At 37.0% G+C, this 57,671-nt stretch carries 55 protein-coding genes and 2 pseudogenes (1 of these 57 running past the window's edge); 30 read left to right on the forward strand and 27 right to left on the reverse strand.

Annotated elements, in window-relative coordinates; all coding sequences use genetic code 11:
• Positions 1-199, forward strand: a 199-nt coding sequence (locus FW754_RS12240; protein WP_446324797.1) for an ankyrin repeat domain-containing protein, incomplete at its 5' end; no start/stop codon positions are given.
• Positions 200-315: 116 nt separating this feature from the next.
• On the opposite strand, the gene FW754_RS12245 is transcribed toward FW754_RS12240, so the two are convergent.
• Positions 316-3,645 (reverse strand): DEAD/DEAH box helicase, encoded by a 3,330-nt coding sequence (locus FW754_RS12245; protein WP_446324798.1) that lies wholly within the window; start codon positions 3,643-3,645, stop codon positions 316-318.
• A 216-nt stretch (positions 3,646-3,861) separates the two neighbouring features.
• On the opposite strand from FW754_RS12245, the gene FW754_RS12250 reads away from it, so the two are divergent.
• Positions 3,862-5,025 carry an acyl-CoA dehydrogenase family protein gene (locus tag FW754_RS12250; protein WP_446324799.1) on the forward strand — a complete coding sequence of 388 codons (1,164 nt, stop codon included), beginning with the start codon at positions 3,862-3,864 and terminating at the stop codon, positions 5,023-5,025.
• Between the two features lie 127 nt (positions 5,026-5,152).
• Here FW754_RS12250 and FW754_RS12255 read toward each other — a convergent pair whose 3' ends face one another.
• Entirely contained in the window at positions 5,153-5,875 is a 723-nt protein-coding gene (locus tag FW754_RS12255; RefSeq protein WP_409511087.1) for a CatB-related O-acetyltransferase, read from the reverse strand.
• 168 nt (positions 5,876-6,043) lie between these two features.
• Positions 6,044-6,646, reverse strand: coding sequence for a TetR/AcrR family transcriptional regulator (locus FW754_RS12260; protein WP_409511088.1), 603 nt, complete (start codon positions 6,644-6,646; stop codon positions 6,044-6,046).
• A 180-nt stretch (positions 6,647-6,826) separates the two neighbouring features.
• Between FW754_RS12260 and FW754_RS12265 the strand changes: the two genes are divergently transcribed.
• The 6 genes from FW754_RS12265 to FW754_RS12290 all read left to right on the forward strand — a co-directional run bounded on the left by FW754_RS12265 (position 6,827) and on the right by FW754_RS12290 (position 15,423).
• On the forward strand, positions 6,827-8,617 hold the full coding sequence (locus tag FW754_RS12265) for an acyclic terpene utilization AtuA family protein (protein WP_446324800.1): 1,791 nt from the start codon (positions 6,827-6,829) through the stop codon (positions 8,615-8,617).
• 162 nt (positions 8,618-8,779) lie between these two features.
• A complete protein-coding gene (locus FW754_RS12270) occupies positions 8,780-9,676 on the forward strand; it encodes an SDR family oxidoreductase (RefSeq protein ID WP_446324801.1) in 897 nt (298 codons plus the stop codon).
• Between the two features lie 19 nt (positions 9,677-9,695).
• Positions 9,696-11,309, forward strand: coding sequence for an acyl-CoA carboxylase subunit beta (locus FW754_RS12275; protein WP_446324802.1), 1,614 nt, complete (start codon positions 9,696-9,698; stop codon positions 11,307-11,309).
• Positions 11,310-11,433: 124 nt separating this feature from the next.
• Positions 11,434-12,591: an acyl-CoA dehydrogenase family protein gene (locus FW754_RS12280; protein WP_446324803.1), complete on the forward strand. Its 1,158-nt coding sequence runs from the start codon at positions 11,434-11,436 to the stop codon at positions 12,589-12,591.
• 10 nt (positions 12,592-12,601) lie between these two features.
• Positions 12,602-13,429: an enoyl-CoA hydratase/isomerase family protein gene (locus tag FW754_RS12285; RefSeq protein WP_446324804.1), complete on the forward strand. Its 828-nt coding sequence runs from the start codon at positions 12,602-12,604 to the stop codon at positions 13,427-13,429.
• Positions 13,430-13,476: 47 nt separating this feature from the next.
• Positions 13,477-15,423: an acetyl/propionyl/methylcrotonyl-CoA carboxylase subunit alpha gene (locus FW754_RS12290; protein WP_446324805.1), complete on the forward strand. Its 1,947-nt coding sequence runs from the start codon at positions 13,477-13,479 to the stop codon at positions 15,421-15,423.
• A 52-nt stretch (positions 15,424-15,475) separates the two neighbouring features.
• Here the strand turns inward: FW754_RS12290 and FW754_RS12295 are convergent, their stop codons facing one another.
• From FW754_RS12295 to FW754_RS12320, 6 genes are all read right to left on the reverse strand, one after another.
• Complete coding sequence (locus tag FW754_RS12295) at positions 15,476-15,889, reverse strand: roadblock/LC7 domain-containing protein (protein ID WP_409511095.1); 414 nt, start codon at positions 15,887-15,889, stop codon at positions 15,476-15,478.
• Positions 15,890-15,893: 4 nt separating this feature from the next.
• A complete protein-coding gene (locus tag FW754_RS12300) occupies positions 15,894-16,433 on the reverse strand; it encodes a GTP-binding protein (protein ID WP_409511096.1) in 540 nt (179 codons plus the stop codon).
• Between the two features lie 54 nt (positions 16,434-16,487).
• The gene (locus FW754_RS12305; RefSeq protein WP_409511097.1) at positions 16,488-17,474 is read right to left on the reverse strand and encodes a hypothetical protein; all 987 of its coding nucleotides are present in this window, start codon (positions 17,472-17,474) and stop codon (positions 16,488-16,490) included.
• Between the two features lie 590 nt (positions 17,475-18,064).
• Positions 18,065-18,730, reverse strand: coding sequence for a hypothetical protein (locus tag FW754_RS12310; RefSeq protein ID WP_409511099.1), 666 nt, complete (start codon positions 18,728-18,730; stop codon positions 18,065-18,067).
• A 27-nt stretch (positions 18,731-18,757) separates the two neighbouring features.
• A complete protein-coding gene (locus FW754_RS12315; RefSeq protein WP_409511100.1) occupies positions 18,758-19,192 on the reverse strand; it encodes a ClpXP protease specificity-enhancing factor in 435 nt (144 codons plus the stop codon).
• Between the two features lie 23 nt (positions 19,193-19,215).
• Complete coding sequence (locus FW754_RS12320; RefSeq protein ID WP_409511101.1) at positions 19,216-19,866, reverse strand: glutathione S-transferase N-terminal domain-containing protein; 651 nt, start codon at positions 19,864-19,866, stop codon at positions 19,216-19,218.
• Positions 19,867-20,216: 350 nt separating this feature from the next.
• Here FW754_RS12320 and FW754_RS12325 point away from each other — a divergent pair.
• Positions 20,217-20,498, forward strand: a pseudogene (locus tag FW754_RS12325) (hypothetical protein); the annotation flags it as partial.
• Positions 20,499-20,559: 61 nt separating this feature from the next.
• Here the strand turns inward: FW754_RS12325 and rpsI are convergent.
• Together rpsI and rplM are read right to left on the reverse strand one after the other, a co-directional pair.
• Positions 20,560-20,946 (reverse strand): 30S ribosomal protein S9, encoded by a 387-nt coding sequence (gene rpsI / locus FW754_RS12330; RefSeq protein ID WP_409511102.1) that lies wholly within the window; start codon positions 20,944-20,946, stop codon positions 20,560-20,562.
• 12 nt (positions 20,947-20,958) lie between these two features.
• Positions 20,959-21,387, reverse strand: coding sequence for a 50S ribosomal protein L13 (rplM, locus tag FW754_RS12335; protein WP_409511103.1), 429 nt, complete (start codon positions 21,385-21,387; stop codon positions 20,959-20,961).
• Positions 21,388-22,085: 698 nt separating this feature from the next.
• Between rplM and pdxA the strand changes: the two genes are divergently transcribed.
• The 5 genes and pseudogenes from pdxA (at position 22,086) to FW754_RS12360 (ending at position 25,962) form a co-directional block, all read left to right on the forward strand.
• Entirely contained in the window at positions 22,086-23,054 is a 969-nt protein-coding gene (pdxA, locus tag FW754_RS12340) for a 4-hydroxythreonine-4-phosphate dehydrogenase PdxA (RefSeq protein WP_446324806.1), read from the forward strand.
• 49 nt (positions 23,055-23,103) lie between these two features.
• Positions 23,104-23,955 (forward strand): pilus assembly protein PilJ, encoded by an 852-nt coding sequence (locus FW754_RS12345; protein WP_446324807.1) that lies wholly within the window; start codon positions 23,104-23,106, stop codon positions 23,953-23,955.
• 106 nt (positions 23,956-24,061) lie between these two features.
• Positions 24,062-24,166: pseudogene (locus FW754_RS12350) on the forward strand (4-hydroxythreonine-4-phosphate dehydrogenase PdxA); the annotation flags it as partial.
• A 130-nt stretch (positions 24,167-24,296) separates the two neighbouring features.
• On the forward strand, positions 24,297-25,112 hold the full coding sequence (gene rsmA, locus FW754_RS12355; protein WP_409511106.1) for a 16S rRNA (adenine(1518)-N(6)/adenine(1519)-N(6))-dimethyltransferase RsmA: 816 nt from the start codon (positions 24,297-24,299) through the stop codon (positions 25,110-25,112).
• A gap of 1 nt (position 25,113) precedes the next feature.
• On the forward strand, positions 25,114-25,962 hold the full coding sequence (locus tag FW754_RS12360; protein WP_409511107.1) for a symmetrical bis(5'-nucleosyl)-tetraphosphatase: 849 nt from the start codon (positions 25,114-25,116) through the stop codon (positions 25,960-25,962).
• A gap of 114 nt (positions 25,963-26,076) precedes the next feature.
• Here FW754_RS12360 and FW754_RS12365 read toward each other — a convergent pair whose 3' ends face one another.
• On the reverse strand, positions 26,077-26,526 hold the full coding sequence (locus FW754_RS12365) for a DUF2147 domain-containing protein (protein ID WP_446324808.1): 450 nt from the start codon (positions 26,524-26,526) through the stop codon (positions 26,077-26,079).
• 265 nt (positions 26,527-26,791) lie between these two features.
• Between FW754_RS12365 and FW754_RS12370 the strand changes: the two genes are divergently transcribed.
• Positions 26,792-27,643, forward strand: a complete 852-nt coding sequence (locus FW754_RS12370) for a hypothetical protein (RefSeq protein ID WP_446324809.1) — start codon at positions 26,792-26,794, stop codon at positions 27,641-27,643.
• A 99-nt stretch (positions 27,644-27,742) separates the two neighbouring features.
• Here the strand turns inward: FW754_RS12370 and FW754_RS12375 are convergent, their stop codons facing one another.
• From FW754_RS12375 to hflX, 6 genes are all read right to left on the reverse strand, one after another.
• Positions 27,743-28,135, reverse strand: a complete 393-nt coding sequence (locus FW754_RS12375) for a DUF2147 domain-containing protein (RefSeq protein WP_409511110.1) — start codon at positions 28,133-28,135, stop codon at positions 27,743-27,745.
• 438 nt (positions 28,136-28,573) lie between these two features.
• Complete coding sequence (locus tag FW754_RS12380; protein WP_409511111.1) at positions 28,574-29,020, reverse strand: DUF2147 domain-containing protein; 447 nt, start codon at positions 29,018-29,020, stop codon at positions 28,574-28,576.
• A gap of 71 nt (positions 29,021-29,091) precedes the next feature.
• On the reverse strand, positions 29,092-29,541 hold the full coding sequence (locus tag FW754_RS12385; RefSeq protein ID WP_419347561.1) for a DUF2147 domain-containing protein: 450 nt from the start codon (positions 29,539-29,541) through the stop codon (positions 29,092-29,094).
• A 97-nt stretch (positions 29,542-29,638) separates the two neighbouring features.
• Positions 29,639-30,307 (reverse strand): LrgB family protein, encoded by a 669-nt coding sequence (locus tag FW754_RS12390; RefSeq protein WP_409511113.1) that lies wholly within the window; start codon positions 30,305-30,307, stop codon positions 29,639-29,641.
• Positions 30,308-30,317: 10 nt separating this feature from the next.
• Positions 30,318-30,689: a hypothetical protein gene (locus FW754_RS12395; protein WP_409511114.1), complete on the reverse strand. Its 372-nt coding sequence runs from the start codon at positions 30,687-30,689 to the stop codon at positions 30,318-30,320.
• Between the two features lie 47 nt (positions 30,690-30,736).
• A complete protein-coding gene (gene hflX / locus FW754_RS12400) occupies positions 30,737-32,068 on the reverse strand; it encodes a ribosome rescue GTPase HflX (RefSeq protein WP_409511115.1) in 1,332 nt (443 codons plus the stop codon).
• A 144-nt stretch (positions 32,069-32,212) separates the two neighbouring features.
• On the opposite strand from hflX, the gene FW754_RS12405 reads away from it, so the two are divergent.
• A complete protein-coding gene (locus FW754_RS12405) occupies positions 32,213-33,025 on the forward strand; it encodes a lysophospholipid acyltransferase family protein (RefSeq protein WP_409511116.1) in 813 nt (270 codons plus the stop codon).
• Positions 33,026-33,130: 105 nt separating this feature from the next.
• On the opposite strand, the gene FW754_RS12410 is transcribed toward FW754_RS12405, so the two are convergent.
• Positions 33,131-34,765: a phospholipase D-like domain-containing protein gene (locus FW754_RS12410; protein WP_446324849.1), complete on the reverse strand. Its 1,635-nt coding sequence runs from the start codon at positions 34,763-34,765 to the stop codon at positions 33,131-33,133.
• Positions 34,766-34,855: 90 nt separating this feature from the next.
• Here FW754_RS12410 and FW754_RS12415 point away from each other — a divergent pair, with 90 nt between their 5' ends.
• Together FW754_RS12415 and FW754_RS12420 are read left to right on the forward strand one after the other, a co-directional pair.
• Positions 34,856-35,866 carry a metallophosphoesterase gene (locus tag FW754_RS12415; protein ID WP_409511117.1) on the forward strand — a complete coding sequence of 337 codons (1,011 nt, stop codon included), beginning with the start codon at positions 34,856-34,858 and terminating at the stop codon, positions 35,864-35,866.
• Positions 35,867-36,139: 273 nt separating this feature from the next.
• Positions 36,140-36,484: a hypothetical protein gene (locus tag FW754_RS12420; protein WP_446324810.1), complete on the forward strand. Its 345-nt coding sequence runs from the start codon at positions 36,140-36,142 to the stop codon at positions 36,482-36,484.
• 105 nt (positions 36,485-36,589) lie between these two features.
• Here FW754_RS12420 and FW754_RS12425 read toward each other — a convergent pair whose 3' ends face one another.
• Together FW754_RS12425 and trhA are read right to left on the reverse strand one after the other, a co-directional pair.
• Complete coding sequence (locus FW754_RS12425; RefSeq protein WP_409511119.1) at positions 36,590-37,897, reverse strand: MFS transporter; 1,308 nt, start codon at positions 37,895-37,897, stop codon at positions 36,590-36,592.
• Positions 37,898-38,035: 138 nt separating this feature from the next.
• Positions 38,036-38,683 carry a PAQR family membrane homeostasis protein TrhA gene (gene trhA, locus FW754_RS12430; protein ID WP_446324811.1) on the reverse strand — a complete coding sequence of 216 codons (648 nt, stop codon included), beginning with the start codon at positions 38,681-38,683 and terminating at the stop codon, positions 38,036-38,038.
• A 99-nt stretch (positions 38,684-38,782) separates the two neighbouring features.
• Here trhA and FW754_RS12435 point away from each other — a divergent pair, with 99 nt between their 5' ends.
• Positions 38,783-40,003 (forward strand): class I SAM-dependent methyltransferase, encoded by a 1,221-nt coding sequence (locus FW754_RS12435; protein WP_446324812.1) that lies wholly within the window; start codon positions 38,783-38,785, stop codon positions 40,001-40,003.
• 81 nt (positions 40,004-40,084) lie between these two features.
• Here FW754_RS12435 and FW754_RS12440 read toward each other — a convergent pair whose 3' ends face one another.
• Entirely contained in the window at positions 40,085-40,786 is a 702-nt protein-coding gene (locus tag FW754_RS12440) for a hypothetical protein (RefSeq protein WP_446324813.1), read from the reverse strand.
• Positions 40,787-40,926: 140 nt separating this feature from the next.
• Between FW754_RS12440 and FW754_RS12445 the strand changes: the two genes are divergently transcribed.
• Entirely contained in the window at positions 40,927-41,361 is a 435-nt protein-coding gene (locus FW754_RS12445; RefSeq protein ID WP_409511123.1) for a GNAT family N-acetyltransferase, read from the forward strand.
• Between the two features lie 114 nt (positions 41,362-41,475).
• On the opposite strand, the gene FW754_RS12450 is transcribed toward FW754_RS12445, so the two are convergent.
• The 3 genes from FW754_RS12450 to FW754_RS12460 form a co-directional block, all read right to left on the reverse strand.
• Positions 41,476-41,742, reverse strand: a complete 267-nt coding sequence (locus tag FW754_RS12450; RefSeq protein ID WP_409511124.1) for a hypothetical protein — start codon at positions 41,740-41,742, stop codon at positions 41,476-41,478.
• 320 nt (positions 41,743-42,062) lie between these two features.
• Positions 42,063-44,195 (reverse strand): 3-hydroxyacyl-CoA dehydrogenase NAD-binding domain-containing protein, encoded by a 2,133-nt coding sequence (locus FW754_RS12455; RefSeq protein ID WP_446324814.1) that lies wholly within the window; start codon positions 44,193-44,195, stop codon positions 42,063-42,065.
• Positions 44,196-44,206: 11 nt separating this feature from the next.
• Positions 44,207-45,412, reverse strand: a complete 1,206-nt coding sequence (locus FW754_RS12460) for an acetyl-CoA C-acetyltransferase (protein ID WP_446324815.1) — start codon at positions 45,410-45,412, stop codon at positions 44,207-44,209.
• 229 nt (positions 45,413-45,641) lie between these two features.
• Here FW754_RS12460 and FW754_RS12465 point away from each other — a divergent pair, with 229 nt between their 5' ends.
• Positions 45,642-45,863 (forward strand): hypothetical protein, encoded by a 222-nt coding sequence (locus tag FW754_RS12465; protein ID WP_409511127.1) that lies wholly within the window; start codon positions 45,642-45,644, stop codon positions 45,861-45,863.
• A gap of 555 nt (positions 45,864-46,418) precedes the next feature.
• On the opposite strand, the gene FW754_RS12470 is transcribed toward FW754_RS12465, so the two are convergent.
• The gene (locus FW754_RS12470; protein ID WP_419347581.1) at positions 46,419-47,006 is read right to left on the reverse strand and encodes a peroxiredoxin; all 588 of its coding nucleotides are present in this window, start codon (positions 47,004-47,006) and stop codon (positions 46,419-46,421) included.
• A gap of 147 nt (positions 47,007-47,153) precedes the next feature.
• On the opposite strand from FW754_RS12470, the gene FW754_RS12475 reads away from it, so the two are divergent.
• From FW754_RS12475 to FW754_RS12505, 7 genes are all read left to right on the forward strand, one after another.
• A complete protein-coding gene (locus FW754_RS12475) occupies positions 47,154-47,882 on the forward strand; it encodes a lipase family protein (RefSeq protein ID WP_446324850.1) in 729 nt (242 codons plus the stop codon).
• Between the two features lie 94 nt (positions 47,883-47,976).
• Positions 47,977-49,305 (forward strand): adenosylmethionine--8-amino-7-oxononanoate transaminase, encoded by a 1,329-nt coding sequence (gene bioA, locus FW754_RS12480; protein ID WP_446324816.1) that lies wholly within the window; start codon positions 47,977-47,979, stop codon positions 49,303-49,305.
• Positions 49,302-50,462, forward strand: coding sequence for an 8-amino-7-oxononanoate synthase (locus FW754_RS12485; protein WP_446324817.1), 1,161 nt, complete (start codon positions 49,302-49,304; stop codon positions 50,460-50,462). Before bioA ends, FW754_RS12485 begins: the two co-directional genes overlap by 4 nt.
• A 10-nt stretch (positions 50,463-50,472) precedes the next feature.
• On the forward strand, positions 50,473-51,273 hold the full coding sequence (gene bioC, locus FW754_RS12490) for a malonyl-ACP O-methyltransferase BioC (protein ID WP_446324818.1): 801 nt from the start codon (positions 50,473-50,475) through the stop codon (positions 51,271-51,273).
• Entirely contained in the window at positions 51,270-51,911 is a 642-nt protein-coding gene (gene bioD / locus FW754_RS12495; protein WP_446324819.1) for a dethiobiotin synthase, read from the forward strand. The genes bioC and bioD overlap by 4 nt, the downstream gene beginning before the upstream one ends.
• 31 nt (positions 51,912-51,942) lie before the next feature.
• Entirely contained in the window at positions 51,943-52,956 is a 1,014-nt protein-coding gene (locus FW754_RS12500; protein WP_446324820.1) for a DUF6630 family protein, read from the forward strand.
• A 65-nt stretch (positions 52,957-53,021) separates the two neighbouring features.
• Positions 53,022-53,483: a nucleoside deaminase gene (locus FW754_RS12505; protein WP_446324851.1), complete on the forward strand. Its 462-nt coding sequence runs from the start codon at positions 53,022-53,024 to the stop codon at positions 53,481-53,483.
• Between the two features lie 35 nt (positions 53,484-53,518).
• On the opposite strand, the gene FW754_RS12510 is transcribed toward FW754_RS12505, so the two are convergent.
• A complete protein-coding gene (locus FW754_RS12510) occupies positions 53,519-53,950 on the reverse strand; it encodes a hypothetical protein (protein WP_409511134.1) in 432 nt (143 codons plus the stop codon).
• Between the two features lie 299 nt (positions 53,951-54,249).
• On the opposite strand from FW754_RS12510, the gene FW754_RS12515 reads away from it, so the two are divergent.
• A complete protein-coding gene (locus tag FW754_RS12515; RefSeq protein WP_446324821.1) occupies positions 54,250-56,052 on the forward strand; it encodes an ABC transporter substrate-binding protein in 1,803 nt (600 codons plus the stop codon).
• 90 nt (positions 56,053-56,142) lie between these two features.
• Positions 56,143-57,671, forward strand: the 5' portion of a protein-coding gene (locus tag FW754_RS12520) for a M3 family metallopeptidase (protein WP_446324822.1). 460 nt of this gene lie beyond the right edge of the window; the window shows 1,529 of its 1,989 coding nt (coding positions 1-1,529); its start codon is at positions 56,143-56,145; its stop codon lies beyond the right edge, outside the window.

Raw genomic sequence — 57,671 nt, forward strand, 5'->3', positions numbered from 1 at the left:
AAGACAGAGGGTGTTTTTTATTGTCAGGGGAAAGGGCTATAGTACATTGCAGGCAGCCGCTGAAAATGGTTATTTCGAGATTGTTCAATTACTTATTCAGCAAGGCGCAGATGCACATTATAAAAGTGAATATACAGCCTTACAGCTCGCTGAAATGGCCGATCAGCAACAGATTGTTGAGTATTTAATGAACTTATAATGTTCAATTCATAAAAACTGCGTAATAAAAAAGAGAACCCCATCTTCATAATGAGGGCTTTGTATTGCTCCATTAGATCTAACTTTTGTTAAATCCTAAATCTTATTTTTAAAGTCTTAATCTAATAAGCTCATGACGTCATTTTCAGACAATTTAACTTCATTTTCATGATCAATACTGAGAATAGATTGGGTTAGATTAGCTTTGTTTTTTTGTAAAGCAAGTATTTTTTCTTCAATACTTTGATTAGTAATTAATTTATAAACAAAGACTGGTTTTTTTTGGCCAATGCGCCAAGCACGATCAGAGGCTTGATCTTCAGCAGCAGGATTCCACCAAGGATCATAATGAATAACTGTGTCTGCAGCGGTGAGGTTCAAACCAACACCACCTGCTTTCAAGCTAATTAAGAAAACAGGAATATCTCCAGTTTGAAATTCTGTGATGACTTGATCACGTTTTTTCGTTTGTCCTATCAGTTTAACTGTTGGAATATTGAGTATTTTTAATTGGTTTTCAATAATTTGTAACATTGTTGTAAATTGTGAAAAAATCAAAATTTTACGACCTTCTTCAACCATATCTTGAACCATTTGCAATAAGTGGTCTAATTTTGCTGATTCAATATTTTGATTTTTGACATTATCCAATTGTAAAAGTGCAGGGTGACAGCAGACTTGTCGAAGTTTCAGTAACGCACTGAGAATTTGAATCTGACTACGATGAAAGCCCTTAGTTGCAATTAGCTCACGTATATTTTTTTGCATGGTTGCACGAACAGCCTCATAAAGTTTGGACTGTTGTTCATTCAAATCAATATTGACTTCAATCATGGTTTTTTCAGGAAGCTCTTTGGCAACTTCAGTTTTTAAACGGCGTAACATGAAGGGTTTAATACGAGAAATGAGCTTACTTTTAATACTTAGGTCGGCATTTTTTTCGATTGGTTTGCGATATGTTTTATTAAAAACATCCTGGCTATAGAGAAAGCCAGGCATTAAGAAATGGAATAATGACCAAAGTTCACCTAAGTGGTTTTCCATAGGTGTACCTGTTAAGCAAAGTCGATGTTTTACATTAAGTTGTCGGACAACTTGTGATGCTTTAGCTCGTGGATTTTTAATGTTTTGGGCCTCATCTAAAATGAGCATATGATATTGATGAGATAAGAAAAACTCTTCATCACGGGCTAAAAGTGGGTAAGTGCTGAGAATGATATCGGCATCATAGATTTGGTCAAAGAAGTTTTGGCGATCATGACCTTGTAGTACTAAGACTTTTAATTCAGGTGTGAATTTTTCAGCTTCTTTACGCCAATTATGCATTAAAGATGTAGGGGCAATAATGAGTGCAGGATATTGCTCTAATCGACCTGCTTGTTTTTCAATGAGTAAATGTGCAAGTGTCTGTGCCGTCTTACCTAAGCCCATATCATCGGCAAGAATACCACCATGCTCGGTTTCACGTAAAAACTGTAACCACGCCAAACCTTGTTGTTGATAATGACGCAATTCACCTTGAAAACCTTGTGGTGTGGCAATCTGTTGTTGATAGCTTGTTTGTAGTTTATGTGCAAAGGTTTTTAAACGTTCATTACTGTGCCAAGGCATACCTAAATGATGTTCTAAATTTAAGAGTTGTGTAGCTTCATATTGATCAATTGCGTTTGATTTGGGATAACGTAAAATATCTTTTAAATAGCTTAGAATGGGCTTGATATCTTTGATGCTGAGTGCAAGTTGTGTTTCATTTTCAGTGATAGGAACAAGAAAAAACTCATCTTCTTTAAGTTGATCAATATATTGATCTTCGAGTAAATGGGGATTGGACTGTATGACATAGCCAAGCAGTTCGATGAGATTGTAGGTTTGACCTTGACTGTCTTGAATGGTTGCACCGACATTAAACCAATCTTGTTTTTGATCAGATTCAGTTAATAATAATTGTAAATTTTGCGTGGCATTTAAGTTAAATAAACTATTTTTATGATGATCAACTTGCCACCCGAGTAGGGCAATTTTATTTTCAGGAATTAGTTGGTTGATCCAAATATTAGGATTTGCACAAACAATTGAATTTTCGGTGACATCATCAAAAGCAGGACGTTTACTTTTAGTGATTTGAGTGAGCCATTTTAATGATGGGATGGCTTCTTTTAGGGTGTCAATCGCATCTTTTTCTAAGGCTAAATCACGCTGTTGACGCACAGTTTGTTCATTGACTTGGGCAATAAAATAATGATCGGGAGAACCTTTTTTAATACGGCCCACTGGATATTCAAACTCAATTTCAGCCATCGCATAATGATGCATCTGTCCTAAACGATCATATTGTGAAAAATAACCGAACTTTAAAATAGGTGTCGGCTTTCCAGTTTGAGTTGGTATATTGAGTACAGATTGTGCCTGTGGTAAATAAGCAAAAGCAGAGTAAGGCTGAATCGTTTGTTTAAATTCAGCCAATATTTCCACAGGCATTTGTGGCATATCCATCAATTCATTAATCATTTCACTTGAATAAGATGATTCGAGCATACCCACTTGATTATTGAGTGTATCTAAATAGCTAAGTGGATGAGAATGAATAATATAAATTTGCTGACAATGTTCTATTGAAAGGGGGGCATGCTGTGCATCAAAGAATTGTGCTGTGAGTTTTTCAGTCTTATTTTGAGGATGAGCTTGCCAATTGAATTCAAGCTGATAGTTGTGATCAGACCAAGTTAATATCGGATGTGTCGTATTTAGTGCATAGCAAGTACCACTTTGAATCGCAGTTTTGAGCTGTTCTTGGTAAATGCCTGAAATATCCCATGTTGGTGGATAATAATGTGCATTTGGAAAATTTAATTTGGCAAAAAAATACAAATGGCTAAAGATTTTTTTTTCTTCAGAACTTACTTTTAAGCGTTCGTTGAGAACATTATCATAACTAATATAAGGTGTCGTATCTCGAATTTGCCCATCTTTGGTACGTCGTACTTTATAAATACTAATGTGTAGTTGTTGGCTATTATTTTTTGATTGAAATACATAAATAAGTTGATGTTGCGATTCAGTTTTAACTTGAGCCAATTGTTGTTTAAATTGATCTAACCATACTTTTGCAGTGTGATGGTTTTGTTGTTGTGAATTTTGCTGAGTTTGATTGAGACTACTTTGTTCTAAATTTTGTCGATCATAAAAATAACGGGCTAAAGCCGCTGCATGTTTACAATCATATCCGACAGGACAACTACAATCAGTGTCAATAATCGCTTGTTTCAATGGGCTAAAAATGAGGGTGGTATCATAACGATAGCTTCCTATAATACGTGCTTCAACCACAATATTTTGGCGATCTTGATACATTTCGAGTGATTTAAAATCAATTTTTCCGACATAACTGATACTGCGTTGCAGTGTTGCAGTGTTAAATCGTGCTAAAAACTGATCCAGTGTCATCATGAATTTAAAACATAAATAGTGAAAAATATTACTCTTAGTCTAGCGTAGTTTTATCATCGAGAATGCATTAAAGATGGTAGATTGTTGATTTTTTGATTGACTAAAAATAACAATTAGTTTGTTTTAAAAGATGATTTCTGCAACTTAAAAAGCCTAAAAATCTGTCAGTATAGATTTCTGAATGATTCGTACAAAAACGTAAGGATGCTGAAAATAATGAAATCTAATCCAATTTACTATACAGATCAACATTTTGCATTTGCAGATTCCGTTCGTAAATTTGTCCAAAAAGAATTGATGCCACATATTAATGAATGGGAGGAAGCTGAAACCTTTCCACGCGAGCTTTATCAAAAAGCAGCGGATATTGGTTTGCTTGGTTTAGGTTTTGATGAAAATTATGGTGGCATAGCAGGGACAGATGCCTTTCATGTGTTGTTATCATCCATTGAGCTTGCAAAAACAGGATCAGGTGGGTTATGTGCATCACTTTTATCACATTCAATTGGTGCACCCCCGATTAATCATTTTGCCTCGGCTGAGATTAAAGAAGCTGTACTGACGAAAATTTTATCGGGTGAAAAAATTTCGGCTTTAGCCATTACTGAGCCGACAGGTGGTTCAGATGTTGCAGCATTACAAACCAAAGCGGTTCGTGATGGTGATGACTATATTGTCACTGGTGAAAAGACGTTTATTACCTCGGGTATTCGTGCCGATTATTACACCGTAGCAGTGCGAACTGATCCTGAGGCCAAAGGGCCTAATGGTATTTCAATGTTATTAATTGATGCGCATAGTGCAGGTATTACCAAATCTAAACTCGATAAGATGGGGTGGTGGGCTTCAGATACCGCACATTTACATTTTGATAACGTACGAGTCCCTGCGAAAAATTTACTGGGTGCAGAAAATATGGGCTTCCTAGTCATCATGAATAATTTCAACATGGAGCGTTTTTTCCTTGCCGCAAGTAGTTATGGTTTTGCATTGGTCTGTTATGAGGAAGCTTTGGAGTGGGCACAGCAACGAAAAACGTTTGGCAAGCGCTTGGTTGATCATCAAGTGGTACGACATAAATTGGTAGACATGGCGACACGTTTAACCACGACTTTGGCTTTACTTGAAGATACGGCGTACCGTTTAGGACGAGCTGATATGCAGGGTAGTGAATTGATTGCACAAATTTGTATGCTGAAAAATGTTGCGACACAAACTATGCAATTTTGTGCTGATGCATCTGTGCAGACATTAGGTGGTATGGGCTTTATGCGAGGGATTAAATCTGAACGGATCTACCGTGATGTTAAAGTGAATATGATCGGTGGTGGGGCGGAAGAAATTATGAAGGATCTAGCGAGCCGTCAATTAGGATTTTGATTGCGGTTAAAATCAGTTAAATCTTTATTTTCAGAGTTGAAGTGTATTTTAGAAAATACACTTTAATCAGAATTCAATTGAGGTGTTTTGGTAAGTTAATAATTTTTCAAAAATTTAACTTATTTTTCTATTTTAGAATAAGTGGAGTCAAATTTAAGGGAGTTAGAGATTCAATATTGTCATTAAATTGATCGATAAATGTTTCAATATTGGTAATGTCGTATTGTTGAAAATCCGTGAATGCGTAATTCCACCATTGTAATGCTAACAATTTTTGAATATGTGTTTCACTGAAACGATATTTAATTATTTTTGCAGGATTTCCACCAACAATAGCGTAAGGAGGGACATCTTTGGTGACAACAGAGTTTGCAGCAATGACAGCACCTGTGCCTATATTTAAATTTTGTTTTAACACCACACGGGCACCAATCCAAACATCATGTCCGATATTTAAGCCTTCTTGATTTGTTCGAGGTAAAATTCGTGCATGTTGTTCAGTTTGGGTATCTGCTAAAAACTTTTGATAAATAATAAAATTTTTATCGTAAGTTGTTGAAGATGTGGTTAACCATTCATATGGATGTCTGAACCCCATGAGTTTTACGTCTGCTGCAATTGAACAATATCTACCAATTTTAGTTTTTATTGAAAATTTTGACCATGAGTAGGAAAAAGCGCCCATTTCCCATAAGTGATTGCCAACCATAAATGCACTATAAGGTTCTATTTTTGCACCAACTAAATAATTAAGTTCATCGGTATTTTTAAATCGTTCTGTGCCTGATGATTGAAAAAAAATATTATGTGTGATTAAGCTATTTTTTAAATTTTCATAGGTATTTTTCATGTCATTCCTATTGGTAAAGTTATTAATTTATATGTATTAGTTAAAATAATTTATAAAAATGTTTTGAAGTTTCATCATAACATGATGTTTAAAGCTGATATTTTAAAAATTAACCTTATTATTCTTTTTGAATGAGAGCATAATTTTATTGTAATAATTGATTTAATTTTAGTGGCTTATAGCCATTTCCCATACCATTTCCGTCAATTCATCTATGCTTATTTTACCATTTGGATTATACCAAGTCACCGTCCAAGCAATCGCACCACCCATTAAACGACGCCAAATAAAAGTATCATGCTTAATTTTGCCAAGTTTACGTAACTGATGAATCACTTCAAACCAAATATCTTCATAAGCATTACGCATTTTGAGTAATTCATTTTGACGCTCTTGCGATAAAGCTTGCCATTCATAAACCAAAACAGCCATTGCGGATCCTGTATCTCCTGTAATGGAAATTAACTCAGCTTTGATTAAATTTTTCAGTTGTTGTTCAGGATCATCTGATTGTTGAATGGCATCTAAAAGACGATCATGGTTATAAATAATGGTTTGTTTCATCACATTGGCAAGAATATCATCCTTGCTTGTAAAGTGATGAAATAAGCTACCTGACTGAATACCAATGAAATTTGCTAATTCTCGAACTGTTGTTTTCGCATAGCCTTGCTTGTGAAACAGATAAGCTGCACCAAGCAATAGACGACCTTTAGGGCTGTAATCGAAACAGGCAATCGGTTGAATATCATTGATAGAAGCAGCAATCATTTTTTAGATATTTCCTACAAAATTTAAATATTTATAAGGTGATGATGTGTAGATTGAACACATTGGTCATTACAGCATAACATTTTGCACTTTACAAACCAAGCGCTTGCTTGGTATAAAATGAAGTATAAATTTTATTCACAATAAGCAAAATAAGTTCATCACGAAATAGGTGTGAAAATGGAAGATCAACGTATTGTCAAAATTGGATGTGCTTCTGGTTTCTGGGGAGATACCAATACGGCAGCTTTCCAATTGGTGCATTTGTCCGATATTAATTATCTCGTTTTCGATTACCTTTCAGAAATCACCATGTCGATTATGGCAAAGGCTATGATAACCAATCCTGAACATGGTTATGCCTTGGATTTTGTCAGTCGTGTCATGGCACCATTGATCAAAAAAATCAGTGATAAAAAAATTAAAGTGATTAGTAATGCAGGCGGTGTAAATCCGTTGGCATGTCGTGATGCTTTGCAAAAAGTCATTGAAGCACAAGGGTTAGATCTTAAAGTAGCTGTGGTTTTAGGCGATGACTTGATGCCAAATCAAGCTGAACTAAAAAACCAAAACATCAAAGAAATGTTTAGTGGTGAGGATTTACCAGATCATTTGGCAAGCTGTAATGCTTATCTCGGTGCGATTCCCATTCGTGATGCTTTAGATGCAGGTGCAGATATTGTCATCACAGGTCGTGTTGTAGATTCTGCGGTGGCATTAGCACCATTATTACATGAGTACAAATGGTCGCCCGAAGATTATGACAAGCTCTCGCAAGGTTCATTGGCAGGGCATATCATTGAATGTGGTGCGCAATGTACAGGTGGAAATTTTACCGACTGGCGCTTAGTTGAAGGCTTTGACAATATGGGTTTCCCCATTGTCGAAGTAAAAGAAGATGCATCGTTCATTGTAACAAAACCAAATGGCACAGGTGGTCTAGTTTCAACAGCAACGGTTGCAGAGCAAATTGTCTATGAAATTGGCAACCCTCAAGCCTATTTATTACCCGATGTAAGCTGTGATTTTAGCCAAGTAAAATTGGAACAAGTCGGTGAGCATCGTGTTGCGGTAACGGGTGCAACAGGTCGTGCGCCTACACAAGAATATAAAGTCAGTGCAACCTATCCTGATGGTTATCGTGTCTTAGTTAGTTTCTTAATTGCAGGGCGTGAAGCACCTGCCAAAGCACAAGTTATTGCTGATGCAATATTGACGAAGTGTGAACGTATTTTAGCTTTGCGTTCTGTCCCTGCATTTCAAGAAAAATCGGTTGAAATTCTTGGAATTGAAAGTACTTATGGTGCAAATGCTCGTCATACAGACAGCCGTGAAGTTGTAGTGAAAATCGCAGTTAAACATATGTTTAAAGAAGCATGTATGTTCTTTGCTTCGGAAATTGCACAAGCCTCTACAGGGATGGCACCTGCCTTGGCGGGTATAGTTGGTGGTCGTCCAAAAGCATCACCAGTGATTAAACTTTTTTCATTCCTTGCGGATAAATCAAAACTAAATATTGAAATAGACATCAATGGTCAACGTCAAAAAGTCGTAATTCCTCAAGGTTCAGCAGAGCAGTCATTTACACAACTACCAATCGGTGAAGTTGCTCAATTTACAGGTGATGAAGTTGAGATTGCATTGGTTGATATTGCCCATGCACGTAGTGGTGATAAAGGCAATCACAGCAATATTGGTGTGATTGCACGTCAGCCTAAGTTTTTACCATGGATTCGTGCCAATTTAACCGATGAGAATGTCACGAAATATATGCAACACGTGCTTAATCCTGAAACAAGCAAAATTATTCGCTATGAAATTGAAGGGCTTAATGCCTTAAATATTCTATTGGAAAATGCTTTAGGTGGTGGGGGAATTGCCAGTTTACGCATCGACCCACAAGGTAAAGCCTTTGCACAACAGTTGTTGGATATGCCTGTGAAAGTGCCGAAGGGATTGATTGGTAATTAGTAGAGAATATGAAAGTCCCCTCTTTTTAAAGGGGGACTTAGGTGGATTATTTTTATTTAAAAACACCTCACCCTTGCGAACTCAGAATATATTCTGAGGATTCTCATCTCCTATGAGGAGAGGGAGCTATGGAAATCAAAGAAAACAAATTGGAAATAAAAAATGCAATATAACTCAATCTTTAGATCAGATGCTTTTCAAGATAAAGTCATTATTGTCACAGGTGGTGGCTCAGGCATTGGACGTTGTACAGCGCATGAATTGGCATCTTTGGGCGCACAAGTGGTCATTACAGGACGTAAAATTGAAAAACTACAAAATGTAAGTGCTGAAATTTTAGAAGATGGTGGCAAAGTCCATTTCATTGTGTGTGATAACCGCGAAGAGCAACAAGTCAAAGACATGATTGCAGAGGTTGTTGAAAAATTTGGCAAGCTGGATGGTTTAGTGAATAACGCAGGGGGACAGTTTCCCTCAGGCTTAGATAGTATTTCTGCCAATGGTTTTGATGCCGTGGTACGCAACAATTTACATTCTAGCTTTTATCTAATGAAAGAAGCCTATAACCAATGGATGTCGAAACATGGTGGCAATATTGTCAATATGGCGGCAGATATGTGGGGCGGTATGCCAGGAATGGGACATTCAGGTGCTGCACGTTCAGGCGTAGACAATTTGACCAAAACCGCTTCAGTGGAGTGGGGACATGCAGGCGTACGAGTGAATTGTGTCGCACCTGGGTGGATTATTTCATCAGGAATGGACAATTATTCAGGTGACTTTGCCAAATTTATTATCCCAAGTTTGGCAGGCAACGTACCTCTCAAACGGATGGGGACAGAGTCAGAAGTATCTTCTGCCATTTGTTATTTACTATCAGATGCCGCAGGTTTTATTTCGGGAATGACCATTCGGATTGATGGTGCAGCATCACAAGGTACACGTATGTATCCGCTTGCCGATGCTAAAAATAGCCATTCGTTTAATGGTTTTCATCGTGCATTTATTCCCGATGTTTTAAAAGATGGGCTTGGCAAAGAAGCACAAGATTCCAAATAAGGACAAGGACTAAAAGAAGATGACCATTCTACAATCTGAAATTGCGGTGGGCAGTGAACAATATGAGCAAAATAAAGCCCATATGCTCAGCCAACTCGATGAAGTGAAAGCGGTACAGAATAAGAGTTTTGAGAAGTCTTATGCAGTTAAATCCAAGTTTGATAAAAAAGGTAAAATTTTACCGCATGAACGTGTCCGTTTAGTCCTTGATGCCAATTCTCCTTTTGTTGAATTGTGTGGATTGGTCGGTTACCAAATGCATGATGATAAAGATGGCTCAGAAGCGGGTGGTGGCATTATTGCAGGAATTGGTTTTGTCAGCGGTGTGCGTTGTTTGGTTTCAGCAAGTAATAGTGCCATTAAAGGTGGAACAATATCGCCAATGGGGGTACATAAAACCTTACGTCTGCAAAAAGTTGCTTTAGAACAAAAACTTCCGATGCTGACGTTGTCTGAAAGTGGAGGTGCAAACCTCAATTATGCAGCAGAAGTCTTTACTCAAGGCGGCATGACTTTTGCCAATCAAGCACGTATGTCTGCGGCAGGTATTCCACAATTGTCGGTTGTACATGGCAATGCAACGGCAGGCGGTGCATATCAACCAGGTTTATCTGATTATGTGATTACCATTCGTAAGCAAACGGAAATGCTTCTTGCAGGGCCACCGTTATTGATGGCGGCAACAGGTGAAGTGGCAACGGCAGAGGAGTTGGGCGGTGCGGAAATGCATGCGCAAGTAGCAGGAACAGCAGAATATTTGGCGGAAAATGATGCCGATGGTATTCGAATTGCTCGTGAAGTTTTTGAGCATTTAAATTGGAAAGAGCAGGTCAATACAACGAAAAAGCAATATCAAGAACCTCGTTATGCGACAGAGGAGTTGCTTGGCATTATTCCCAATAATCCGAAACAACCTTTTGATATGAAAGATGTGATTGCCCGTTTGGTCGATGATTCAGATTTTCTAGAATTTAAACAAGAATATGATGATTTAACCGTGTGCGGTTGGGCAAAAATGGGTGGCTTGCATGTGGGGATTATTACCAATAATGGACCAATTACACCGCATGGTGCTGCCAAAACTGCACAATTTATTCATTTGTGCGAACAGACCCAACGTCCACTCTTATTTTTACATAACACCACAGGTTTTATGGTCGGAACGGATGCGGAACAAAACGGAATCATCAAACATGGATCTAAACTGATTCAAGCGGTTGCCAATACAACAGTGCCTAAAATTTCGGTTGTAGTTGCAGGGTCGTATGGTGCGGGCAACTATGCAATGTGTGGGCGTAGCTTGTCGCCTGATTTTATATTTGCATGGCCAAATTCTCATGTGGCGGTGATGGGTTCAGCGCAAGCAGGCAAGGTACTTCGTATTGTGGCGGAAGGGAAACAACGTGCTTCAGGTATGGAGCCAAATGAACAAATGCTCGATTTTTTGGAACAAAGTACAGCGATGAAGTTAGAACAACAATCGACAGCTTTGTTTAATACAGCAATGTTACATGATGATGGCATTATTGATCCGAGAGATACCCGTAAAGTGTTGATATTTTTACTTGAAACCATTGATGAAGCATCAAAACGTCAACTGAATCCAACACGTTTTGGCGTATCGCGATTTTAATTTTAAGAGCATTCACCTTGCGAAGCTTTGCTTCTCATCTCCTAAAAGAGAGGGAGTAGACGGTCTAAGAAGCTCAAACTACTAACAAAATTTTGGAAATAATTAGTATATACAGGATAAAACAATGAAATTTACACCAGAACATGAAGCGTTACGCCGTACAACACGTCAGTTTGTTGAAACTGAATTGAATCCATTTATCCCAACATGGGAAGCTGAAGGCAAATTTCCGATTCATGAAGTTTTTAAGAAAATGGCGGATTTGGGCTTATTGGGTATTTGTAAGCCTGAAGAAAATGGTGGCTCAGGACTCGATTATTCTTACAACTTGGTGGTTGCCGAAGAATTAGGTCGTGCTGCCTGTGGCGGTGTACCTTTAGCTATTGGTGTACAGACGGACATGGCAACACCCGCATTGGCACGTTTTGGTAGCAAGGAATTGCGTGATGAGTTTTTAACGCCTGCTGTTGCAGGGGAATACGTGGCTGCAATAGCAGTATCAGAAGTACATGCAGGTTCAGACGTTGCAGCCATTAAAACCACAGCGAAAAAAGACGGTGATGATTATGTGATTAATGGCAGTAAGATGTGGATTACCAACTCACTCCAAGCCGATTTTTTTTGCTTACTTGCCAATACTTCCGATGACAAACCACATGTTAATAAGTCGATGATTATTGTCCCTGCAAAGACCCAAGGCATAAATTTTTCTGAGCCACTGAATAAATTAGGCATGCGTTCAACCACCACAGCCGAAGTATATTTAGACAATGTCCGTGTGCCACAACGTAATTTGGTTGGTGCAGAAGGCATGGGCTTTATGATGCAAATGATGCAATTCCAAGAAGAACGCATGTGGGCGGCTGCCAATGCAATTGGCGGTTTAGAAAGCGTTATTCAACAGACCATTCAATACACAAAAGAGCGTCATACATTTGGGCAACCACTGATTAATAATCAATATGTACATTTTCGTTTTGCCGAGTTAATGACTGAAGTTGAAGCTTTACGTGCACTGACCTATCGTGCCTGTGATATTCATATTGATGGTGGTAATGCCACCGAAATTGCTTCGATGGCTAAGCTCAAAGCAGGGCGTTTAACCCGTGAAGTTGCTGACAGTTGTCTACAATTTTGGGGTGGTAATGGCTTCATGTGGGACAACCCAGCATCGCAACTTTATCGTGATGGTCGTTTGGGTTCAATAGGCGGTGGAGCAGATGAAATCATGCTCGGCATTATTTGTAAATTGATGGATATTTTACCATCTAAGCGTAAATAAGGAGATGACGATGACTCTTCCACAGACATTATCAGCACTACAGCTAGATGACAGTATTGAATTGGATCTTGCCGAAGGAATTTTATCGCTTTATTTAAATCGACCAGAAAGTCGTAATGCTATGAGCCTGAATATGGTCAAAACCATTCAGCAGGTATTTAGCAGTATTGAACATGATGTGAGTATTCGTGCGGTAGTTTTACGGGGTAAAGATGGAAACTTTTGCTCAGGTGGCGACATTAAAGACATGGCACAGTTGCGTGTAGATGCCACAAGTGCAGGTTCAAATCAGCCTTATGTTGAGTTTAACCGTCAGTTTGGTCGTATGCTTGAACAGGTTGATCAAGCACCACAAACGGTTGTAGTCGTTTTAGAAGGTGCTGTTTTGGGTGGTGGTTTTGGATTGGCATGTGTTTCTGATGTGGCAATTAGTCGTTCAGATGTCACCTTTGGTTTACCTGAAACAGGGCTAGGGATTATTCCTGCGCAAATTGCACCATTTGTAGTTAAGCGTATTGGTTTGACTCATACACGTCGTTTGGCTTTGCTAGGTAAACGTTTTAAAGGCTCAGAAGCATTGCATATGGGACTTGTGCATGAAGTGGTTGAAAATGAAGTTGCACTTGAATTAGCACTGCATGATGTTCTGATTCAAATTCGCCGTACAGCACCACATGCATCACGGGCGACCAAAGCTTTATTACATAAAACATTGAATGAGCCATTAAAAACTTTACTTGATGATGCTGCTCAACTTTTTGCAGACGCGGTGAGTAGTGAGGAAGGTATGGAAGGCACGATGGCATTTGTACAAAAGCGTGAACCAAATTGGATGTAAGCGCAGACAAAAATGAAAAATAACGAGCCAAATAAGGAATCATAACCATGGCTTTTTCAAAAGTATTGGTGGCAAACCGTGGTGAAATTGCTGTTCGAGTCATTCAAACAGCAAAAGCGATGGGGTATTGCACTGTAGCGGTGTATTCAGATGCCGATGCAAATGCACGTCATATTCAAGTAGCAGATGAAGCGGTTTATATTGGTGCATCAAAAGTATCAGAATCTTATTTACGGATTGATCAAATTATTGAAGCCTGTCAAAAAACGGGTGCAGATGCAGTTCATCCTGGCTATGGCTTTTTATCGGAAAATACCGATTTTGCTGCAGCTTGTGAAGCGAATCAAATCACCTTTATTGGACCAGGGTCAGCAGCCATTGAACTGATGGGCAGTAAACGCTTATCTAAAATTGCTATGATTCAAGCAGGTGTACCTTGTGTTCCAGGCTATGAAGGTGATCAACAAAATTTAGAATTTTTAGCAGAACAAGCAGAAAAAATTGGTTATCCCCTGATGGTGAAAGCATCAGCAGGTGGTGGTGGGCGCGGAATGCGCCTTGTACAGCAATATTCTGAGCTGATGGAGTCATTAAAAACGGCGAGATCTGAAGCTGAAAATGCATTTGGTTCGGGGGAATTAATTTTAGAAAAAGCCATGATTGCACCACGCCATGTCGAAATTCAGGTTTTTGGCGATCAGCATGGCAACTATGTTTATTTGTTTGAACGAGATTGTTCGATTCAACGTCGCCATCAAAAAGTGATGGAAGAAGCGCCGTGTCCAGTGATGACAACTGAACTACGTCAACGTATGGGAGAGGCTGCGGTACAAGCAGCAAAATCGTGTGATTATGTTGGGGCAGGAACGGTTGAATTTTTACTTGATGCATCAGGTGAGTTTTATTTCTTAGAAATGAATACACGTTTGCAAGTTGAGCATCCTGTGACAGAAATGGTGACAGGGCTTGATTTAGTTGAATGGCAATTGCGTGTGGCAAATCATGAGGTTTTGCCGTTAAAGCAAGATGAATTACAACTGAATGGTCACGCCATTGAAGTACGTTTATATGCCGAAGATCCTCGTCAAGATTTCTTGCCTCAAACGGGTCAAGTACTACATTGGCAAGGTGCAGATTTACCCAATGTCCGCATTGATCACGGTTTATTGCAACAAGGGGAAATTAGCTCCTTTTACGATCCGATGGTAGCAAAAGTGATTGCTTATGCACAGACTCGTGAAGACACGATTCGCCTTTTAGCGCGTGCAGTGGATGATTGTGTTTTACTTGGTATAAACAGCAATAAACAATTCCTCGCCAATCTATTGCGTCACCCTGTGGTGGTTGCAGGTGATACCAATACCGCTTTTATTCAGCAACATTTTCAGGCAGATGAGAGTTTACAAGTTCAGACTTTAAGCTTAGAACATCTTGCGGTTGCTGCGGCATTGTTTACCCAGACTCAACAGCAAGCAAGTTGGAGTACAGGGCTGAGTCCAAAATTGCCATTGAAGTTGCAAATTGAAGAGCAAAAATTGGAATTATCACTTGAGTTTAATAGTAATGGCTTAAGTATTGAAACTTGTGGGCAGATTCAAAGTATTGAAATGATTTCACAAACAGCACAACAAGTGGTGTATGTGGCAAATGGTGTACGCCGTAAATTAAATTATACATTGCAAGATCAACAACTCTATTTAGATGTCAATAATGGCAATGTCTCGATTCAAAATATGACCTATGCACCGCCAGAAACAACCAATCTTGTGGGAGATGGCAAAATCAAAGCACCGATGGATGGTGCAGTGATTCAAATTTTGGTCAATGTTGGTGATCAGGTTGAAAAAGGGCAGACGTTATTGATCTTGGAGGCGATGAAAATTCAGCAACAAATCAAGTCTGATATTGATGGTGTAGTGAATGAGATTATTGCTCAAACGGCTCAACAAGTGAAAAAACGGCAGGTACTTTTTAATATTCAAGCAAGTGAATAATTTTGTATATAAAGCCCTTGATCTCAGATAAGGGGCTTTTTTCGGTTATGGATTAATAATCCAATTGCATAATCGCATTGCCCGCGTCTTTTAAACCATTGAGTAATTGTGCTAAAAGTACATCTTTAGACACTAACGTGACAATCATCATTGGATGTTTTTCTGTAGGAATAGAGGTTAGGATGGCACGCCCATTTTGAGCATCTAGCGAAATACTTTGACAGCCTGAAAGATTAATCTCGCCAAGAAATGCACCCACCATGGCTAAAATAGAGCTACTCACCGCAGCGAGTTTTGTTGAGTTATAAGCTTTAACCCTTGATAAACTTGCAAGCTCAAAACCATCCGTTGAGCTGATCATGATAAATTCAACACCTTTGACATTCATCAAAACTTGGTGAATCTGTGATTTAGCAAATTCGACCAATACTGTTGGGGCTGTTCTTCCTTCAAGGGTATTTGACATATTATTATCCTTGTATATATTTAATTTCCAAAATGGTTACAAGTGTTTCAAGCAACATTAACACATCATTCTTTTTACGTGCATCAATAAAAAAGAGTGGGTAATTCATATTATTTTCAATTAACCATTCACGGTATTGGTGAGTTGATTTTGATGTTTCTTCATCAATATGAGTAATACCAATCGCAATATTTTCACCATATTGTTTAAACGTTTCGAGATAATGTTTTAGATCATCGAGCGGATTTTCAATGGTATGGTCAATGAGAATGACTGTGCCAATAGCACCTTTACAAATAACACCCCACATAAAATCAAAACGATTTTGTCCCGGTGTTCCATATAAACCAATTTTTGTCCCATCTTCTAAAGTGACTTCACCATAATCAATGCCTACAGTCGTTTGCATTTTTTTGTGACTGTGATCATCAGTGTTTAGCACTTCAGTTGCAAGTACAGGAATTTCAGATAAAGACTTAATTGCCTCACTTTTCCCCGACCCCATTGAACCTGCAAATACAATTTTATATTGTTGAATAATCATAATATTTCTCTTTAAGACATGAAATTATCCTGAAAACTCAGGTCATAAATTTAGTTAAAAACCAAAACGTTTTTTGAGTCTACCAAAAAAGCTTTTAACTACACTTTGTTCCTGTTGTGGAATATCATCTAAATTTTGTTTTTTAAATAAAGATTGCTGTGCAGATATGGTAAATGCATTGTCAAAAACAATATTCGTAGCTATGAATTTCTGTACTGTGTTAACAGGAATATCGAAATGAGAGGCGACTTCTGAAATTTGAGCACCTAAAATAAAACTTGCAGAGAGTTTAATGACGATATTCTTTGATTGGTCATCAAGTAATTGTGGCCAATAATTCAATTTATAGTAATCGTTTTCATGTGGCATTTCAGATGTGATTTTTGAGTTCCAACCCAAGGTAAACATCCAGTTTTCAAGATTATAAGCATTTTTTCTTGAAACTTTAACAAAGTCAGTCAGTACAGCATCGGCACAATGTGCTGCACCTGATGTTCGAATTTCACTTCTTGATGGATCGAGCCATACCTGATGATTACGACGATCGGTAATTGCAAGCGTACCTTGCTGATCTGTCAGATGAAATTTTCTAGTATCATACTGATACAAATCCTGAATGATGGAGAGTTTAATTTCATCGATCTCAATCGGATGTTCAATTTGGCTTAATGTTATATCTAAAGTATTGTCTTCTAAAAATGTTCTATCCAGTTTTTGTAATACATGGATTGTCATCCAATTTTGAAAAAATTCATCTGCTTGAATTGGTAAATAGAGTGTATCTCGATTGGGCTGATCTAGAGGAGGATTATTGCGTGAAATTTTGAGGTAAGGTGTATTTTGCTTAACAATGATACGTTGAACATGATCTGAATCATAGAAATGCTCATGAACAAATAAGCAGTCAATATTTTGATCCGCAATATTGCTCCAGTTAATACCAACATCAGTTGGTAGTATTTGTCGCAAACAGATTTTTAGTTGATCTGTCGATGATGAGCTAAGACCTGAAATCGCGATATTGATACGAATATTGTTCATAAGACGACTCTAATAAAATTTTAAATGCATCACGTAATATGTTGTTTTAAATTATATGAATATACCGCTAATTAGTCTTACAATCGCCTAAAAACAATCTTCTTTAAAAGTATACTATCCCATTTTTGTTTACCAATAACTTTTAAAATAAAGAAAATATTAATAATGTAGATTTTTAAATTTGATATTACCGCATAAAATGATTTTTGATTTTGAATTGAAGCCATGATAGAAGATACTTTATCAGGTTTATCAATAACTTTAAACCTAGGTTTTTTCATAATGGGCTCGCTTTACTGTAAGTGAATATTTTAAAAAATTATTATGATTGTCATGTATTAGGAAATTATAGTTTATTTTTTTTAAAAATCTACAGAGCTGATCAGTATCACTAATTAATTTTTTTATAATCAAGAATTATTACTTGGTACTATTAATATAATTTAATAAAAATGCAGATTTATTTATTTAATATGTAAAATGTGTGATATTTATCACTTAAATTGGTGGGCATATATTTATTTATCATTTTTGAGTGGATGAACGTGAAAAAAAGCGACCATATAGGTCACTTTTTGATTTATTTTGAATTAAGCGAAAATATGCTGCGCTGCGCTGTATAGTACCCATAAAACCACCAAAGCAACTAAAGGTTCAGCAATACGTCCCCAAGTTGGTGTAGTAGGCTGTGAAGTTGTTTCAGTGACAGCATGATCCGCTGTTGCATGTAAGTCTGTTGTTTGATGAACCATTTGATTGAACTCTTTCATTGTATCTTCTAATGATAGCTCTTCTTCTACTAGAGGTTGAGAGCCAATAAGCTCTTTTAGATTGTTTGTTGACCAAACCCAATCAGGGGCATGACCAGATAGATGTTCAATCTGTCCAAGGAGCAATTCTCCTAAACCATTTTGACCGAAATTTCCTGTGGTATCGAGTTGTTTTAACTCTGCAAACTGTAGAATTAAAATCTCAGTATAGCTAGATTCCATATCATTTTTAGCAAGTGCTGATTTATTATCAGGAGATGTTGTTAAATGACGGGCAATTTCTTGAATATATAGACGATCTTGCGATTGAATTTCTTGATAAACAGCATTTTGATCAGTTTTCCATAAACTAATAAGTTTACCTAAACATAGAATATTTATTTCTTCAATATATGCATTACGTTCGGCAACAGGATACTCGCTCAGAAGAGCTGGCTTTTGAATCTTAATCTGCTCTGCAAAATAATGTACTAAATCAAAAGCCATAAGCTACTCCATCGGGTTGTATTTAAATTAGTCTAGTAATCTCAGCGTCGATTTTTTCTTTGTGACACTTTGTTCTTCTGTTTCAGCTACTTTAGATTCTAAAGCATCTTCATCGGTTTGAACATTGGCATATTCGTCAGGATCAAAGAACATTCCTTGTCCATTTTCACGTGCATAAAGACCCAAAACAGCAGAAATAGGTACATAAATATCTTTTGATGCACCACTAAAACGAGCAGAAAAGCGAATGGCATCATTGCTCATATGAAATTGATGTACGGCATGTGGCGCAATATTAAGCACAATTTGACCATCTTGCACAAATTGAGTTGGAACATCTGTATGTGGTTGGGTGGCATCGACCAATAAATATGGGGTAAGGTTGTTATCACAAATCCATTCATAAATTGCACGAGCTAGATAAGGACGTGTAGGGGTTAAATTCAATTCTTGCTCAGACATAGTTAAATACTCAAAATTTATTTTTAATGGGTAATCAATGCACTATAACGATTTTTTTCTTGTAACGTCATGGACTTTAAAAAGGCAGGACGTTTAAAAATACGTTGATAATACAGGAGGATAGGGCGGCATTGTTGTGGGGGGAGCTCAATACCCATTTGGTTTAAGCGAATAAAAATGGGTGCAAGCATACAATCTAAAATACTGAAATGTTCAGACATAAAATAAGGATAATGCTGAAACAAGGGCGTTAGAGAAATCAGAATATTTTTCAATTGTTGTTGAGCTTTTTTGGCTTCAGCAGGCTTGAGCGTATCTGAATGACACAAGATGATATCTGCTAATTTGAGCCAATCTTGTTCAAGTCGCCAAATATATTGGCGTTGTTCCGCGCGTGGTGCAGGTGCATCGGCATAGAGTTTATTTTGACGATAACGATCATCAATATATTCAGAAATAATCGTAGTATTGAAAAGTTTTAGATCATTTTCAATGAGCATCGGAAGTTGGTTATAAGGATTTAAACTCGCTAAATCTTCGTCATCTTCACTTACAATGATCAAGTGATATTTTATTTGTTTTTCAGCAAGTAGAAATCGAATCCAGTGTGAACGAAAATCATCCTCGTGGCTATACAACGTAATCCCTTGTGGAGGTGCAGTTTCGACTGACATTATGTCCAAAGCTATGCAAAGTGAATAATCTAGAATACTAAAATTAGACATAAAAATCATCTTAACTTTTCTAAGATAACGATAGATAGTGAACTTGAAAAGTTAAAAAGAGGGATTACAGCGTGATTATATTAAGAAATAGACTAAGGATTTTTACAAAAACATGGATTATCATTTTTTTGATGATGGGATTATCAAATACTTATGCCAAGAAGCAATCTTCTATGCAAGATGAGGAGGTAATGATACTTGCAGAAGAGTCTGCATGTCAGGCAGACCCAACTTGTGAAACGACCAGAGATGCGATTGCCACTGTTAATATTGGGTCAGCATGTTCTGAAAATGATTCTTGTGATATAGCTTCAAGTGCCTCTGAGGATGCGTATTATGGGGGTATTGAGCGTGAATATGTCGTAAAAGGCTGTAAAGTTACAATTTATAATGATGGGCCAGTTAAAATGGTAAACGAAAAAACAGATAAACCTTGTAATGCTCCTATTCCCAAAGATCATAAATTCTCCAAAAAAATTAATACTTATGAAGACAATGGTTGCATAATCACAGAGTCCGTTGCAGCAGACGGTATAATCGATGCAATAAAAGACTGTTCAAATAAAAATAATAAAAAATAAAGTATATGCATAAAAAAACCTCGGCAAATGCCGAGGTTTTCTGTCCGATTCGGTAAACGAATTAACGTTTAGAGAACTGAGGACGTTTACGAGCTTTACGTAAACCAAGTTTCTTACGTTCAACTTCACGAGCATCACGAGTAACGAAACCAGCTTGACGAAGAGCAGGTTTTAACGTTTCGTCAGAAGCGATCAATGCACGAGTAATACCGTGACGAATTGCGCCTGCTTGACCACCAATACCACCACCAGCAACAGTGATGTAAAGGTCATATTTACCAACAGCATCAAGAAGCTCAAGAGGTTGGTTAACAACCATACGAGCAGTCTCACGACCGAAGTATTGTTCTAAAGAACGGTTGTTGATTACGAGTTTACCAGTACCAGCTGATAGGAAAACACGTGCAGTTGCGGTCTTACGACGACCTGTACCATAATTAGTAGCCATGTGCTGTATCCCTTAGATGTCCAAAACTTGTGGCTGTTGAGCAGTATGTGGATGCTCAGTACCTGCATAAACCTTCATTTTCTTGATCATTGCATAACCAAGAGGACCTTTTGGTAACATACCTTTAACAGCTTTTTCTAAAACTGCTTCTGGTTTGTGAGCGATTAACTTTTCAAAGTTAGTCTCACGGATACCACCAGGGAAACCAGTGTGGCGATAGTATTTCTTATCTTGAGATTTCTTACCAGTTACAGTAATTTCTTCAGCATTGATTACAACGATATAATCGCCTGTGTCAACGTGGGGAGTATAAGAAGTTTTGTGCTTACCGCGTAAACGACGAGCGATTTCAGTCGCAAGGCGACCTAAAGTTTTGCCAGAAGCATCAACAACGTACCAATCGTGTTGAACTTCAGCTGGCTTAGCGCTGAGAGTTTTCATTAAACCACTACCTATTATAGTTGGTTTGGACTATGGAATCTGTCCAAACAAAAGGAGAGCGAATTCTACATGAAATTACATAGATTCACAATTGAAATTTAGGATTTCAAGCGCTGAATTATAAAGGATTGCTCTTTATTTAACTAGTTCTTTTTTATGTAATATAATATTTGTGCAGTATAAGTCTTTTTATTATAAAAAATAAAAGGTTAGGCTTAATTGAAATGAGTTTTGATGATGATAATAAATATTCAGAATGTTAGTTTCATCGTATTACTTCATCTTCTAGCAACAGTATATTTCCCATTATATTATTTAATTATTCATCCAAATTCAGGTGTTTGGACGATATTCATTTTATTAGCAACAATGATTGCGATTTCGTGGGGTACTTTACTGGTTCCAATTCTACTTGTTGTTATGTTCGGGTTAATCATTAAGTTTCCTTTCGTATATGTTAGTTATCTCGTTTGCTTTGTTATTCCTCTCTTTTTTTTGTTACAGTCTAAACCTAAAAAAAGACAGTATTTTTTGAAAATTGGTTTTATTTTTTTTGTACTGGGTATTTTGATCTATGTTGCCACTTTTATTGCTTATTTAAATGGCATGACTTTGAATAACTTTAAATAAGAATATCAGAATTTTTTTTTAAGATTATGTAAACTGATTATCTTGAGATTATTTTTTTCAGGTTGCTTATGCTTCCCTTATATATTACCAGTGGTGAGCCTGCGGGCATTGGTCCAGATATTTGTTTGAGTTTGGCAGATCGTATTGATGAGCGCCCAATCGTGGTATTGGCAGATATCAATATGTTACGTGATCGTATCAAAATTTTGAATAAAAATGTCGAACTGATTGAATATATGGGGCAAACCGAATCTTCCAAACAAGGTCAACTTTATGTTGAGCATGTGCCTTTATATGAAGATGTCGTTTTAGGCGAGTTAAATCCAAGAAATTCAGCTTATGTATTAGAACAACTTCGTCGTTCAGCTTTTTATGCAATGCAAAGACAAAGTGTTGGTGTTGCGACTGCGCCTGTTCAAAAGTCTGTCATTAATGATGCAGGTATTCATTTCAGCGGTCATACTGAGTATTTCCAAGAGTTTGCTGACGTAGAGCGTGTCGTAATGATGCTCGCTACTAAAACTTTACGTGTTGCCTTGGCAACAACGCACTTACCTTTACGTGATGTTGCAGATGCGATTACTAAAGAGCGTTTACATCAGGTTATTGATATTCTTATTCATGACTTAAAAACCAAATTTAAAATAAAACATCCACATATTTTGGTCTGTGGTTTAAATCCACATGCAGGTGAGGATGGTTATTTGGGCATGGAAGAAATTGAAGTGATCAATCCTGTGCTTGAAAGTTACCGTGAGCAAGGCATCAATATGAGTCTGAGTATGCCTGCCGATACTTTATTTACTCCTGAAAATTTAAAAGATGCCGATGCAGTTTTGGCGATGTATCACGATCAAGGTTTACCCGTGTTAAAAGCGCAGGGTTTTGGTGAAGCCATTAACATTACTTTGGGTTTGCCTTTTATTCGGACTTCGGTTGATCATGGCACTGCGCTTTCTCTTGCAGGTACAGGGCTGGCGAAAAGTTCGAGTTTAAATATTGCTGTTGATTTGGCGTTAGAATTGGCAAGCTATTAATTAAAACCATCATAATTTTAATAAAACTAATATCAAGAAGAGGCTGAACATGTCGATGATGATTCATAATAAAAAACAGAGAGAAACACCGTCCATCATTAGGCGAGTGAGTGTGTTGTCATTGCTATTAATGACAACAGTTTTATCTGCTTGTTCAACACCAATGACTGCGCAAAATCTGTGTGAGTTAAAAGTCTTGTCACTTTTGATTCCGAAGCAGTCTGAAGAAGCGGTGGAATCTGGGAGTTTAGAATCAATCCAAGTCTTAAAACGGAGTCAAGAAAAACTGAATCAAACGATGGATTTAATACAAAAAAATGATTCAAATCATCAAGATTTAAGCCAAATGCTTGCAAATAGCCAAGCAATCAGTAAGAACATTGATGTTATTGCAAAGAACCAAGGCAATTTGAACAGGTTGTATGATTATCAAATCGTTGTTTTTGAACAAATTCCGAGTATTCAAGCTGAGTATAATTTATTAACCGATATGATGGCACGGAAAAATTATCCTGCAACGCAAGTGGTCATTGCAAAAAACCAAGTATTTATGGGCGAGAGAATATTGCGTTCAATCGGTAGTTTATCCAAATCAAATGAGTTTTCTCGACATAGTATGGATGATTTTTTGGCTGATCTAGAAACATTTAATGTGTATTTGCACGCGCAACTGAATGGCAATGCAGAATTAGGTGTTGAGCGAGTTAAAGATACCGAAATGCGTGAAAGTCTGCTTTCCATTCAAGAAGATATTCAGGTGATTTTAGATTCTGAAACATTTAAGTTACTGCAAAAACGTGAACCTTTGGCAAGTACCTATCAAGCAGCGAGAGATAATGTTGAAATTTCTGATGAAATATTTATTAAACTGAATCAATTAGAGCGAAATACAGCGCACTAGAGTCTATATATTATTGAAATGATTTTATGTTTAAAAAGTTAGACGGAATGCTTTTTTGTATCATTCCAAGCACTTTGAAAAGACTTATTGAATCTCTAAGCAATAACAACATACAGATGCAGTTTTGGCGATATATCACGATCAGGCTTTACCTGTGTTAAAATCACACCACTCTGGTGAAGCCATCAAGAATACGATGATGGTTTACTTTTCCAAACTTCTGTCGAGCTGTGACTGCATTCTCCCTTGCAGATACGGAGCAGGTGAAAAGTTTATTGTCAATTTAACGCTTAAATTGGCACCTCACTGATTTTGTCTTATTTACCCGTTGGAAATTTTTTATGTATCAGATTAATGCCTTAAACCCCAAAGATGAAGGGCATCATACCCGTAAGCGTTTTGGGCAGAACTTCTTACATGACCAACGTGTGATTGCTAAAATTGTACGTTCGGTACATCCACGTACAGGTGAAAATATCATTGAAATTGGTCCTGGTCTTGCAGCGTTAACTTCACCATTAATTGGTGAATGTGATGCTTTAACCGTGATTGAGCTTGACCGTGATTTGGCTGCAGGTTTACCTGGTCGTGTGCCACATCCTGAGCGTTTAACGATTATTGAAGCCGATGCACTGAAATTCGATTTCACCACATTGTTTAAAGATGACAAACCATTACGTGTAGTCGGCAACTTACCTTATAATATTTCTACACCTTTATTATTTCACCTTTTGCAATTTGGCGATAAAGTCAAAGATATGCACTTTATGTTGCAAAAAGAAGTGGTTGACCGTATTACCGCATCACCAAATACTAAAGAATATGGTCGTTTATCAGTGATGATTCAGTATTTCTGTAAACCAACGTATTTATTTGAAGTCCCACCGGGATCATTCAATCCACCACCAAAAGTAACGTCAGCTGTGTTTCGTTTAGAGCCGTATGCGACGAAACCGATTATTGCCAAAAGTGAAAAAGCCTTGGCTCGACTGGTTGGACATGTCTTTACTCAACGCCGTAAAACATTGCGTAATAGCTTAAAAGGTATGTTAGTTGAAGATGGTTTTGAAAATACAGGCATTGATCCAATGGCACGTCCTGAAACGTTGACACTTGCACAATTTGTAGCTTTATCTGATCAAATGGTGGGAATCTAAAATGGCGTGCGACAAAATTCGATATAATTATGTCATTGGTGATGTGCAGGGCTGTTTTGAAGCGCTAAAAGCATTACTCAAAGAGATTCAATTTGATGCAGATCAAGATTTTATTTGGTTTGCAGGTGATTTAGTCGCACGGGGTGAAAACTCAATTGGTGCATTACGCTTTATTAAAAAATTAGTGGATCGTGGTGTCGCTGCAACGGTTTTGGGTAACCATGATCTCAATTTATTGGCTGTCGCACGTGGCATTAAAGTTTTGAAAGACAAAGATAAAATTGATGATGTGATTCATGCTCTAGAGAGTGATGATCTGATCGATTGGTTACGCAAACAACCTTTATGTCTATTTCCAAATGAACATACAATTTTAACGCATGCAGGAATTCCATCTATTTGGACAGCAGAGCAAGCCGCAACTTTAGCCAAAGAAGTTGAGGTGGTCTTGTCTGATGATGATTTTACTGTCATGGATACCTTTCTCAAAGAAATGTATGGTTCTGAACCCAACCTATGGTCGGATGAGCTGACAGGCAATGCCCGTTTACGCTGTATTACTAACTACTTAACTCGTATGCGTTTGACTGATGCAGAAGGGCGTTTAGAATTTAGTTTTAAAGATTCACTTGATGAATCAATGCCTGAAGGTTTTCAGCCATGGTTTGAGTTTGACTCAAAAGCCGCAAAAACCCATCAAATTGTTTTTGGACATTGGGCTGCATTACAGGGCAAAACCATTAATGAATGTATTCAAAATGTCGATGGTGGGGCAGTTTGGGGACATCAACTAATTGCCTATCGTCTTGAAGATAAAAAGTCTTTCGCCGTTGATAATCCTGCAATGTAACTACTCGATTTTAAGTCAGTAAAAAAAGCCACTTCAGTGGCTTTTTTTATGAATACGTAAATTAAAAACGTAATAAATAATACAAATAGTTGAACAATGATTTGAAAGTGATGATTACTTTACTCGTAACCAAGTTTGGCTACGTCCAATGGTTGAAACGCCGACGTAACCACGTAAATTTAAACGATTTCCATTGGTACTCAGTTTGGCCTTTAAGTTATATATTTTACCTGTGAGTGGATCGATGACTTTACCATCAGCATATTCATTGTCTTTAGAAAGTTTAAGCCCTGTAAAGGTTTTCAGTCCTAAAATCGGTTGGTTGGTATAAGGGGCAGGGTATTTATAGCAAAGCTCTTTGGGTTGATAACCAACACGAGGTGTAATGGTTTTAATGGTTCCAGTATAAGTCCCTTGATCATTGGGTCTGATTTCGATAATGGCTTTCACTTCACTTGTTTTATCATCAATACTTTGCCAAAGACCTGTAATATCTTGCGCTGAAGTTAATGTACTAAAACCCAATAATAGGCCAAGAGAAAGTAATTTAAAGTTGTTTTTCATATTATTTTATTAAAAAAGATAAATAAATCACATTATTTTTAATCCGATAAAATGCTGTATATTAATTTTTTAATTAAAAAAATAATTATGATTTTTTAAAATTTATTATTAAGTATTTTTTAATTGTTAATTTAATATTATGCATTAAAAATTAATATTTAGTTTTTATTTAACTTGATTTAAAAATTCAGAATTTTAATATAAAAATTGTTATGTTAGACGAGAAGAAAAAAGCAATTTTGCTGTAAAAGATGGAATAAAGAAAATGCTGTCTATTGAACAATTAACAACAATTTATCCACTTATTGTTACCCCAAGTCATGATGGAAAATATTTTCATAACTATGTGAATTCTTTGTTGAATTTTCAAAATACAGCGCTTCACATTGGAATGCCTACACAATATTTGCTGATGCAAGGTGAAAGTCTCATCACTCGTGCACGTAATAACTGTGTTGCATCCTTTCTACAGAATCCTGAATGGACTCATCTTTTCTGGATTGATTCAGACATTGGCTTTAGTCCTGAGGCAGCACTGCGTCTACTTCAAGCAGACTATGAAATTGCAGCGGGGGTTTATCCGCTGAAAACTGAAGAATGGCCAGCAGATGGCTTACCAAAAGATATGACCTATGCTGAATTTAAAGCGTTATATCAAAAATATACGGTCAATGCTCGTGTACCTGCAGGAGCAGATTTTTTTCAACTTGATATTCAAGAAGATGGTTTTTTGGAAATGGCTGAAGCACCCACAGGGTTTATGGTCATTAAACGTTCCGTTTTTGAAAAAATGATGCAACACTATCCCGAATTACAGTATGTTTCAGATTCGCATGGTGTGGAAAACAAAGGCTTACATTACCGTTTCTTTGATGTCATGGTTGACCCTGAAACAAACCGCTATTTATCTGAAGATTATGGTTTTTGTCGTTTATGGGAAAATATGGGTGGTAAAATTTATATTGATTGTCAATCGAATTTGACCCATCAGGGTGCAAAAATTTATTCGGGTAATTTTGCCAATTCATTGCAAAATAATTTTGCTCTTGCGATTCCTGCTAAAGCGGATATTCAGCTGAAAATTACAGGTCTAAGCTATTTAAAACCTAACCCGTAATATTCAGTTAATTTAATCAAGCTTCATTTGTCTGTTTTAAATGTAGATGGATGAAGCATGAATCGATAATATCAAGTAAATAGAATCTAGAATTAAACACTATTTCACACGAATCCATGCTTGAGTTCGACCTGCTATATTATTTGAAAAACCTTGTAAATTTAATCGGTTACCGCTAGCACTGAGTTTTACTTTTAAACTCGCTTGTTTACCTGAAATTGGGTCAAAAATTTGACCTTCAGCATAATCATTGCCAGACACATGCTTAAGTCCTGTAATGGTTTTTAAGCCAACCAAGCGTTGATTGGTATAAGGTGCAGGGCAACTTACACATGTTTCTTGTAGTTTAGAGCCAACACGAGGGCTAATGGATTTAATTGTACCGCTGTAAATACCTTGAGCATCAGATCGAATTTCAACAGTCGTTTTCACATTACCTGTTTTATCATCAATACTTTGCCATAGTCCTGAGATATCTTCTGCGAAACCCATCTGACTACCACATATGAGTAATGTAAAAATTATGGCTATTATTTTGTTGTTCAGTATTATATTCTTCATCATTAGGTCACTCAATTATTTTTAATTAAAGAAGTATTTCAATGAGATTTGGATCCTTTATGAAATAGGTATCCATAGTTAGTCTCTTGTTATTGAAAATATAGTATTAATAATTGAAGCACTATAGTTCATTAAAAAGGTAAAATAAATCACATAATAGATTATTTGTGTGATTTCATTTGTTGTGAAAATATGAATTAATCAAGTATAGAGGGAATAATATTGGAGAAAACTTTAGATTTTATTTTATAAGTATTTGTAAATTATTGAATATTTTGTTAATTAACTAGGTTGCTTACATCTGTAAGATCAAAATGAAGGATAAAATAAAAAAACTGATCCGACAAAAGGTCAGATCAGTCCTTTTGATTATTCTTGACGAATCCATGTTTGACTGCGCCCAGCAATCGAAATACCGATATAGCCTCGCAGTGTCATTTTATTACCATTCGCATTGAGCTTTGCTTTACCATGATAAATTTTTCCAACCCGAGGATCTAAAACTGAACCGCCTATATAAAGATTTGGATGTTTTGGGTCTGCTTTTAAATTCTTAAGAATATCTAAGCCAATGAGGGGTTTATTCGTATAAGGTGCAGGACAATTGTTGCATTGCAATAATGGCGTTTCACCTGGTGCAGGAAAGTCTTGAATAATGGTTCCTGTATAAACACCATTATCCGATTTAGTAATTTTGATATGCGCTCGTACATAGCCAGTTTTATCATCAATCGTTCGCCATACCCCTGCAATATCGGCAGCAGAGGTATAGCTTGCGAAGCTAAGTAATAGACAGCAGAAAAATCCTTTTTTCATCGTTATTTATCCTTGTTATATTTGGGGGGTATTTTAATTTTTTTTATAATGCTGTCAGGTGAAAACGAGTTTTAGTTTTCACGAATCCAAGTTTGGCTACGCCCAAGTGCAGACACACCGACATAACCGCGAAGTTGTAAACGTTTACCATTACTACTGAGTTTTGCTTTTACAGAATAGGTTTTGCCTGTCAATGGATCAAGAATACGACCATTTGCATATTCTTCCGAATTCAATTTTTTAAGATCTTTAAGAACTTCAAGTCCAAGAATAGGTTTGTTGGTATACGGTGCAGGGCAGTCAATACACGTTTCACGCGGTGTATAACCTGGGCGTGGAGTAATTTTGACGACCTTACCTGTATAAGTGCCATTCTTTTCCTGATGAATTGTTAAAATAGCTTTTGATGATCCAGTTTTGTCATCAATGCTTTTCCATGTACCCGTAATGTCCTGTGCTATAGCAGCGGTTGCAGTAAAAACGGTCAATAAGAGTGCAGATAGTAAGGTCTTGCATTGCATACTTAAGTTCCTGTCTTGGGAGGAGTGAGAGTATAAGCTCTATATTAAGATGAAAAATTACCCGATGCAATCATGTGAAATGTTAACTAAATCACAGTTATTTTATAAAGTGCATAAATGTCGGAAGCCAGATTGCAGTAAATACAGCATTTACCGCCATACCAAAGGCTGCATAACGACCTGCAACAGCACCTCGTTGCCAAGCTTGTGCTGTGCCAATAGCATGTGCCGCAAGCCCTAAGGCTAAACCTGATGCACGTTCATCATTTATATTACGTAAAATAATGGATGAAAATGCTGCACCAATCACACCAGATAAAATTACAATTAAAATGACCAATGTGACTGGTGAGTGCAACAGCGTTGCGATATTAATGGCAATTGGGGTCGTTACCGCTCGTGTAGCAAAAGCCATAATGGTTGGTTCAGACATATGCAGTAGATAAGCCAAACTCATAGGTAAAGCCACAGCACTAAGACTTGCAAATACTAAAATGCCGACAATTGATTTAAAGGGTAGGTCATCATAACGCATTGAAGCCAATGGAATGGCAAGTGCAACAGTAACGTAACCTAGCAAATGACTAAAAAGCCCATTCATTTGAGCATTATATTTTTCATATGGAATTTTAAAGATTAACAATTGTGCAATGACAAAGAACATGCCAATGACCAATAAAGGGATTTGTGGAAAGCGCTTATTGACAGGTTTTGCTGCAATATATGCAATAAAGGTGATTAGGAAACCGATGAGTACAGAGAACATAATGAAGCTCCTAAAGCCACTTTTTTGCCATTTTTGCGTAAATCCACAATGGAATCAGTGTACTCACACACATCACCAATAAAAATAATGGAATTTCTTTGCCCATTGAAACCAACATTAATAATGAACCTGCACAAACAGGAAGAAAAGCAAAGCCGCTTTCTTTCATCAGTTTATTGTTGGTGTCGACAAGACGAGCGGGAATTTTCTTGAATTTACGCCAAAGAAGCAAAACACCGAGTAGGCTGAGTAAGCCAACCAGATTGCCCAATTCAGGATGGCTGAACTGTGTCATGATCCACACAGCACTTTCACGTACAACGATGATAAGGGCAAGTGTGCCAATCCATGCTTGCCAATCGATATTTTTAAACTGATCCATGTGCTGTCTTATTTGAGTAAAATTCTACCATTTACGTTCTAACCTATTTAACGCTTAATTTCAAATTCTTCCAATGACTTTTCGAACATTTTTGCTTTCGAACCCAATATTTCACGGAGTGGAAGGTGTGCTTGACGAATTAATTGTTCAAGTTTATGTGGCGCAATATTGACCCGTAAAAGTAATTCTCCCTGTTCATTATACTGTTCAGATTGGATGACATTTAACGTATAAAGTTGGTTTTTAAGTTTGCCATATTCAGGTTTAAGTACGAGATCAAAACTTTGAATTTGTCCCATTAAGCATTCTTGTACTGCTTGACGTAATAGATTTAATCCTTGCGATGAATGTGCAGAAACATAAACACGATCAGGTACATGCGGTTTAGCATAAATGATTTTAGCATCTTCACCTGATTGATCAATTTTGTTATATACACGAAGAATCGGAATATCTGCGCCAATTTCTTTCAGTACTTTTTCAACTGCTTCAATTTGTTCTTCTACATCAGGACTGCTTGAATCAATCACATGTAAGAGTAGCGTTGCCTCTAGCGTTTCTTCTAAAGTGGCTTTAAAGGATTCAACCAAGGCATGGGCTAAGTTACGAACAAATCCAACAGTATCGGCTAAAACCAATGTGCCAATGCCATCCCAAGTGAGTCTGCGTAAAGTTGGGTCAAGCGTTGCAAAGAGTTGATCCGCCGCATAAACATCCGATTTTGCTAAGATATTGAATAGTGTAGATTTTCCTGCATTGGTATAACCGACCAAAGAAACCGTTGGAATGGCTGCTTTTTGCCTTGCTGCACGTCCTTGAATACGAGTCTGACGAACTTTTTCAAGTTTATCTTTGAGTTGCCCAATACGTATGCGGAGCAAACGGCGATCTGTTTCAAGCTGAGTTTCACCTGGTCCACGTAAACCAATACCACCTTTTTGACTATCGAGTGATACACCTAAACCGACTAAACGTGAAGATAAATGATCAAGTTGTGCCAATTCAACTTGTAATTTTCCTTCATGAGTACGCGCACGTTGTGCAAAAATATCTAAAATTAAACGAGTACGATCGATAACACGGCAGTTCAAAACACGAGATAAATTTCGCTCCTGACTTGGTGTCAGTGCTTGATCAAAAATAACCAAACCGATTTCTAATGCTTGTACACGTTCAGCAATTTCTTCTGCTTTTCCTGAGCCAATAAAATATTTAGGATCGGGTTTAACACGTTGAACATGAATATGTTCAAGAATGTCTGCACCAGCAGATTTTGCGAGTAATCGAAATTCTTCAGTATCGAGATCATCGAGAATTTGAACGGAAATACTGACCAAAAGGGTATGTTCAGTGTCCTGATGTTGTAGCGCCGATTCCACAGATATTTTTGCTCACGCAGGTATAAAACCTTAGTGTAAATGAATTGACAACATAATTGTGTTTTTATGATCAATGCAACTTCGCAGAGATCTGTATAGAATAATGTGTAGTCGTTCAGCAATCTTTCCATTTAGTGAATATTTATGACTCAAGAAAAAACCACAGTAAAGTCAAAAAACTCTCAATTGAATCTAGTTTCTCGTGCATTTTTATACAGTAAAAAACTACTGACAGGCACTGCCGTGATCTCTGAAGGTTTTTATTTGGTATATCGCCATCAATTGTATAAAGATCCAAATAATCCTAAAAATACCCGTTATGTGCAGTATTTTTGTCGTCGCTTATGTGATGTTTTTAATTTAGATGTTCGAGTACATGGTGAAATTCCAAGAGAGCCAGCCCTATGGGTGAGTAATCATGTGTCATGGCTAGATGTCGCTGTACTTGGTTCAGGTGCACGAGTGTTCTTTTTGGCAAAAGCTGAAATTGAAAAGTGGCCTGTGTTGGGCAAGTTGGCAAAAGGTGGTGGAACTTTATTTATTCAGCGTGGTTCGGGTGATTCAGTTCGAATTCGTGAACAGATTACAGATTTTTTGAAGCATGATATTCCCGTATTATTTTTCCCTGAAGCAACGACAACAGATGGAACAAAAGTTAAAAAAGTGCATGGGCGTATTTTAGGTGCTGCCATTGAAGCGCAAAAACCTGTACAAGTCTGCTTGATTTGCTATGTCAATAAAAATGGTCAACTCGATACGATTACACCTTATGTTGGTGATCTTAGTTTTGCAGCACATGTTCAAGCAGTACTTGAAATGCCAAAAGTGACTGCACATTTGAAGACATTTCCTGCTATTTCTGTGGAAGGTCATACGGTTGAAAGTTTGACGCAAAAAGTTCAAAAGATGATGCAAGAGGGTTTAGAAGAGTTACAAAAGGAAATATTAAAGGCTTAAATTCAGTCACGATGTAATTGATTTATAAGTTTTAACATTAGATTGAAAATGGCAATGAGCTTTCATTGCCATTTTTATTGGTTAAAACTTCATGTTTCGTTAGTTTTACATATAACCTTCAATTGGTAGCCAAGAAATAAATTTGACTCCCGCTTTTTGCCACCATTTCATTTTTGGTTCTTTAGTGAGTGTCACGATCCCTTGAGGAGTTTGGCGTTGCCAATTGATTTGCTGTTCAGCGTTTAAAACCAATTTATAGGCATATTTTTTTAAATTATTGTCCATTGTTTGATGCACGGCTTTGGCAAGCGGTGGGCTGTTAATAATCACACCAATTTCAGTATTTAAGTTTGCAGAGCGTGGATCAAAATTAAATGAGCCAATAAAGACTTGTTTTTCATCAATTGCCATCAGTTTAGCATGCAGACTTGAGCGACTTAATCCTTTCATACTAATTTTAGTTTTTTCTGACAGTTCTTCATTACTTTTTTTCAGTTCTTCATCTGAAACAGCAGGGAGAAATTCATAAAGTTCTACACCATTTTTCAGTAAATTTTTTCTATATTTAGCATAAAAAGCATGGACAAGTGCAACATCATTGGCTTTGAATGAATTGGTTAATACCCGAACATGAACATTTTCCTTCGATAGTTCAGTTAAACGCTCTTCGCCTTTTTTTTGCGGTACAAAATAAGCGGAAATAATATCGACACTCGTCTCGGGTTTTTCCAATTGTTTAATCATTTGGAAATTAATATGTTGCTCTTTTTTAGCTTTAGAGCGAATTTTATCAGGTGAGTCTTTGACTACTTCTGCTTTGACCCAATCGAGCTGTACATGGGTACTTAGCCAATTATCAAAGTCATTTGAGCGATTGCTTAAATCAAGATAATTTTGCACGGTAATATCTTCGTAGTGCTGTGTCAGTTGTTGTTTTAAACCCTCATAACGCAAACTATATTGTGCAGGATTGACAATTTGGCGTACAGGATAGGCATAGCTGTCATTCCAATATTCATCGAAAGAATGGCTTATATCATCTACGGACTTGCCAACCAACATGGCATCTACATCTGAAAATTGATAGTTCTCACTGACATTATAGTAATGATTACTCATGTTACGACCGCCAATTAAAGCAATCTGATTGTCAGCAATAAAGCTTTTGTTGTGCATTCTGCGGTTAATGCGTTTGAGATCAATGACCATCTCTAATGGGCGTAAACGGCGAAATTTATAAGGATTGAAGAGTTTCACTTCAATATTGGCATGTTGATCTAAAGCCAAATAAATAGCTTCCATCGATTTAGCATTGTTATCATCAATGAGCAGGCGAACTTTAACGCCACGATCAGCAGCTTGAATAATTTTATATAAAGCCAATGAACCGATTTTATCGTTGTCCCAAATGTAGTATTGTAAATCTAAGGTTTTTTCTGATTTATCAATTAGATGTATTCTTGCTGCAATGGCTTCAAGTGGATCATAGAGGACATGATAGCCTGTTAATTCAGGATTGTGTTGCTTTAATGGCGTAATAATATGGGCAAGAGTAGTCTCTGATGTGTCTATATCTTTAGAATATTCTGTTTGTTGCGCTATTTGCTTGGGCAAGGTACTACATGCGGACAGACTCAACAAGATACAGCTCGTCAGCATCAATATTGAAGATCGATGTATGCTATTTTTTTTGTTATTCAATTGATGCAATTGAACCTGTATCTGATGCGTTCGAGTCATAATGTCTTCAATGTTTAAGCTAATTGAGATCATCATGGTGATGATCGAGCAGATTAATCAATTAGATCAATCTAGAGGTTGAGATTTAATATGTGGATGAGTGATTCAATCGAATTTTACTTTTACGTGTGTTTTGCTGTTGTTGGGATTTGGGGCATTGCCCAAGCCTGGATCAGTCAATCACGTACAGAAACAATTCATCCGTTTAAATCATTTGTCCATTTATTGGCATTTTACCTGTCTTATTTATTATTTCCGTTGTTCTTTTTTAGTTTATACGCAGGTTGGATAAAAATCTTCTCTTTACATGAAAGTATTTTTGCATTTTTGATGAGCAGTTTACTGATTTATGCACGGTTTATTGAACCACATATGATTCGGATCAATTATGTGCATTATGATTTAGGACAGAAAAAACCACTGCCTAAACCTGTTCGTGTTGCACTTATTGCAGATTTACATATCGGTTTATTTTCAGGACATGAACGTCAACTCAAACAGATTGTGCACAAAATTAATCAACAACAACCTGATTTTGTTGTCGTTGCTGGTGATTGGACCTATGAGCCTGAAAATAAACTTGCAGAAGAGTTAGCAGTATTAAAGCAAATTGAAGCTCCAGTTTATTCGGTCAATGGTAATCATGATGAACAATATCCTGGACCACCAATTCAGCAACTTTTAAAAGATGCTTTAGAGATTAACAATGTCATGGACATTGAAGGAAAGATTGTTGAGTTTGATGGATTTCGCTTAATAGGCGTTGGTGATTTGTGGGCGGGTAAAGCAGATATGCGTTATATGCCAGAATTACCGCAAGATAAACCTTGGCTGATTTTGTCACATAACCCTGATACCGTTGATATGGTTCCTGATTTACCCACTCGTCCATTAATGCTTTCGGGGCATACGCATGGTGGACAGGTTGAACTACCTTGGTTGACGAGTTATGTGATGAAAAAGGTATCTATTCTTGGCCACAAGCGTGGTCTGTATCATCATGATAATGCCGATGTGTTTGTGAGTGTGGGTACAGGAATGGTCGGTGTACCATTTCGTTTTCGTGTACCGCCAACAATTGATATTATTGAATTAATTTAGGTCGAGTTTTAATAGTCTCAAGCTGTATGGGAAATGAAAAAACATGCAAATACTGATGGAAAATATTTTTCAGATAGCTTTTATTTTGAATATTTTTTAAACAGATATGGTTTTATTATAAACATTTAATAAATAATAAAATTTATTTTTATCAATGGGTTGGCTATCTGTTTTTTTCCGTGTATATTCTAAAAATAAAGAATGTGCGATGCCTCACATATGTCTATTTAAGCGTGTTGAAGCAAGCAAATAAAAACAATAGAGGGCAATAATATGACATTTCATAAAGAAGTTGGAATACCTTTTGGTCTGTCTGAATCACAATCAGCACAATTGGAAGAAGGTCTAAAGTCACTTGAGAATGAATTTCATGCGGCGGATGATGTTAATGCAGAGAGTTTTGCCAAGAAATTCTATCAACAATTTGAAGACTTGATCAAAGCTTGTGGTATTGCAGATGGTGATTTAGAAGCACTCGTCAATCATCTATATTTCACTCAAGAAACACAAGAAATAGTGACTTTTATTATTCCGAGTTTTTACAATGCAGGTGGTGATCGAGAAGTTTTTAATGATACTTATGACTTGATGATGGCAGACTTAGAGCTTGAACAATAAGTTATCGCTTGATTCTCAACGTATTTAGCTACACTTCGTTTTTACAATAAAAAAGCCAACATATTTGTTGGCTTTTTTATGGGCATTTAGATGTGTAAATCATCTTTAGATTTGATTATTCACATCATCATTTTTAGTTTCACGAATCGCTAAGAAGGCAAGGAGTGAAAGAATAGAGGCAGCAGTGAGGTAATAACCGACAGCATACAAGCCGTATGTAGTCGCCAATTTTGTTGCAATCAATGGCGCAAAAGATGCACCAAAAATACCTGCAAGATTAAAGGTCAAAGCAGAACCAGTATAACGTACTGAAGTTGGGAAAATTTCAGACAATACAGTACCAATTGGACCATAGGTCAGCCCCATAATCGCAAGACCTGTACATAAGAACAGGAATACAACAAGCGTGCTACCTGACTCAAGCATGCTTGAAAATACTAAACCGAACAACGCTGATAAAATACAGACACCAATTGATGTAGTTTTACGACCAAATTTTTCAGCTAAAATTGCCGAAAGTGGAATAAATGCAGCAAAACATAGAGTTGCTAGCAGTTGAAGCTTAAGAAATTCAGCACGTGTATAACCTAGCTCCGTTGTACCCCATTGCAGTGCAAAAACTGTGGTGAGATAAAACACCACGAAAGTACAAATCGCAGCAATCGTACCTAAAATAAGCATGCCCCAATGTTTGGTCATAACTTCTTTAAACGGAATATTCACTTCTTTTTGTTTATCGAGTACTTTTTGGAATGCAGGTGTTTCATGCAATTGCAAACGAATGTACAAACCTACAATCACCAAGGCAGCACTTGCAAGGAAAGGAATACGCCAGCCCCATTGCATAAAGTCTGCTTCAGACATAAATGCTCCGAGAGTGAGGAATGAACCCGTTGCCAAAATAAATCCAATTGGCGCACCCAATTGAGGGAACATACCATACCAAGCACGTTTACCTTCAGGTGCATTCTCAGTGGCAAGCAGTACAGCGCCGCTCCATTCACCACCTAAACCTAAGCCTTGACCTAAACGACAAAGCGCAAGTAACAACGGTGCAACGATGCCAATTTGATGATAGGTTGGGAGTAGACCAATACAGACAGTCGAGATCCCCATGGTCAGTAATGCTGCCACGAGCGTTGCTTTTCGTCCTATTCGGTCACCCAAATGCCCGAATAGTGCTGCACCAATTGGGCGAGCAATGAAGGCAATGGCAAAAGTTGCAAGCGATTGAATTGTTGCTGTAGTCGGATCGGTACTTGCAGGGAAGAACAAATGCGGGAAAATAATCACTGCAGCAGTTGCATAGATATAGAAATCGAAGAATTCGATGGTTGTACCAACCAAACTCGCCATAAGTACACGAGCTTTTGAATTTGTTGGAACTTCAATTGTAGATGTTGATGACGCCATGATAGACCTTACACTTTGAAAAAGTAAAAAATAGTTCTCAAGCGTAATCTTTTTAAAAAAGGCGTAATTTCTTAAAAAAACAACGGGATCAATCCTATTTCACACATTCAGGGTCACTGAATTTTGAGTGGCAAAGGATTAAATGACGTAAAGATAGATGGATAGGAATTGTGATCCTGCCCCAATCAATACAAAAATATGCCAAATTGCATGCGTGTATCTTACTCTTTTTAGGGCATAAAACAATGCACCAATCGTATAAGCTAAGCCACCAATTACTAATAATTTTAATGCATCTGGTTTTAAAAAGCGTTGCATATCATCAATTACAAGCACAGCGAACCAACCCATGACCAAATAAGCAATGAGAGAAATCTTTTGAAAACGATGAATGAAAATTAACTTGAATAGTGTCCCAATTGCAGCAATGACCCACAAGGCAATCAGGAGGTAATGTGCTTTGGCTGTTGGCAGAGCAATCGCTAGAAAAGGTGTATAGGTGCCTGCAATTAAATAATAAATAGCGGTATGATCTAGTTTTTTATACCAAGCTCGTTTTTGTTCATCTTGACAAAAGTGGTAAACAGCAGAACTTGAAAAGAGCAAAATCATGCTCAGACCATAAACAATTAGCCCAAAATACTGCCATGCAGGTAAATAACTACCCTTCATCAGCATACAGCAAGTCGCAATGAGTGCAAGAATAGCACCCAAGGCATGACTGAGCCCATTGATACGTTCTTCAACAGGATCATATGTTTGTAGGGGAGAGATTGAAGTATTCATTGCTTTTATTTTCTTAAAAATACATATGTATAGTAATGTAATTTTACCTTTTAGGTAAGACGTTTTAAAATCACGGTATATCTCCTTTAGGTTTTTGTTATGTCCGATGTGGCTTTATTTTCAGTTCAAGAACAACAATTGCTCGATGCCTTTCAGCAAGCAATTGATTCAAAAAGCTTTGATCGTCTAATTCTAAGCCAATACAAAGGAGAATTAGAGCATTTAGAGAAAATCACTGTTCGTACTATTCTTCTGCAAAATGATACGGTGCTCAATGTATTGTATCGTTACAAGACTCAGGATGTGACTAAAAACTATTCACTTACAGAAGCATTAGCCTTAGTGAGTGAATTACTTGCACACTGTAAACAAGCGAACTTGCTGACGTATGAGCAAGAATATCAACTGAAAAAGAATAAAAAGAAAGCCATATTGAGTATGACTAAGCTAAACAATACAGTGAAAAAAGTCGATGAACAACAAGGACATGATCGTGCAAAAAATCGATTTGTCGATCAACAGAGTTACTTTTTACAGCCATTAGGTATTACCGATGCGAAAGCACAAATTATTCCGAGCATGGCACGAAAATGGAAACAGATTAATAAATTTGTTGAAATTTTTGCAGGTGCAGTAGATGCAATTTCAACGGATTCTCGTCCCTTACATGTCGTTGATTTTGGTTCAGGTAAAGGTTATTTAACTTTTGCTTTATATGATTATTTGCAAAAAAATCATCAACAACCTTTAGTTACAGGCGTTGAACTCAATGAGAAAATGGTGAACTTTTGCCAAGATGTAGCAAAGCAGTCTGAGTTTAAGCAGTTAGAGTTTTTTCAGGGCGATGTCCGTACCTTTGAACCTGAACAACTTGATGTAATGATTGCCTTACATGCGTGCGATGTTGCCACCGATTTTGCCATTCATACAGGTATTCGATTGAATGCCCAAATGATTATGTGTGCGCCGTGTTGTCATAAAGAATTACGTCCACAGCTCAAAAGTCCTGTTGTATTTCAACCAATGTTACAGTTTGGTATTCATGCGGGGCAGCAAGCAGAAATGTTGACTGATACGATTCGTGCATTATTTTTAAAAGCCTACGGCTACGATACCAAGGTCTTTGAATTTGTGGCACTCGAACATACAAGTAAAAATAAAATGATTTTAGCAACGAAGCGTAAAGGCTATACAACGCCTGATCAAGACGTTTTAGCACAGATTGACGCTTTGAAAGAAATGTATGGTATTCAACAACATTCGCTTGAATTATTGTTGAACGATATGTGGGATCAGCAGGGTATTGGTAGTAAGTGCTAATCGTTTAAGCGTGTATTTAGGTAATGATTAATTTTAAAGTTGATCATTACCTTGATTTTCAGATTGAAAATTTATTGGGCTTTAAGGTGCGGCATCTTCTTCATCTATTTGTGTATCGAGTTCTTCTTCAGGTGTACCACTAATCTGTTGCGTGATACTGCCTGGAAAGTACTGTGATGAATCCATTTCAGGGATATAAAGTTGATTCTGACGATGGATTAAAATATGCGTTGGAAATGCTTTTTTAGGGGCTTTATCTAAACTTGTCGATAGCGTATCAATTGAACGAGCCATAAACTGAGCATCACTTTCGCTACTTTTACGTTCAGGAATGTTGAGTGTATTCATATCAAAATCGGGGATTTGACACAAAATAGGAACAAGTAAGTCATTTTGTTGTTCAGCGACTTTTCCTGAAATCTTACAACTTTGATAAAAAGAATTTTGCGTTTTGAGTTGATGTTCAAAAGCAGGTTTAATCACTTTGAAATCACTTACGCCAAATTGTTCTTCTAAAGTTGCAAACATACTCGCTGTTGGGGAAGCAAAGGTAGATAAACTCTGTTGATTCTCTTTGCGAATATCTGCTTCAGATACATTTTGGATTAAAGCGGTCATTTTGATTTGTGCATCTGGTTTGTTTAGATGTGTAGTCGCAAACATTTGAATCATGGCATTACTTAGCGCAATAGCACGAGGTTCATCAACTTTCTGTGCAGATGCAATTCCTGAGCTAAGGATAGTGCTGAGGATGAATGTATATTTTAATGTTTTAAATTTCATATTTTGAGTTAGGTCTATGTAAAAGTATGATGTAGTTCGTACTTAAATTAACACTAATTTAAAAATTATGGTGGCTTTACAGATATTTATTGTTTTTGAAATTGTAGAGTATTTAGCAAATACAGAGGAAAAATGTGTATATGAAAGGATTAAATATTCAACATGCAGATTGGGCTGTTGTAGAGCAAGATGCACGTCATATTCGTACAGCTGTATTTATTGAAGAACAAGGTATTGCAGCAGAAGATGAATGGGATGATCAAGATGCAATCGCGTTGCATTTCATGGTTTATGACGAGCAAAAGGCGATTGCAACAGCACGGTTATTGTTAAATCACAGTGTGGGTCGAGTTGCAGTTTTAAGCCAATATCGTGGTCAAAGCGTTGGTCGAATACTGATGCAACAGATTATTTTTCAGGCAAAAATTGAACAACGTCCATTATTAAAACTGTCCGCTCAGGTTCATGCAATTCATTTTTATGAAAGTTTAGGTTTTTCTGTACAGGGCAGTGAGTATTTAGATTGTGGTATTCCACATGTTGATATGGCTATGATGCTTGATACTTCTACTTGATTTAGTTCAATCACTTTGAGTTGTACGATATATAAATAAAAAAGACCTATAGCATGCTATAGGTCTTTTTTATTTTGATCTGCGATAAGCGTAATCAAATCATTTTTTATGTTATTAATGTGCATGTTCAGATGAAGATTCTGTATGGTTCATCTGTTTCATTTCTTCATCAGACATGGCTTTACCATTGTGTTGATGTTCTGTAGACGCTTGATTATGAGGCTGAGTTTGATTTTGCTTGCTTGGCATATAATCAGGTTCATTACTCATTGCCATATAAAAAATGCCTAGAAAAAACACGCTGAGAACAGCGGCAATGAATAAACCTTTCCAACCTTTTTTTTCGTTGGCAATTTCTTGAGACTTAATGGCATCTGACATGGGAGTATTCCAGATAAAAAGGATAAGAACTAAGTAATGTTATAACATGAAAAGTACAATATTCAGACCAAAAAAATGTAAAAACTATGATTTATTGAAGGATACTTTTAGCTTAAATATGCATTAGATTCTTATATTTTTAATCTTGTGAATCAGTATGATTCATCAGCAGTAATTTGAGTGAAATGATGGTTCAAAGCTAGCGGATACAATTTTATATCGCCTTTTTTATGGTGAATCAAATTTTTTAGATGTATTTTTTAGAGATAAAAAAAGGGATTGCGAACAATCCCTTTTTGTTGATTAAAAATCAAAATAAGTTAGCTGATTTTACCTTGAGTAACAGAATCTTTTAATTTCTGTGGTGCTTTAAAACGCTCACCATATTTTGCTTCAAGTGTATTGGCACGTAGTAATGCTTTTTCTAAACCATATTGATTTAAGAATTGAATTGCACCACCTGTCCACGGCGCAAAACCAATGCCGAAGATTGAACCAATATTGGCATCAACCACAGATTCAAGTACATTTTCTTCATAGCAACGCAAAGTATCTAAAGACTGAACAAAGAGGAAACGATCAATCATTTCTTGTTCAGAAATATCCACTTCTTTCGACCAATGGCTCAAACCATCCCAAAGATATTTTTTAGCACTTTCAGGATATTCATAGAAACCAGCACCAGCAGCTTTACCTTTACGGTTAAACTCGTGAATCATGTGTTTTAATACATCTTCGGCAGGCGAGTGCGGTAAGTCTTTACCTTCAGCTTGCAATGCCTTACGCGTTTCATTGGTCACATGTTCAGACAGAGTCAATGCAACTTCATCTTGAATTGCCAATGGACCAACTGGCATACCCGCTTTAAGCGCTGCCATTTCAATACGTGCAGGGTGTACACCTTCTGCAAGTAAACGCAAGCCTTCATTGACGAAAGTACCAAATACACGGCTTGTAAAGAAGCCACGGCTATCATTCACCACGATTGGCGTTTTACCAATTTGCTGAACATAGTCATATGCTTTTGCCAAAGTTTCCGCAGACGTATTTTGACCTTTAATGATTTCAACCAACGGCATTTTGTCGACTGGGCTAAAGAAATGAAGACCAATGAAGTTTGCTTCATTTCTAGAAGCTTTTGCTAAACCTGTAATTGGCAATGTTGATGTATTTGATGCAAACACACCACCATCCGTAAGGTAATGTTCAGCTTCTTGTGTTACTTTTGCTTTAAGTTCTTGATTTTCAAATACAGCTTCAATAATCAAATCACAGCCTTTTAAATCTTCAGCATTTGCTGTCGCTGTAATTAAACTCAAAACTTGATCACGTTTTTCAGCTGTCATGCGACCTTGTGAAACACGTTTATCGAGAAGTTTTTGGCTATAAGCTTTACCTTTATCGGCATTTTCTTGAGAAACATCTTTTAGGATAACAGCAATACCTTTGGTCGCAGTTGAGTAGGAAATACCTGCACCCATCATACCTGCACCAAGTACACCAACTTTCGTTGCTTGCCATTTTGCAATATCTTTAGGGCGGCTCGCACCTGCTTTAATGGCATTTAGACCGTGCCAGAATGTACCGATCATATTTTTCGCCACTTGACCTGTCGCAAGGTAAGTGAAATAACGTGATTCGATCGTCAGTGCTGTATCAACATCGACCTGAGCGCCTTCAACTGCAGCAGACATAATTGCTTCAGGCGCAGGATAACAACCCTTCGTTTTATCACGCAGCATTGCAGGTGCAATCGCAAGAACTTGCGCAACAGCAGGAGTTTTAGGATCACCACCTGGAATTTTATAGCCCTTTACATCAAAAGGTTGTTGTGACTTTGGATTGGCTTTGACCCAAGCAATCGCTTTATCCATCAGCTCTTCAATAGTTTCAGCTGTGTCTTGAATTAAACCTAAAGATTTAGCTTTATCTACACCAAACTGCTTACCCTCCATGAGGAATGGAAATGCATTTTGTAAGCCTAAAAGGCGAACCATACGCACAATACCACCACCACCGGGAAGTAAACCTAAAGTCACTTCAGGTAAACCGAATTTTGCTTTTGGATCATTGAGTGCGATACGTGCGTGGCAACCTAAAGCAATTTCCCAACCACCGCCAAGCGCCGTGCCATTTAAAGCAGCGACGACTGGAAGACCTAAAGTTTCAATATAACGAAACTCTGCTTTCATCTTTTGAATCATTTCAAAAAATGGTGTTGCATCTTCAGGGCGAGCTTGAATCAGCTCGTCTAAGTCACCACCTGCAAAGAAGGTTTTTTTCGCTGAACGGAAAATGATACCTGTCATATCTGTTTCAGATTTAAGCTTTGAAACAATATTTTCTAAAGCGACACGAAAGTCACTATTCATGGTGTTTGCAGATTGATTTGGCGAATCTAGTGTAAGGATAACAATACCATCCGCATTTTTTTCATATTGAATTGCGCTCATTATTATTCTCCTTATACCAACTCAATAATGGTCGCAATACCCATGCCACCACCTACACACAATGTTGCTAAACCACGTTTTTTGCCTTGACGTTCTAATTCATCAAGCAGTGTGCCCAAAATCATTGCACCTGTCGCACCGAGTGGGTGACCCATCGCAATAGAACCACCATTCACATTGACTTTTTCCATAGGAACTTTCAATTCATTGATAAAGCGCATCACAACAGATGCAAAAGCTTCATTCACTTCAAATAAGTCAATATCGTCAATGGTTAAGCCTGCTTTTGCCAAAGCTTTACGTGCAGCAGGTGCAGGACCTGTAAGCATGATTGTTGGGTCTGTACCCACAAGTGCAGTTGCAAGAACTTTAGCACGAGGTTTTAAACCTTGTTCTTTCACTGCTTTTTCAGAAGCGAGTAATACCACAGCAGCACCATCGACAATACCTGATGAGTTTCCTGCATGATGTACATGGTTAATTTTTTGTGCTTCAGGATATTGTTGAAGAGCAATTGCATCAAAGCCCATACCACCCATCATTTCAAAGCTTGCATTAAGTTTTGCCAAGCCTTCAGCCGTTGTTTGTGGCTTGATAAACTCATCTTTATCTAAGATTAATACACCAGCTTTGTCTTTTACAGGCACAACAGATTTATCAAAACGTCCTGCAGCTTGTGCAGCAGCAGCTTTTTGTTGAGAGTTTGCCGCAAAACTATCAACATCTGAACGGCTATAACCATCTAAAGTGGCAATCAGATCGGCACCAATACCTTGTGGAACAAAATGTGATTTTAAATTTGTTTCAGGGTCAAGCGCCCAAGGTCCACCATCTGAACCCATTGGAATACGTGACATTGATTCTACGCCACCTGCAACGACAACATCTTCCCAACCTGAACGAACTTTTTGCGCTGCCATATTGACAGCTTCTAAACCCGATGCACAGAAGCGATTAATCTGAACACCTGCAACATCATTGTTCCAACCTGCCGCAATCGCTGCAGTTTTGGCAATATCACCACCTTGATCGGCAATAGGGGTCACGCAACCGAGTACGATGTCATCAACTTTAGAGGTGTCTAAATTGTGGCGATCTTTGAGTTCGTTGAGTAATGTGGTGAGTAATGTAATCGGTTTCACTTCATAGAGTGAACCATCTTTTTTCCCTTTTCCGCGTGGTGTGCGAATGGCATCAATGATGTAAGCCTCGCTCATAGCTGTTCCTTTGTATATGACTTTAAAATTGTTATGTGTTTCGAGTGTACTAAATAAAGTACAGAGTGCAATGACGAGAATGGGAAAGTCTGATGATATTTTTGGTCAATAGAATGAATTCAATTTGAAACTCCATGAATGGAACTAAAGTTTTTATTTTTGAAAAGCGTGACAATTAAACTGTAATAATTAATTGCTACAGTCGGTATAACAGTCGGGAGTGGTAAATATGATTATTGATTTAAAAGAGCTTAATAAGCGAATTAAAGATTTTAGAGAGAATGCAGAACCACAAAAATTAATTTTGGGTTATAAAACGTATTCTAAACTCATGAAAGAAGATAGTTTTGTTGATATGTTAAGTAAAGACGTTCGAGATCCAATGATTCGGTATTATAATGAGATCAAAATTAAGCTTGTGACAGAAAAGCATTTCTTTGAAATTGAATAAAAATTTAAGAATGTTTAACTTTTTTAGGAATTGAAAATCTATTTTAAGAAGATTGGTAATTGATTATGACTGAATAAAATAATGATATGGTGAGGTGCTCTATGTGTGAGTGGGTGATAGTCAGTGATAAAATTTAAAACAATGATAGACTTTAACCACAAGACTGTTTTTATCCCTGTGATACTTTTACTTTTGTTATTGATTCTTTTTCAGTTGATCATACGACCTGTATATACATATATTGTTTTGCCAAAGTACGCTTTATTTAAAGCGGAAGATCCAAATAATATTATTGAGGGTTGTGCCTATTATTCAGGTAAATATAAGACAAAATATGGTGAAATCTATGAATATCATGTAGATGATTTAAATTTGACAAGTCATTCAGGGTTAACAATCGACTTCCCGTTTAGAGCTAAGCGTGGAAAGTTTGTTAATTTTTTGGAATTACAAAGAAATGAATGTATTAAAGTGAAATACATCACTATTAATTATTTATTTTTTAAAAGAAATTATATCTATGATGTATTTTATTAAAGTACATCATAGACCATTTTATTTTTTAGAAAATTTCTGAATATCCGCCAATACTTGCCCTGCATGGGTTTGTGTATTGACACTGCTGTAGTGATAAACAATAGTGCCTTGTGGATCGATAAGGAATGTTTCACGTTTGGCAATTTTGGTAATACCTAAATTACGCACAACACCAAACTGCGTTGCCAATTGGTGATTCTGATCAGCAAGAATTGGGAAATTTAGCCCTAGCTTTTCAGAAAATTTTTGATGTGATTTGACATCATCTAAGCTAACACCAAAAACTACGGCATTGTTTTTAATAAATTGCGGATAAAGTGCTTTAAATTCATTGGCTTCTTGGGTACAGCCAGGTGAATTGTCTTTAGGATAAAAATATAAGACAACCCATTTGCCTTTGTATTGCTTTAACTCATGCCATTTAGAGTTTTGGTCTTGCAGTTTAAAAGCGGGTGCAGGTTTTCCAACCCATTGTTTTTGTTGATTTGATGGATCTGATAAAATTGAAGTCTCTGCTTGAGCTGTACTATTGAACCCGAAAATGAGTAGGGTGGAAAGTAGACTGATATGACATATTTTTGATGACTTTATTTGTTGATTTGACATATGGTTACTTCCCTCAATGAGTACAATTTTATCTTAGCAATTTTTTCAAAATCTTGTGAGTGAATAATGTTATTGATATTGATTTGCAATGAATAATTGTTTAAGAACTCGATATACTCATTACAAACACACTTTTAAATTGGATCTATCTTGCAAAATATTTTACTCATTACAGGTTGGGGCGGTGGAACAAAATTGTTGGCATCACTTAAACAGGCTTTAGAAGCTAAAGGTCATACCGTTGAGTTGATCAATATTTTTAATGCTTTAGATGAGCATATTTTGCAAGAACAAGTAGAAAAAGCCAAAGATTTTGATGTAATTATAGGTTGGTCATTGGGTGGGCAACTTGCAACACTCTTGGTTGATCAAATTTCAAAACAATTTCAGCAGCAAAAAACTTTGATTACGTTAGCATCGAATCCTTCTTTTGTACAAAATGAAGAATGGCATACGGCAATGGATCAACTGACATTTCAGAACTTTACACAGTCTTTTGAACATGATGCCATTGCGACATTACGTAAATTTGGCTTTATGGTTTGTCAGGGTACAGCAACCCATAAGCAAGACTTTGTCACTTTACAAGGTTTGATACAGCCACAGAATTTAGATATTTTACAACAAGGTTTGAATTGTTTGGAGCAGCTTAATACTGTGAGTATCTTGAAAAATTATATAGGTCATCAATATCATTTGTTTGCTAAACAAGATTTTTTAGTTAGTTACAAAGTTGTAGAGAATCTTCAAAATTTCAATGCAAAGTTTTTAGCGGTTGAGTTAGTAAGTGGCTCACATGGCTTTCCTATTTTTCAATTTGAAAGTATAACTGACAAAATCTGCCAATATTTACAAAAAATAAATCAAACATCCTGATAAGTGGCAAATCTCGCAATTTATTTTTAATTCATGCAGGTTTAAGATCAGTGAATTAAATTTTTTGCTGTAGATGTTGCACATGGAGTTAAGGATGACCGATTCATTGACTAATTCATTAACCGAATTAGATGATCAAGCTTTTGATCAACAACATATTTGGCATCCTTATACTTCGATGACACATCCATTACCGACTTTTAAGGTGAAAAGGGCACAAGGAGCAATCATTGAACTTGAAGATGGTCGTCAACTCATTGATGGGATGTCATCTTGGTGGTGTGCGATTCACGGTTATAACCATCCTGAGCTAAATCAGGCGGTGACTGATCAACTACAAAATATGTCACATATCATGTTTGGTGGTTTTACCCATGATCCTGCGATTCAACTGGGAAAATTACTGCTTAAAATCACTCCGCCAAGTTTAGATAAAATTTTCTTTGCTGACTCGGGTTCAGTCGCTGTCGAAGTGGCTTTGAAAATGGCAGTGCAGTTTTGGCATGCTCAAGGCAAGGTTATTAAAAACAATTTTGTCACGCCACGTTCGGGCTACCACGGAGATACATGGAATGCCATGTCGGTTTGTGATCCTGTTACGGGGATGCATCAAATTTTTGGTTCAAGTTTGCCGAATCGGATTTTTGTACCAGCACCACAGGTGGGTTTTGATGAAGAATGGAATCAGGATGACATAGCTGAACTTGAGAAAACCTTAGCAGAACAGCATGAACACATTGCAGGTTTAATTTTAGAACCGATTGTTCAGGGGGCAGGAGGAATGCGTTTCTACCATCCTGAATATTTACGCCAAGCTAAATTGTTGTGTGAAAAATACAATATCCTATTGATTTTTGATGAAATTGCTACAGGTTTTGGGCGTACAGGAAAACTTTTTGCATGCGAGTGGGCAGGTGTCGAACCTGATATTATGTGTATAGGCAAAGGTTTGACGGGCGGTTACATGACCTTATCTGCGACATTAACCACCAAGAAAGTCGCTGAAACCATCAGTCAAGGCGAAGCAGGCGTGTTTATGCATGGTCCAACTTTTATGGCAAATCCGCTTGCATGTGCGGTGGCTGTAAAAAGCACAGAATTACTGATTTCACAAGATTGGCAAGCCAATATAGGGCGCATCCAAAAACAATTAAGTAAAAATTTACAGCCACTTGAACAGCTTGATCATGTGCTTGATGTGCGTGTTTTAGGCGCAATAGGTGTAGTCGAATTGACCTTTAATGTTGATATGAAAATCCTTCAACAAGAGTTTGTACGCCGTGGTATTTGGATTCGTCCATTTGGAAAATTGGTGTATGTGATGCCTCCTTACATTATCTCTGAGCAAGAATTAAAAATTTTGTTGGAACAAATGGTTGAAGTTGTTGAAACCATGACTCCAAATCAGGAGTATGTCGCATGAGCCATTTGCTTGAGCATTTTTCAGCCCAGCTTGATGACCTAAAACAACAAGGCAATTTACGTCAATTTACGTCCAATATTCAGCAAGATCGCTACATCACCATTCAGCATAAAAAAATGTTGAATCTCGCATCGAATGACTATTTAGGTTTAGCATCCGATATTGAGCTTCGTGAACAGTTTTTTGATGAAACACCAAATGCCCAGCGTTGGATGAGTTCATCATCTTCCCGTTTATTGACAGGAAATTTCGCAGAGTATGAACAGCTTGAAGCGAGTTTAAGTCAGGCTTTTCATGGTCGTTCTGCACTATTATTTAACAGTGGCTATCACATGAATATTGGAGTTTTACCTGCATTATCTGACAGTAAAACGCTGATTCTTGCCGATAAACTGATTCATGCCAGTATGATAGATGGGATTCGTTTATCGACTGCGAAATATGTGCGTTATCGTCATAATGATCTCGGACATTTGACAGAGCTTTTACAAAAATATCATGCAGATGAACTCTTCGAACGCATTATTATCGTCACAGAATCCATTTTTAGCATGGATGGTGATGAAACCGATTTAGCTGAATTGGTTCGAATTAAAAAGCAATTTTCAAAAGTTATGCTGTATGTCGATGAGGCGCATGCGATTGGTGTTCGTGGTGAGCAAGGTTTGGGCTGTGCTGAACAATATGGCGTAGTCGATAATATTGATTTTTTAGTCGGAACTTTTGGTAAGGCGATGGCCTCGATTGGTGGCTATTTGATTTGTCATTCGATTATTCGAGATTATTTAATAAATTCGATGCGTCCTCTTATTTTTAGTACTGCACAACCGCCCATTTGTATGGCTTGGACAGATTTTATTTTTAAAAAAGTGCTGAATCTAAATGCTCAGCGTCAGCATTTACAACAGATCAGCCAAACTTTACAGCAAGCTGTGATTTCCAAAGGTTTTGATTGCCCATCAACTTCACATATTGTGCCTGTTATTATTGGTGAGTCGACAAAAACTGTAGAGAAAGCAAAGGCTTTACAAGATGCAGGTTTTTACATCATGCCTGTGCGTCCACCGACTGTGCCACAACATAGTTCACGATTACGTATTTCATTGACTGCACAAATTTCCGATGTTGAAATTGCTCAGCTTGCACAATTGTTGTGAGCTGATGGTGATGGATCGCGTGAATAAAAAATCTGAAATAAATAAATCACATGTGGCTTTGCGTTTTGCACAAGCAGGGCAAAGCTATTCAGGACATGCCGTTGTACAAAAACAGATTGCACAGCATTTATTTGAATTAATAGGTGAATATTGTCCTAATTTATTATCTCATTTATCGCTCAATATTTTTGAAATAGGGTGTGGTTCGGGTAATTTAAGCCATTTATTGATGGAAAATTTACAGTTTAAAAAACTGATTTTAAATGATCTCTATTCTGAAATTCAGCAACATTTTCTAGCCAATGCCAAGATAGAATATCTGATTGGCGATATTGAACAGCTGGAGTTTCCAGAAGATTTAAATTTGATTGCTTCGAGTTCAGCTTTGCAATGGGTGACAAATTTAGAAGCTATTTTCAAAAAAGGTTTTTTAACTTTAAATCATCAGGCATATTTTTGCTTTTCAACCTTTGGACAGCGAAACCTAGAAGAAATTAAAACCTTAACAGGGCAGGGTTTAGATTATTTATCTGTTAAAAATATTCAGCGTTTACTTGAAAAAAATGGTTTTGAAATTTTGCATATTTCAGAGCAAATTGCGCATTTAAACTTTGACCATCCGAAACACGTTTTACAACATTTAAAAGTCACAGGTGTAACGGCAACCGCGTCTAATTTTCGTTGGACGAAACAAACACTTGCAGATTTTTATCAAGATTATCAAAAATTTTCATTCAGTGATGAGTTAGGTCAACAGCAGTATCTGTTGACTTATCATCCGATTTATTGCATCGCACGGAGAATGCCATGACAGGTTCAGTTTACTTTATTAGTGGTATTGACACAGGCATTGGTAAAACTTACACGACAGGCTATTTGGCAAAATTGTGGAATGCGCAAGGCAAAAAAACCATCACGCAAAAACTAATTCAAACGGGCAATGTTGATATTTCAGAAGACATTGAACAGCATCGTGAAATTATGGGTATGGGGTGGTTTCCTGAAGATGAAATGAAGCTGACTATGCCTGAGATTTTCACTTATCCTGCATCGCCACATTTAGCGACCAAAATTGATGGTCGTGAAATAGATTTTCAAAAAATAGAAAATGCCACTGCACAACTCGCTGAAAAATATGAAATCGTTTTGCTTGAGGGAGCAGGTGGTTTAATGGTTCCATTGACGACCGATTTATTGACTATTGATTATGTGGCTGAGAAAAAACATCCTATCATTTTTGTGACTTCAGGGCGTTTGGGCAGTATTAACCATACTATTTTAAGTCTGGAAGCCATTAAAAATCGTGATTTAGAGCTGTATGCTGTTGCCTATAATCTTAAAGATGAATCACAAGATGAACTCATTTCTAAAGACACGGCAGAGTATTTAAAAGGATATTTGGCGAAACATTTTCCGAACAGTCTATGGATTGATATTCCTGTAATTTGAAGATGAATATACGATAAATAAGAACTTAAGAATGGTACGGATTTATTATCATCTAAATCAATTGGCAGGGAATGCTTTAAGCAGTCGAGTGATTGATCTTAAAAAGTTCGATGAGTTATTTGAACAAACTGAACAAAATCTATTTGAAATTTTTGTTGCTGAACCTGTTGGATTTTTTAAGAAACTTTTGGGTCAGTCCTCTGCTAAATCACAATTTAGATTTGTTCATTTAAGCCGAGATGGTTTTCCTTATAGCACTTCGGAAGGCGATTTTTACTTACCTGTGGCTTTGATTTTCTATGATAATGATGATGCAAATTTTCCAAGCGAATTCTATTTTATTGCCAAAATTGAAGCACAATTAGAATTACGAAAATGTCAGGCTGGAAAAGATGTTAAATGGTATCAAATCCCTGCTTTACATGAAGCGGTGACTGATTCCGCAACCATTCAGAAAATAGAACAGTCCTTTTTTGCACTGAGGCAAGAAGTTGAGCGAGTTTATAAATCAAAGCCTGATCCAAATCATGAAGTTATTGAGTCTGAAGACCATGGTGAGCTTGATAACTTAGAGCCTGAACAGAAAAATGCGTATTTAAAACTAGTAGATATTGCACTACAGAATCATTTTAAAAGAGTAGTTGTCATTGAGCACATTCAGCAACTCAAACAAACTGATGAAGAAGGTTTTTTTAGTCCACTTGATGAGTTAATTGAGTATTTATGGCAAGAAAACATCCGATTATTTGTCAATATGGATTGGAAGCAAGAAGCTACAGATTTACAGTGGCATTTAGAATATATTTTAAAGGATAATTGGCAGATTGAAACGCAATTGCCTGATGCAAATACGCAGTTTGGTCAGGATGCGACCGTATCAAATGACGGTGTATTTACGGTTTATAATCAGGGTTTATTGCCTCACGGATTGACCATTGGGCAAATAGACACAGATTCAGATGCTTATGTATTTTTAGTTCATCGTGTGCAGGATACGGACATAGTAAGAAAGCACGTTGAGAAAATTGGCTATCAGTATTTATAATTCAATGCTTTGAATGAAATGTGATGGATAAAGTGATGAACGCACCTACCATGAATGATGATACGATGAAAGATAGTCATTTTTTAACTCAGGCAGTTGAACTTGCCAAAGCCAATGTGGAACAGGGTGGTCGTCCATTTGGCGCGCTGATTGTCAAAAATGGTGAAGTTGTCAGTACAGGTGTGAATCAAATTTTGACGACAGGTGATCCGACTTCACATGCGGAATTGAATGCATTACGTCAGGCAGCACTAAAATTGCAAAGTACTTTACTGAAAGATTGTGTTGTTTATGCGAGTGGGCAACCATGTCCCATGTGTTTGGCTGCGATGCGAATGTCTGGTATTGAAAAAATTATTTATGCTTTTAGCAATGTAGATGCTGAACCATATGGTTTATCGACAGCAAGTATTGCTGAAAAGTTACGCTTAGACCCACACGTGCAAGAGGGTTTAAGCTTTACTCAGTTAAAGTCTAGTTCAGATACCGATTTATATGCATTTTGGAAACAGAATCAATCAGTTTAAAATATTGGGTAATATGAAAATTTAAAAGACAGCTTTTACTCGGCTGTCTTTGGTAAATTTGAAATATATTTCCGATGGATGCTCATGAGAATAGGCACCAATAAAAAGTGTAATAAAAATGTAAAAAGCATGACCACAATAAAAGCGCCCCAATGACTTGAGGCATGCATTGCACCTAAAAAAGCCAATGCAGTCATTAGTGTAGGAATAATAGTTGCAAGTAAGTAACTGCTGTATGGGTGCTTAATGCAAAAATCAAAACTAAATAATAATGCGTAATTGATACAGACAAAAGCATATACTGCAATGCAGAAAAGTACACCATCTGTAGGATAATTATACTCTTGTTGAAGCATACCGCGCGACTCAAGATAGCTTGAAATATATTGTCCTTGCCAAGCCATATACGCACTTGCTAAAAGCCAAATAATGAGCAAAATGAGATAAATAAAATACTTATGTTTCATATTTAAAAATTAATTTTTATATTTTGAAGTGAATCGAAATTTTTTCATATAAAAAGTAATTAGACAATAACGACATGATGAATGCAATAGTTTTAAGTATGACTTTTAGTTTCCAAGATGCGGATATAATGAGTATGAAAAAGAAAAATAGCGTAAATGAACCTTCTTTTTGACTTTTATTACTTTATTCAAGGTATAAATAGAATTGCGATAAACAACAAAATACATTCAAAGTAAATGAAGCAGATTCGTTGTGATGAAAAAATCAAGCGCAAGATAAGAATACGTTAAAGAACATAATGAGGGATAATTTGAATCGGATATTGATACAGCGTGGAGGTTGGGTTTTATTGGGAAGTGCATTGTTCGTTGGCGCTTTACCCACAGTTGCTCAAAGTTCTGCCGATCCTAATAAAGTTTTACGTTATGTTTTTCCAGTGGCGGAAACAGGTTTTGATCCTGCTGGAACACAGGATTTATATTCTGCACATGTACATAATTCAATTTTTGAAGGGTTGTATACCTATGACTACTTGGCATCACCATTAAAGTTAGTCCCTCGTACTGCGGTTGCATTGCCTGATGTGAGTCAAGATGGTCTGACCTATACCTTTAAAATTCAAAAAGGCATTTATTTCGCAAAAGATGCTGCATTTAAAGGTAAAGCACGAGAATTGACAGCAGAAGATTATGTATATTCTTATAAGCGTTTACTTGATCCAGCGTTACGTTCACCGAACAGTTGGTTGTTTGATGGTAAATTTTTAGGCATGGATAAAGTACTCGAACAAGCCAAAAAAACAGGTAAGTTTAACTATGATCTGCCTGTGACAGGCTTATCCGCTCCTGATCGTTATACGCTTGTGATTAAACTGATTCAGCCCGATCAAAACTTTCCGATGCTGCTTGCCCATCAACCTGCAGGTGCAGTGGCTCGTGAAGTGATTGAATATTATCGAGATCAATCAGGCTTTGCCATGAAAAATCCTGTAGGAACGGGGCCATACGTACTTGCAAAATGGGTGCCCGGTTCACGGATTATTTTAAAAGCCAATCCTGATTTTCGAGGTTTTATTTGGGATTTTAAAGCCTCAAGTCCTGAAGATCAGAAAATCGTTAATGTAATGAAAGGCAAAAAAATGCCTCAAATTGGCGTTATAGATATTCAAGTCATGGAAGAAGAGCAATCACGATGGTTGTCATTTAGTAAAAATGAAACAGACCTCTTTGTCTTGGGGGGAGATCTAACAGCACAAGCCATTGAAAATGGTCAGTTAAAACCTGAATTGGTAAAAAAAGGCATACAACTTTCACGGATTGCCGACCCATCCATTGATTATCATTATTGGAATATGCAAAACCCAGTCGTAGGTGGTTTGAGCACAGAAAAAATTGCGTTACGCCGTGCAATGGCAATGGCATATTCTGCGGATAATCAAATCAAAATCTTATCTAAGGGCGATGCAAAAAAACTGCAATATCCGATTCCTAATGGTGTTGTAGGCTATGATCCAAATTATAGAAGCAGTATTCCTTATTCGCCTAAAGCCGCCAATTTATTGCTCGATCGCTATCACTATAAAGTTGGTGCAGATGGGTGGCGTACATTGCCTAATGGAAAGCCCTTAGTGATAGAAATGACCATTGGAAATACCGCACGAAGTCAGCAAGGGGCTGAGTTTTGGAAAAGAACTTTGGATGGTATTAAGATTAAAATGACCACTAAAGCGATGCCTTTTGCTGAAGGGATTAAAGCTGAAAAACAGTGTAAAACCATGTTCAAAGCATCTGCATGGATTGCAGATTATCCTGATGCCGACAATTTTATGCAGTTGTTTTATGGCAAGAACATTCATGCCACCAACAATGGCTGCATGAAAATTCCTGAATATGATCGTTTATATGAACAGACACAAAAAATGCGTCCAAGTCCTGAGCGTGATGCCTTATATCGGAAAATGGCACGTATTATGGAAGTTTATATGCCTGTGCAAATGGAGTCGACACGGTATCGCAATGCTTTAGCTCAACCAAAAGTGATTGGGTTTAAAAAGCATCCGATTATTCCATCAGAATGGATGTACTTTGACCTGAAAAAATAACTGATACTCATGATTTAGATTTTTATTATGAATATTGAATTGTATGTATTTTCAAATGAGAAATTGCAAAAATAAAGGCTTAGAGAAAAGATGAAAAAATTTAAACTCACCACCTTGTGTATGTTAACAATGGGTATAGGTCAAATAACTTTTGCTGAGCAACAACGTGCAACTTTACCTCAGTTAGATGCAAAAACAATTACGACACAATGTGATGCTCAAATTGCCACTGTAAAAGTAAAATTAGCGGCATTTGCAAAAATGCCACTTCAAAATAATGCATTGGCACGGTGGGATCAAATTTTTGCTGAATTTGAAGATTTTATTGGCCCTGTTAGTTTTTATAGCAATGTCAATCCGAGTGCGGAAGTGCGTCAAGCCGCAGATGATTGTGAAGTGAAAATTAATCAGTATCAAACTGAAATTTATCAAGATGCTGCGCTTTATCAACAAATCAAAAAAATTAAAACAAGTAATGATATTGATGCTAAATATCGGCAAGACATTTTAAATGATTTTGAAGATATGGGAATTCAACTTTCTAAAGATCAACAGGCTCGTTTAAAAATTATTTTGGATAATTTGACCAAGATTGAGCAAGAATTCGCGCGGAATATTCGTGATAATCCTGAAAAAGTTGAATTTTCTGCAGATGAGTTAAGGGGTTTACCGAACAGTTATATTGCTAATTTAAAGAAAAATGAACAGGGTCAGTATTTACTAGGTTTTGATTATCCTGAATATTTGCCATTTATGCAGCTTGCTGACAGTGATGATGCTCGGAAGCGTTATCAAATTGCTTATACACGCCGTGGAACAGAAAAAAATTTAGTGCTATTAAAACAAGCCATAGATTTACGTTATGAGCTTGCACAATTATTCGGTTATAAAAGTTATGCCGATTGGAAACTAAAAAATCGCATGGCGCAGAATCCTGAAACGGTGAATCAATTTTTAAATGAAGTACATAATATTGTTACTACTCTAGAGAAAAAAGAAGTACAAACCTTACGTGAGTTTAAAGCGAAAACACTTAATATTTCTGTTGAAAAAGCAGAGATTAATCGTTGGAGTGAAGGTTATTGGAGTGAGAAATTACGGCAAGAAAAGTATCAAATTGATCAAGAAAAATTACGTGAATATTTCCCGACACAGGCATCACAAGATTGGTTATTTGCAATTTCATCCAACCTGTATGGTATTGAATTTAAACCTGTCAAAGTTGAAACTTGGCAAAATGAAGTTGAATATTATGATGTAACAGACAAAAAAACTGGTCAGCTCTTAGGTGGTTTATATTTAGATAAATTTCCTCGTGAAGGTAAGTATGGTCATGCAGCTGTATGGGGAGTGCGAGGAGGAAGTACGCTGACGGATCGTAAACCGATTTCAGCACTCGTCACTAATTTTAATCGTAAAGGTTTAAATAGTGATGAGTTGGAAACATTTGTCCATGAGTTCGGTCATGCATTACATGGCATATTGTCCAATACGCGCTATGCTTCACAGTCAGGAACATCGGTAGAGCGCGATTTTGTTGAGGCACCATCACAAATGTATGAAGAATGGGCACGTCGTAAAGAAACTCTTTCAACACTTGCAGATTTCTGCCAACCTGC

This window comes from Acinetobacter sp. 1207_04, assembly GCF_052850415.1.

What these genes read in the sequence shown, in the direction of transcription:
- FW754_RS12245 (WP_446324798.1), bottom strand. Translation starts at nt 3,645, where the DNA reads ATGATGACACTGGATCAGTTTTTAGCACGATTTAACACTGCAACACTG.
- FW754_RS12250 (WP_446324799.1), top strand. Translation starts at nt 3,862, where the DNA reads ATGAAATCTAATCCAATTTACTATACAGATCAACATTTTGCATTTGCA.
- FW754_RS12255 (WP_409511087.1), bottom strand. Translation starts at nt 5,875, where the DNA reads ATGAAAAATACCTATGAAAATTTAAAAAATAGCTTAATCACACATAAT.
- FW754_RS12260 (WP_409511088.1), bottom strand. Translation starts at nt 6,646, where the DNA reads ATGATTGCTGCTTCTATCAATGATATTCAACCGATTGCCTGTTTCGAT.
- FW754_RS12265 (WP_446324800.1), top strand. Translation starts at nt 6,827, where the DNA reads ATGGAAGATCAACGTATTGTCAAAATTGGATGTGCTTCTGGTTTCTGG.
- FW754_RS12270 (WP_446324801.1), top strand. Translation starts at nt 8,780, where the DNA reads ATGCAATATAACTCAATCTTTAGATCAGATGCTTTTCAAGATAAAGTC.
- FW754_RS12275 (WP_446324802.1), top strand. Translation starts at nt 9,696, where the DNA reads ATGACCATTCTACAATCTGAAATTGCGGTGGGCAGTGAACAATATGAG.
- FW754_RS12280 (WP_446324803.1), top strand. Translation starts at nt 11,434, where the DNA reads ATGAAATTTACACCAGAACATGAAGCGTTACGCCGTACAACACGTCAG.
- FW754_RS12285 (WP_446324804.1), top strand. Translation starts at nt 12,602, where the DNA reads ATGACTCTTCCACAGACATTATCAGCACTACAGCTAGATGACAGTATT.
- FW754_RS12290 (WP_446324805.1), top strand. Translation starts at nt 13,477, where the DNA reads ATGGCTTTTTCAAAAGTATTGGTGGCAAACCGTGGTGAAATTGCTGTT.
- FW754_RS12295 (WP_409511095.1), bottom strand. Translation starts at nt 15,889, where the DNA reads ATGTCAAATACCCTTGAAGGAAGAACAGCCCCAACAGTATTGGTCGAA.
- FW754_RS12300 (WP_409511096.1), bottom strand. Translation starts at nt 16,433, where the DNA reads ATGATTATTCAACAATATAAAATTGTATTTGCAGGTTCAATGGGGTCG.
- FW754_RS12305 (WP_409511097.1), bottom strand. Translation starts at nt 17,474, where the DNA reads ATGAACAATATTCGTATCAATATCGCGATTTCAGGTCTTAGCTCATCA.
- FW754_RS12310 (WP_409511099.1), bottom strand. Translation starts at nt 18,730, where the DNA reads ATGGCTTTTGATTTAGTACATTATTTTGCAGAGCAGATTAAGATTCAA.
- FW754_RS12315 (WP_409511100.1), bottom strand. Translation starts at nt 19,192, where the DNA reads ATGTCTGAGCAAGAATTGAATTTAACCCCTACACGTCCTTATCTAGCT.
- FW754_RS12320 (WP_409511101.1), bottom strand. Translation starts at nt 19,866, where the DNA reads ATGTCAGTCGAAACTGCACCTCCACAAGGGATTACGTTGTATAGCCAC.
- rpsI (WP_409511102.1), bottom strand. Translation starts at nt 20,946, where the DNA reads ATGGCTACTAATTATGGTACAGGTCGTCGTAAGACCGCAACTGCACGT.
- rplM (WP_409511103.1), bottom strand. Translation starts at nt 21,387, where the DNA reads ATGAAAACTCTCAGCGCTAAGCCAGCTGAAGTTCAACACGATTGGTAC.
- pdxA (WP_446324806.1), top strand. Translation starts at nt 22,086, where the DNA reads ATGCTTCCCTTATATATTACCAGTGGTGAGCCTGCGGGCATTGGTCCA.
- FW754_RS12345 (WP_446324807.1), top strand. Translation starts at nt 23,104, where the DNA reads ATGTCGATGATGATTCATAATAAAAAACAGAGAGAAACACCGTCCATC.
- rsmA (WP_409511106.1), top strand. Translation starts at nt 24,297, where the DNA reads ATGTATCAGATTAATGCCTTAAACCCCAAAGATGAAGGGCATCATACC.
- FW754_RS12360 (WP_409511107.1), top strand. Translation starts at nt 25,114, where the DNA reads ATGGCGTGCGACAAAATTCGATATAATTATGTCATTGGTGATGTGCAG.
- FW754_RS12365 (WP_446324808.1), bottom strand. Translation starts at nt 26,526, where the DNA reads ATGAAAAACAACTTTAAATTACTTTCTCTTGGCCTATTATTGGGTTTT.
- FW754_RS12370 (WP_446324809.1), top strand. Translation starts at nt 26,792, where the DNA reads ATGCTGTCTATTGAACAATTAACAACAATTTATCCACTTATTGTTACC.
- FW754_RS12375 (WP_409511110.1), bottom strand. Translation starts at nt 28,135, where the DNA reads ATGGGTTTCGCAGAAGATATCTCAGGACTATGGCAAAGTATTGATGAT.
- FW754_RS12380 (WP_409511111.1), bottom strand. Translation starts at nt 29,020, where the DNA reads ATGAAAAAAGGATTTTTCTGCTGTCTATTACTTAGCTTCGCAAGCTAT.
- FW754_RS12385 (WP_419347561.1), bottom strand. Translation starts at nt 29,541, where the DNA reads ATGCAATGCAAGACCTTACTATCTGCACTCTTATTGACCGTTTTTACT.
- FW754_RS12390 (WP_409511113.1), bottom strand. Translation starts at nt 30,307, where the DNA reads ATGTTCTCTGTACTCATCGGTTTCCTAATCACCTTTATTGCATATATT.
- FW754_RS12395 (WP_409511114.1), bottom strand. Translation starts at nt 30,689, where the DNA reads ATGGATCAGTTTAAAAATATCGATTGGCAAGCATGGATTGGCACACTT.
- FW754_RS12405 (WP_409511116.1), top strand. Translation starts at nt 32,213, where the DNA reads ATGACTCAAGAAAAAACCACAGTAAAGTCAAAAAACTCTCAATTGAAT.
- FW754_RS12410 (WP_446324849.1), bottom strand. Translation starts at nt 34,765, where the DNA reads ATGACTCGAACGCATCAGATACAGGTTCAATTGCATCAATTGAATAAC.
- FW754_RS12415 (WP_409511117.1), top strand. Translation starts at nt 34,856, where the DNA reads ATGTGGATGAGTGATTCAATCGAATTTTACTTTTACGTGTGTTTTGCT.
- FW754_RS12420 (WP_446324810.1), top strand. Translation starts at nt 36,140, where the DNA reads ATGACATTTCATAAAGAAGTTGGAATACCTTTTGGTCTGTCTGAATCA.
- FW754_RS12425 (WP_409511119.1), bottom strand. Translation starts at nt 37,897, where the DNA reads ATGGCGTCATCAACATCTACAATTGAAGTTCCAACAAATTCAAAAGCT.
- trhA (WP_446324811.1), bottom strand. Translation starts at nt 38,683, where the DNA reads ATGAATACTTCAATCTCTCCCCTACAAACATATGATCCTGTTGAAGAA.
- FW754_RS12435 (WP_446324812.1), top strand. Translation starts at nt 38,783, where the DNA reads ATGTCCGATGTGGCTTTATTTTCAGTTCAAGAACAACAATTGCTCGAT.
- FW754_RS12440 (WP_446324813.1), bottom strand. Translation starts at nt 40,786, where the DNA reads ATGAAATTTAAAACATTAAAATATACATTCATCCTCAGCACTATCCTT.
- FW754_RS12445 (WP_409511123.1), top strand. Translation starts at nt 40,927, where the DNA reads ATGAAAGGATTAAATATTCAACATGCAGATTGGGCTGTTGTAGAGCAA.
- FW754_RS12450 (WP_409511124.1), bottom strand. Translation starts at nt 41,742, where the DNA reads ATGTCAGATGCCATTAAGTCTCAAGAAATTGCCAACGAAAAAAAAGGT.
- FW754_RS12455 (WP_446324814.1), bottom strand. Translation starts at nt 44,195, where the DNA reads ATGAGCGCAATTCAATATGAAAAAAATGCGGATGGTATTGTTATCCTT.
- FW754_RS12460 (WP_446324815.1), bottom strand. Translation starts at nt 45,412, where the DNA reads ATGAGCGAGGCTTACATCATTGATGCCATTCGCACACCACGCGGAAAA.
- FW754_RS12465 (WP_409511127.1), top strand. Translation starts at nt 45,642, where the DNA reads ATGATTATTGATTTAAAAGAGCTTAATAAGCGAATTAAAGATTTTAGA.
- FW754_RS12470 (WP_419347581.1), bottom strand. Translation starts at nt 47,006, where the DNA reads ATGTCAAATCAACAAATAAAGTCATCAAAAATATGTCATATCAGTCTA.
- bioA (WP_446324816.1), top strand. Translation starts at nt 47,977, where the DNA reads ATGACCGATTCATTGACTAATTCATTAACCGAATTAGATGATCAAGCT.
- FW754_RS12485 (WP_446324817.1), top strand. Translation starts at nt 49,302, where the DNA reads ATGAGCCATTTGCTTGAGCATTTTTCAGCCCAGCTTGATGACCTAAAA.
- bioC (WP_446324818.1), top strand. Translation starts at nt 50,473, where the DNA reads ATGGATCGCGTGAATAAAAAATCTGAAATAAATAAATCACATGTGGCT.
- bioD (WP_446324819.1), top strand. Translation starts at nt 51,270, where the DNA reads ATGACAGGTTCAGTTTACTTTATTAGTGGTATTGACACAGGCATTGGT.
- FW754_RS12500 (WP_446324820.1), top strand. Translation starts at nt 51,943, where the DNA reads ATGGTACGGATTTATTATCATCTAAATCAATTGGCAGGGAATGCTTTA.
- FW754_RS12505 (WP_446324851.1), top strand. Translation starts at nt 53,022, where the DNA reads ATGAAAGATAGTCATTTTTTAACTCAGGCAGTTGAACTTGCCAAAGCC.
- FW754_RS12510 (WP_409511134.1), bottom strand. Translation starts at nt 53,950, where the DNA reads ATGAAACATAAGTATTTTATTTATCTCATTTTGCTCATTATTTGGCTT.
- FW754_RS12515 (WP_446324821.1), top strand. Translation starts at nt 54,250, where the DNA reads ATGAGGGATAATTTGAATCGGATATTGATACAGCGTGGAGGTTGGGTT.